General features: G+C 73.0%; 57 protein-coding genes (1 of these 57 running past the window's edge). 21 read left to right on the plus strand and 36 right to left on the minus strand.

Going from position 1 to position 54,875, the window contains the following annotated elements; translation table 11 throughout:
- The first annotated feature begins 455 nt into the window (after positions 1-455).
- Positions 456-989, plus strand: a complete 534-nt coding sequence (locus ACIPXM_RS24875; protein ID WP_401659198.1) for a hypothetical protein — start codon at positions 456-458, stop codon at positions 987-989.
- Between the two features lie 24 nt (positions 990-1,013).
- Here the strand turns inward: ACIPXM_RS24875 and ACIPXM_RS24880 are convergent, their stop codons facing one another.
- Complete coding sequence (locus tag ACIPXM_RS24880) at positions 1,014-1,541, minus strand: GNAT family N-acetyltransferase (protein ID WP_401659200.1); 528 nt, start codon at positions 1,539-1,541, stop codon at positions 1,014-1,016.
- Positions 1,542-1,730: 189 nt separating this feature from the next.
- Between ACIPXM_RS24880 and ACIPXM_RS24885 the strand changes: the two genes are divergently transcribed.
- Positions 1,731-2,534, plus strand: a complete 804-nt coding sequence (locus tag ACIPXM_RS24885) for a hypothetical protein (protein ID WP_401659203.1) — start codon at positions 1,731-1,733, stop codon at positions 2,532-2,534.
- A gap of 81 nt (positions 2,535-2,615) precedes the next feature.
- Here the strand turns inward: ACIPXM_RS24885 and ACIPXM_RS24890 are convergent, their stop codons facing one another.
- Positions 2,616-4,583 (minus strand): protease pro-enzyme activation domain-containing protein, encoded by a 1,968-nt coding sequence (locus tag ACIPXM_RS24890; RefSeq protein WP_401659205.1) that lies wholly within the window; start codon positions 4,581-4,583, stop codon positions 2,616-2,618.
- A gap of 182 nt (positions 4,584-4,765) precedes the next feature.
- Positions 4,766-5,380: a GNAT family N-acetyltransferase gene (locus tag ACIPXM_RS24895; protein ID WP_401659207.1), complete on the minus strand. Its 615-nt coding sequence runs from the start codon at positions 5,378-5,380 to the stop codon at positions 4,766-4,768.
- Positions 5,381-5,603: 223 nt separating this feature from the next.
- On the opposite strand from ACIPXM_RS24895, the gene ACIPXM_RS24900 reads away from it, so the two are divergent.
- Complete coding sequence (locus ACIPXM_RS24900) at positions 5,604-6,806, plus strand: MFS transporter (RefSeq protein WP_401659210.1); 1,203 nt, start codon at positions 5,604-5,606, stop codon at positions 6,804-6,806.
- A 58-nt stretch (positions 6,807-6,864) separates the two neighbouring features.
- Positions 6,865-7,308 carry a heme-binding protein gene (locus tag ACIPXM_RS24905; protein ID WP_401659213.1) on the plus strand — a complete coding sequence of 148 codons (444 nt, stop codon included), beginning with the start codon at positions 6,865-6,867 and terminating at the stop codon, positions 7,306-7,308.
- A gap of 32 nt (positions 7,309-7,340) precedes the next feature.
- Here the strand turns inward: ACIPXM_RS24905 and ACIPXM_RS24910 are convergent, their stop codons facing one another.
- Positions 7,341-8,198, minus strand: coding sequence for an SGNH/GDSL hydrolase family protein (locus tag ACIPXM_RS24910; RefSeq protein ID WP_401659216.1), 858 nt, complete (start codon positions 8,196-8,198; stop codon positions 7,341-7,343).
- Complete coding sequence (locus ACIPXM_RS24915; protein WP_401659219.1) at positions 8,195-9,022, minus strand: SDR family NAD(P)-dependent oxidoreductase; 828 nt, start codon at positions 9,020-9,022, stop codon at positions 8,195-8,197. Before ACIPXM_RS24915 ends, ACIPXM_RS24910 begins: the two co-directional genes overlap by 4 nt.
- 70 nt (positions 9,023-9,092) lie before the next feature.
- On the opposite strand from ACIPXM_RS24915, the gene ACIPXM_RS24920 reads away from it, so the two are divergent.
- Entirely contained in the window at positions 9,093-9,608 is a 516-nt protein-coding gene (locus ACIPXM_RS24920; protein ID WP_401659222.1) for a MarR family winged helix-turn-helix transcriptional regulator, read from the plus strand.
- A gap of 86 nt (positions 9,609-9,694) precedes the next feature.
- Here ACIPXM_RS24920 and ACIPXM_RS24925 read toward each other — a convergent pair whose 3' ends face one another.
- Positions 9,695-10,360 carry a Tat pathway signal sequence domain protein gene (locus tag ACIPXM_RS24925; protein ID WP_401659225.1) on the minus strand — a complete coding sequence of 222 codons (666 nt, stop codon included), beginning with the start codon at positions 10,358-10,360 and terminating at the stop codon, positions 9,695-9,697.
- A 478-nt stretch (positions 10,361-10,838) separates the two neighbouring features.
- Here ACIPXM_RS24925 and ACIPXM_RS24930 point away from each other — a divergent pair, with 478 nt between their 5' ends.
- The 3 genes from ACIPXM_RS24930 (at position 10,839) to ACIPXM_RS24940 (ending at position 12,913) form a co-directional block, all read left to right on the plus strand.
- A complete protein-coding gene (locus tag ACIPXM_RS24930) occupies positions 10,839-11,540 on the plus strand; it encodes a TetR/AcrR family transcriptional regulator (RefSeq protein WP_401659228.1) in 702 nt (233 codons plus the stop codon).
- Between the two features lie 228 nt (positions 11,541-11,768).
- Positions 11,769-12,443, plus strand: coding sequence for a DUF6230 family protein (locus ACIPXM_RS24935; RefSeq protein WP_401659231.1), 675 nt, complete (start codon positions 11,769-11,771; stop codon positions 12,441-12,443).
- Positions 12,444-12,445: 2 nt separating this feature from the next.
- A complete protein-coding gene (locus tag ACIPXM_RS24940; protein WP_401659233.1) occupies positions 12,446-12,913 on the plus strand; it encodes a DUF6114 domain-containing protein in 468 nt (155 codons plus the stop codon).
- Between the two features lie 178 nt (positions 12,914-13,091).
- On the opposite strand, the gene ACIPXM_RS24945 is transcribed toward ACIPXM_RS24940, so the two are convergent.
- Complete coding sequence (locus tag ACIPXM_RS24945; protein WP_401659236.1) at positions 13,092-13,442, minus strand: winged helix-turn-helix transcriptional regulator; 351 nt, start codon at positions 13,440-13,442, stop codon at positions 13,092-13,094.
- A gap of 114 nt (positions 13,443-13,556) precedes the next feature.
- Here ACIPXM_RS24945 and ACIPXM_RS24950 point away from each other — a divergent pair, with 114 nt between their 5' ends.
- A complete protein-coding gene (locus tag ACIPXM_RS24950; RefSeq protein ID WP_401659239.1) occupies positions 13,557-14,471 on the plus strand; it encodes an NAD(P)-dependent oxidoreductase in 915 nt (304 codons plus the stop codon).
- On the opposite strand, the gene ACIPXM_RS24955 is transcribed toward ACIPXM_RS24950, so the two are convergent.
- Positions 14,468-15,634, minus strand: coding sequence for an alpha-hydroxy-acid oxidizing protein (locus ACIPXM_RS24955; protein ID WP_401659242.1), 1,167 nt, complete (start codon positions 15,632-15,634; stop codon positions 14,468-14,470). The genes ACIPXM_RS24950 and ACIPXM_RS24955 overlap by 4 nt on opposite strands.
- A 156-nt stretch (positions 15,635-15,790) precedes the next feature.
- On the minus strand, positions 15,791-16,390 hold the full coding sequence (locus tag ACIPXM_RS24960; protein WP_401659245.1) for a Type-2Aa cytolytic delta-endotoxin: 600 nt from the start codon (positions 16,388-16,390) through the stop codon (positions 15,791-15,793).
- Between the two features lie 125 nt (positions 16,391-16,515).
- On the opposite strand from ACIPXM_RS24960, the gene ACIPXM_RS24965 reads away from it, so the two are divergent.
- From ACIPXM_RS24965 to ACIPXM_RS24975, 3 genes are all read left to right on the plus strand, one after another.
- Complete coding sequence (locus ACIPXM_RS24965) at positions 16,516-17,727, plus strand: YncE family protein (RefSeq protein WP_401659247.1); 1,212 nt, start codon at positions 16,516-16,518, stop codon at positions 17,725-17,727.
- Positions 17,728-17,850: 123 nt separating this feature from the next.
- Positions 17,851-18,738, plus strand: a complete 888-nt coding sequence (locus ACIPXM_RS24970; protein ID WP_401659249.1) for a DUF6585 family protein — start codon at positions 17,851-17,853, stop codon at positions 18,736-18,738.
- A 188-nt stretch (positions 18,739-18,926) separates the two neighbouring features.
- Positions 18,927-19,727: a VOC family protein gene (locus ACIPXM_RS24975; RefSeq protein ID WP_401659251.1), complete on the plus strand. Its 801-nt coding sequence runs from the start codon at positions 18,927-18,929 to the stop codon at positions 19,725-19,727.
- Positions 19,728-19,841: 114 nt separating this feature from the next.
- Here the strand turns inward: ACIPXM_RS24975 and ACIPXM_RS24980 are convergent, their stop codons facing one another.
- The 11 genes from ACIPXM_RS24980 to ACIPXM_RS25030 form a co-directional block, all read right to left on the minus strand.
- The gene (locus ACIPXM_RS24980; RefSeq protein ID WP_401659254.1) at positions 19,842-21,434 is read right to left on the minus strand and encodes a hypothetical protein; all 1,593 of its coding nucleotides are present in this window, start codon (positions 21,432-21,434) and stop codon (positions 19,842-19,844) included.
- A gap of 115 nt (positions 21,435-21,549) precedes the next feature.
- A complete protein-coding gene (locus tag ACIPXM_RS24985) occupies positions 21,550-21,744 on the minus strand; it encodes a hypothetical protein (RefSeq protein WP_401659258.1) in 195 nt (64 codons plus the stop codon).
- A gap of 181 nt (positions 21,745-21,925) precedes the next feature.
- A complete protein-coding gene (locus ACIPXM_RS24990) occupies positions 21,926-22,597 on the minus strand; it encodes an ABC transporter ATP-binding protein (RefSeq protein WP_401659261.1) in 672 nt (223 codons plus the stop codon).
- Entirely contained in the window at positions 22,590-23,645 is a 1,056-nt protein-coding gene (locus ACIPXM_RS24995; RefSeq protein WP_401659852.1) for an ABC transporter ATP-binding protein, read from the minus strand. The genes ACIPXM_RS24990 and ACIPXM_RS24995 overlap by 8 nt, the downstream gene beginning before the upstream one ends.
- Before the next feature lie 56 nt (positions 23,646-23,701).
- Positions 23,702-24,640 (minus strand): ABC transporter permease, encoded by a 939-nt coding sequence (locus tag ACIPXM_RS25000; protein WP_401659264.1) that lies wholly within the window; start codon positions 24,638-24,640, stop codon positions 23,702-23,704.
- Positions 24,633-25,625, minus strand: coding sequence for an ABC transporter permease (locus ACIPXM_RS25005; protein WP_401659267.1), 993 nt, complete (start codon positions 25,623-25,625; stop codon positions 24,633-24,635). Before ACIPXM_RS25005 ends, ACIPXM_RS25000 begins: the two co-directional genes overlap by 8 nt.
- Positions 25,622-27,241: an ABC transporter substrate-binding protein gene (locus tag ACIPXM_RS25010; protein WP_401659270.1), complete on the minus strand. Its 1,620-nt coding sequence runs from the start codon at positions 27,239-27,241 to the stop codon at positions 25,622-25,624. The genes ACIPXM_RS25005 and ACIPXM_RS25010 overlap by 4 nt, the downstream gene beginning before the upstream one ends.
- Positions 27,242-27,394: 153 nt before the next feature.
- On the minus strand, positions 27,395-28,543 hold the full coding sequence (locus ACIPXM_RS25015) for an acyl-CoA dehydrogenase family protein (RefSeq protein WP_401659273.1): 1,149 nt from the start codon (positions 28,541-28,543) through the stop codon (positions 27,395-27,397).
- On the minus strand, positions 28,540-29,757 hold the full coding sequence (locus ACIPXM_RS25020) for an acyl-CoA dehydrogenase family protein (protein ID WP_401659276.1): 1,218 nt from the start codon (positions 29,755-29,757) through the stop codon (positions 28,540-28,542). The genes ACIPXM_RS25015 and ACIPXM_RS25020 overlap by 4 nt, the downstream gene beginning before the upstream one ends.
- Positions 29,754-30,722, minus strand: coding sequence for an NADPH:quinone oxidoreductase family protein (locus tag ACIPXM_RS25025; RefSeq protein ID WP_401659279.1), 969 nt, complete (start codon positions 30,720-30,722; stop codon positions 29,754-29,756). The genes ACIPXM_RS25020 and ACIPXM_RS25025 overlap by 4 nt, the downstream gene beginning before the upstream one ends.
- An 81-nt stretch (positions 30,723-30,803) precedes the next feature.
- Positions 30,804-31,505 carry a helix-turn-helix domain-containing protein gene (locus ACIPXM_RS25030; protein ID WP_401659282.1) on the minus strand — a complete coding sequence of 234 codons (702 nt, stop codon included), beginning with the start codon at positions 31,503-31,505 and terminating at the stop codon, positions 30,804-30,806.
- Positions 31,506-31,629: 124 nt separating this feature from the next.
- Here ACIPXM_RS25030 and ACIPXM_RS25035 point away from each other — a divergent pair, with 124 nt between their 5' ends.
- The 3 genes from ACIPXM_RS25035 (at position 31,630) to ACIPXM_RS25045 (ending at position 34,580) form a co-directional block, all read left to right on the plus strand.
- Entirely contained in the window at positions 31,630-32,628 is a 999-nt protein-coding gene (locus ACIPXM_RS25035) for an NAD(P)/FAD-dependent oxidoreductase (RefSeq protein WP_401659855.1), read from the plus strand.
- A gap of 49 nt (positions 32,629-32,677) precedes the next feature.
- Positions 32,678-33,610, plus strand: coding sequence for an SDR family oxidoreductase (locus tag ACIPXM_RS25040; protein ID WP_401659284.1), 933 nt, complete (start codon positions 32,678-32,680; stop codon positions 33,608-33,610).
- Positions 33,611-33,800: 190 nt separating this feature from the next.
- Positions 33,801-34,580, plus strand: coding sequence for a VOC family protein (locus tag ACIPXM_RS25045; protein ID WP_401659287.1), 780 nt, complete (start codon positions 33,801-33,803; stop codon positions 34,578-34,580).
- Between the two features lie 20 nt (positions 34,581-34,600).
- Here ACIPXM_RS25045 and ACIPXM_RS25050 read toward each other — a convergent pair whose 3' ends face one another.
- The gene (locus ACIPXM_RS25050; RefSeq protein ID WP_401659290.1) at positions 34,601-34,951 is read right to left on the minus strand and encodes a hypothetical protein; all 351 of its coding nucleotides are present in this window, start codon (positions 34,949-34,951) and stop codon (positions 34,601-34,603) included.
- Between the two features lie 92 nt (positions 34,952-35,043).
- Here ACIPXM_RS25050 and ACIPXM_RS25055 point away from each other — a divergent pair, with 92 nt between their 5' ends.
- Positions 35,044-35,475: a hypothetical protein gene (locus ACIPXM_RS25055; RefSeq protein ID WP_401659293.1), complete on the plus strand. Its 432-nt coding sequence runs from the start codon at positions 35,044-35,046 to the stop codon at positions 35,473-35,475.
- 301 nt (positions 35,476-35,776) lie between these two features.
- On the opposite strand, the gene ACIPXM_RS25060 is transcribed toward ACIPXM_RS25055, so the two are convergent.
- On the minus strand, positions 35,777-35,983 hold the full coding sequence (locus tag ACIPXM_RS25060) for a DUF397 domain-containing protein (RefSeq protein WP_401659296.1): 207 nt from the start codon (positions 35,981-35,983) through the stop codon (positions 35,777-35,779).
- Positions 35,980-36,807 (minus strand): DUF5753 domain-containing protein, encoded by an 828-nt coding sequence (locus ACIPXM_RS25065; RefSeq protein WP_401659298.1) that lies wholly within the window; start codon positions 36,805-36,807, stop codon positions 35,980-35,982. Before ACIPXM_RS25065 ends, ACIPXM_RS25060 begins: the two co-directional genes overlap by 4 nt.
- 595 nt (positions 36,808-37,402) lie before the next feature.
- Between ACIPXM_RS25065 and ACIPXM_RS25070 the strand changes: the two genes are divergently transcribed.
- From ACIPXM_RS25070 to ACIPXM_RS25085, 4 genes are all read left to right on the plus strand, one after another.
- Positions 37,403-37,792, plus strand: a complete 390-nt coding sequence (locus tag ACIPXM_RS25070) for a hypothetical protein (RefSeq protein WP_401659301.1) — start codon at positions 37,403-37,405, stop codon at positions 37,790-37,792.
- A gap of 875 nt (positions 37,793-38,667) precedes the next feature.
- Positions 38,668-39,123 carry an NUDIX domain-containing protein gene (locus tag ACIPXM_RS25075; RefSeq protein ID WP_401659304.1) on the plus strand — a complete coding sequence of 152 codons (456 nt, stop codon included), beginning with the start codon at positions 38,668-38,670 and terminating at the stop codon, positions 39,121-39,123.
- Positions 39,124-39,227: 104 nt separating this feature from the next.
- Complete coding sequence (locus ACIPXM_RS25080) at positions 39,228-40,106, plus strand: hypothetical protein (protein WP_401659307.1); 879 nt, start codon at positions 39,228-39,230, stop codon at positions 40,104-40,106.
- Between the two features lie 91 nt (positions 40,107-40,197).
- A complete protein-coding gene (locus ACIPXM_RS25085; protein WP_401659310.1) occupies positions 40,198-40,644 on the plus strand; it encodes a hypothetical protein in 447 nt (148 codons plus the stop codon).
- A gap of 206 nt (positions 40,645-40,850) precedes the next feature.
- Here ACIPXM_RS25085 and ACIPXM_RS25090 read toward each other — a convergent pair whose 3' ends face one another.
- The 13 genes from ACIPXM_RS25090 to ACIPXM_RS25150 all read right to left on the minus strand — a co-directional run bounded on the left by ACIPXM_RS25090 (position 40,851) and on the right by ACIPXM_RS25150 (position 54,054).
- Positions 40,851-41,246: an SsgA family sporulation/cell division regulator gene (locus tag ACIPXM_RS25090; protein ID WP_401659312.1), complete on the minus strand. Its 396-nt coding sequence runs from the start codon at positions 41,244-41,246 to the stop codon at positions 40,851-40,853.
- 109 nt (positions 41,247-41,355) lie between these two features.
- Positions 41,356-42,192: an enoyl-CoA hydratase/isomerase family protein gene (locus ACIPXM_RS25095; protein ID WP_401659315.1), complete on the minus strand. Its 837-nt coding sequence runs from the start codon at positions 42,190-42,192 to the stop codon at positions 41,356-41,358.
- A 60-nt stretch (positions 42,193-42,252) separates the two neighbouring features.
- Positions 42,253-43,014: a PIG-L deacetylase family protein gene (locus ACIPXM_RS25100; RefSeq protein ID WP_401659317.1), complete on the minus strand. Its 762-nt coding sequence runs from the start codon at positions 43,012-43,014 to the stop codon at positions 42,253-42,255.
- A 65-nt stretch (positions 43,015-43,079) separates the two neighbouring features.
- Positions 43,080-44,393: an alpha/beta fold hydrolase gene (locus ACIPXM_RS25105; protein WP_401659320.1), complete on the minus strand. Its 1,314-nt coding sequence runs from the start codon at positions 44,391-44,393 to the stop codon at positions 43,080-43,082.
- Between the two features lie 121 nt (positions 44,394-44,514).
- Positions 44,515-45,981, minus strand: a complete 1,467-nt coding sequence (locus ACIPXM_RS25110; protein ID WP_401659322.1) for a cellulase family glycosylhydrolase — start codon at positions 45,979-45,981, stop codon at positions 44,515-44,517.
- 212 nt (positions 45,982-46,193) lie between these two features.
- Complete coding sequence (locus ACIPXM_RS25115) at positions 46,194-46,583, minus strand: VOC family protein (RefSeq protein ID WP_401659325.1); 390 nt, start codon at positions 46,581-46,583, stop codon at positions 46,194-46,196.
- Positions 46,584-46,780: 197 nt separating this feature from the next.
- Positions 46,781-47,611 carry an ammonia-dependent NAD(+) synthetase gene (gene nadE, locus ACIPXM_RS25120; protein ID WP_401659328.1) on the minus strand — a complete coding sequence of 277 codons (831 nt, stop codon included), beginning with the start codon at positions 47,609-47,611 and terminating at the stop codon, positions 46,781-46,783.
- A gap of 63 nt (positions 47,612-47,674) precedes the next feature.
- Positions 47,675-48,829, minus strand: a complete 1,155-nt coding sequence (locus ACIPXM_RS25125; RefSeq protein ID WP_401659331.1) for a sulfite oxidase — start codon at positions 48,827-48,829, stop codon at positions 47,675-47,677.
- A gap of 65 nt (positions 48,830-48,894) precedes the next feature.
- Positions 48,895-50,535 carry a molybdopterin-dependent oxidoreductase gene (locus tag ACIPXM_RS25130; protein WP_401659334.1) on the minus strand — a complete coding sequence of 547 codons (1,641 nt, stop codon included), beginning with the start codon at positions 50,533-50,535 and terminating at the stop codon, positions 48,895-48,897.
- A gap of 144 nt (positions 50,536-50,679) precedes the next feature.
- A complete protein-coding gene (locus ACIPXM_RS25135; protein ID WP_401659336.1) occupies positions 50,680-51,606 on the minus strand; it encodes an amino acid ABC transporter permease in 927 nt (308 codons plus the stop codon).
- On the minus strand, positions 51,603-52,268 hold the full coding sequence (locus tag ACIPXM_RS25140; RefSeq protein WP_401659339.1) for an amino acid ABC transporter permease: 666 nt from the start codon (positions 52,266-52,268) through the stop codon (positions 51,603-51,605). Before ACIPXM_RS25140 ends, ACIPXM_RS25135 begins: the two co-directional genes overlap by 4 nt.
- 42 nt (positions 52,269-52,310) lie before the next feature.
- The gene (locus ACIPXM_RS25145; protein ID WP_401659341.1) at positions 52,311-53,156 is read right to left on the minus strand and encodes a glutamate ABC transporter substrate-binding protein; all 846 of its coding nucleotides are present in this window, start codon (positions 53,154-53,156) and stop codon (positions 52,311-52,313) included.
- A 109-nt stretch (positions 53,157-53,265) separates the two neighbouring features.
- Positions 53,266-54,054, minus strand: coding sequence for an amino acid ABC transporter ATP-binding protein (locus tag ACIPXM_RS25150; RefSeq protein ID WP_401659344.1), 789 nt, complete (start codon positions 54,052-54,054; stop codon positions 53,266-53,268).
- 481 nt (positions 54,055-54,535) lie between these two features.
- Here ACIPXM_RS25150 and ACIPXM_RS25155 point away from each other — a divergent pair, with 481 nt between their 5' ends.
- Positions 54,536-54,875: the 5' portion of a prephenate dehydratase domain-containing protein gene (locus ACIPXM_RS25155; protein WP_401659347.1), read on the plus strand. Its footprint extends 290 nt past the window's final position; the window shows 340 of its 630 coding nt (coding positions 1-340); the start codon lies at positions 54,536-54,538; its stop codon lies beyond the right edge, outside the window.

Below are 54,875 nucleotides of genomic sequence, written 5' to 3' on the forward strand. Positions count from 1 at the left end.
GGCCGGACGAAGTCCCACTCAGCATCCGTCAGTTCATGTCGACGTATCACGACACCATGGTCCATCAACGGTGATCATTTGAAGACACCGCCTAGGGCCTGTCTGACAATTCGCGTCGGATCAGGCCGGGTCGTTCGGTGCGCGCGATCGGCGTGCGGCCGGGGCGCCCTTGTAGCGGAGCTACTTGGGCGTTTCGGCCGTGCGGCGCGCGCGCGTGCCGGGCGGGCCGGACCCGGGGTTCTTCGAAAGGCGAGCGGGCTGGGCCGCGAGGGCGGGCCGCAGGGCATCGAGGAGTACCTGGAGGTCAAGTACGTGGGCATCAACCCCTGAGGCCCGGTCCGGGCCGGGCCCGGGCCTGGTCCGACTCGCCTGCGGGAAGCCATACTTGGGGACTTCGCGCGTGACCGGGGCACCTGGAGCAACTGGAGTACCCGGAGTTCCTGGGGGGATTCGTCGTGGGTGTGGCGGACGAGATGCGGGAGGCGTCGTACTCGGCGTTCCTGCTGGGAGGCCTGCAAGTCGCTCTCGTGTTCTGGCTGTTGGGGTCCGTGTTCGCCTACGTGCACCTGGTGCGTACGGGCGCCGCACGCAACTCCTGGCCCGCGACGGCCCGTTACGGGAGCGACCTGCTGTGCTGCGTGGGGATGGTCCCCTGGTGGACCGGCCGGCTCGCCGTGGTGACGGCGTGCGCCGCCTCCGCCATGGTGCTGCTGTGCCTGCTCGACGGCTTCCTGGGGCCCGTCCCGTCCGGCGCCGCCGCGACGCACGCCCTGCTCGTCCTCGCGGCGGCCGTGGTCGCGGTGGCCCGGATCCACACGGCGGCCTCGCTCGACGGCTCGTTCGGCACCTGGTTCCTCACCTGCGCCGGGGTGTTCCTGCTGATGGTGTGCGCCCTGAGCGCGACCACCGACTCGGTGGGGAAGCGGTTCGGGCACGCGGTGTCCGGGCTCGCCTGCGTCGGCCTCGGGCTCAGCATGATGACCGTATGAGAGCCCGACCGGTCACCCGATAGGTCAGCTGGTGCGGGCGGCGCGGCGCAGCCGGGCGCGGGCCGGGTCCTGGGTGGGGCGCGGGGACCCGCCCGGCTGCTCGTGCGGGGCGCGGCGGACGAAGAGGGTGACGGTGACGCCCTCGGTGAATCCGTTGCGCCGCATCATGGTGGCCGATGCCTCGTTGCCGCCCTCCACGTCGGTGATGATCCGTGAGGCGCCCGCCGCGAACAGCGCGTCGCAGCAGCGGGTGACCAGTCCGCTGGCCACGCCCCGGCCGCGGGCCCGCTCCTCCAGGGCGATCCACTCCAGGTAGCCCCAGTCCTCGCGCTCGTCGTACGACAGCGAGCCGAGCACGAAGCCGAGCAGCCCCTGGTCGTCCATGGCCACCCAGCAGGCGTCCGGCTGGGCGTCCCAGTGCGCGGCCACCGAGGACAGCGACCACGAGGTGTACGGCATGGATTTGACGTCGTAGACGCGGTGGCCGAGGTCGAGCACGGCGTCGAGGTGGATCAGTTCCAGCGGCACGATCTGTACGGGACTCTCACTCATGCGGAAATCATGACATGAGGGGGCGAACCGGCAGGTGTGCCGTCCGCGCGTCGCCGCCCGGACGGCGCTGTGCGAGGTGCTGTGCGTGGTGCTGTACGGATGGTGTTGTACGGGTGGGTCCTCGGGGTTCATCGTGGTGACGCGCAAGGTCATGACCATCGGTGCCTCGTCACGTCCTCTGGAGTGTCCATGCAACGCCGTATGTTCGCCGCCGGTCTCACCGCCGCGGCAGCCGCCCCCGTCCTGCTGTCCGCCACCCCCGCGGCGGCCCACGACCGCGACCACGGGCACGGCCCCGACCACGACCAGGAGGGCCAGCTGCTGCGCGCCATGCTGGCCTCGCTGACGGCGGAGCTCGACGACCGGTCGGCGGCGCGGGCGCTCACCCCGCACCTGTACGACGTGGGCTTCGCGTGGGAGCCGCCGGTGGCCCCGCTGCAGAGCCTGGACTTCGTCCTCGCGTACGGCTTCGGCAACCGGCCCCCGGCCGGTGGCGGCGACCCCACGAAGGTGCTGTTCGAGCCGGGTCCGGTGAACGAGGAGCTGGCCGACACGGTGGCCCGGATCCGTCGCGCCCGGCCCGGGATACCGGTGTACGCGCAGTGGGAGATCGCCCGATTCCTGGAGTCCAAGTACCGGATGAGGAACGTGACGTCGATCGAGCCGGTGATCGCCCCCGACGGCACCATCACCTACCTCAGCACCGACGGGGTGGCCGCGCAGGTCGCCGCCGCGCGGGCGCACCTGCCGGGCGGGGTCGGCCGGGCGGCGGTCGTCGGCTTCCGCGACCACGTCAAGCGCTGCGTCCAGACCACCGTCGACCGCGGCATCACGGCCTTCGCGCCGCGCGGCTTCGCCATGCCGGAGACGTACGACGCCAAGTCGGGTCAGGCGTGGACCCGCCGTCGTGACCTGTACCTGGTGCACGACATGGTGGCGCAGTGGAGCGTGCTGCGGCAGAAGCTGATCACGCAGGCGTACCCGCAGGGCTGAGCCGCGCGCGGACCGACGGCCCGCACCCTTCGGCGAAGGGTGCGGGCCGTCGCCTTGCGCCGCTGGCGGCCGGTGTACGGCCTAGCGGCCGTTGTACGGGCGGTGGGCGCCGTACGAGCCGACGTACCCGGCGGCGGGGGAGCCGACGCCGGTCACCGGGTCGTAGCCGCGCACCGCGGCGAGGGAGCTGTCCTTGCCGAGGCTGCGCACCGAGGTGACCAGGCCGTCGGAGGCGTCCACGCCGTTGGCGAAGTCGTTGCGGGCCACGGCCAGGTCACGGTCCTTGCCCAGCGGGTGGTCGGTGACGTCGTGGTAGAGCGGGGAGCCGTACCGGGCGTAGATGCCGGGGTTGGCGAAGCCGATCGGCCGGTGCCTGGCCTGCTGGGCGAGTGCCTGGACGCCCGCGATGACCGGGGCGGCGAGCGAGGTGCCGCCGATGCGGTACTCGTCGTACGACACGGTGCCGTCGGGCCAGCTCTGCGTCTGGCCGACCAGGAAGCCGGTGTTCGGGTCGGCGACGGCAGCGATGTCGGGGACGGTGCGCATCCGGGTCGCGCCGTTCGCCTTGGCGAGCGCGTCGGGCACGACGTGCCGCTGGTAGCCGGGCTGGCGGACGGTCGCGCTGGTGCCGCCGCCCGCGCCGCTGGTGTACGCGCCGGGGAAGCCGGTCCAGGCGGTGCCGTCGGCGGACAGGGACGCCTTCAGGGTGCCCCAGCCGGTCTCGAACCGGTAGGAGCGGTTCTTGCCGACGGCGAGCGAGGTGCCGCCGACGGCCGTCACCCAGGCCGAGTTGGCCGGGGTGTCGACCTGCTTGGTGCCGGTGTTGGCGACCTCGTCGCCGTCGTCGCCGGAGGAGAAGTAGAAGCCGATGCCCTCGACGGCACCGAGCTTGAAGGTGCGGTCGTAGGCGGCGGCGATCTCCGGGGTCTCGTTGGCCTCGATGTCGCCCCACGAGTTGGAGACGATGTCGGCGAGCCGCCGGTCGACGATCTTGTTGAGGGCGTCGAGGAGGTCGGCGTCGTTGCAGGAGGCTCCCGCGACGTAGACGATCCCGGCGTCCGGGGCGACCGCGTGGACGGCCTCGACGTCGAGGGTCTCCTCGCCGTACCAGCCGGACGCGTCGCAGTCCTCGGTGTGGGTGTACTCGGCCGGGGTGACCTGGCGGAGCTGCCCGCCGCGGTACGCCTGGTCGCCGTTGCGGCGCGCGTAGGTCCGCGCGTCGGCGGCGATGGTCGGGCTGGCGAAGGCGTCGGTGATGGCGACGGTGACGCCGCGGCCGGTGTAGCCGCCCGCGCCGTAGGCGCCGCGCAGGTCCTTGCCGGTGTATCCCTTGACCGCGTACGGGACCTTGGCGCCGTAGGCGTCCGGCAGGGTGGTGGCGACGTTCGAGCCGAAGGACGTGGAGAAGGGGCCCGCGTTGCGGAATCCGGCGCCCGGTCCCGGCAGGGTGTCGTGGTGGGTGGCCCGGTGCGGGGCGGTGTCGAGGCCGGTCACGGTCAGGACCGCGTCGGCGAGGGCGCCCGGTGCGGACGGCGTGCCGGTGGGCGCGCGGTAGACCTTGGTGCCCTTGCGGTAGTCGTGCAGGGTGGTGGCGAATGCCTTCTGGGCGGCGGTCACGTCGCCCGTGACGGTTATGTAGTGCTCGTTCGTGCCGGTGACGGTGAGTCCCGCGCCCTGGAGCCAGCCGGTGACGGCCGCGACCTGCTCCGGGCTCGCGCCGAACCGCTGTCGCGTCTGCTCGGGCGTCAGATAGGCGCCGTAGCGCGGCGACGCCGGGTCGGACACGGCCTCGGCGTAGGCCGTGAGGCCGCGCGGGTCCCGTCCGGCCAGGTAGACGCGGGCGTCGACGCGGGCGGTGGCGGCGGTGCCGCCCCGGTCCGCCGACGGGGTGGCCCAGCCGGGCCGCGCGCCTTCCAGCGCGACCCGGCCGCCGGGTGCCGGGGTGGCGGCCTCGGCGGCCGGCAGTCCGACGGCGAGCGTGCCGGCGAGCAGCGGCAGCGCCGCCGCCATGACCACCCCTGTGCGCCGCGTGATACGGCTGCTTCTCATGTCGTCCCCTGTGGTGAGGCGTTCGCGTGCTGCGCACGAGGCGCAGCGGTACGCCGCCACTCTTGTCAGGATCAGTTCACGCCGGGGACAGGGAGTGATCAAGAGACGTCAAAGAGCTGTCCACGAAAAGGAATTGACGGGACACCACCGTGCACATCACGCCATCACACGGCCAAGCGTGGTCAGCGGGACGCGAGTTCGGCGTGCGCCGGGTGCCGGGGTCCGAGCAGCACGACGAGGCCGGTCCCCTCGGGCACCGGGCGGTTGGCGATGAGCCAGCCCGCGCGTTCGTAGAAGGCGACGGTCCGGTCCGCGGCGGCCGAGGTCAGCAGCCAGCAGCGGCCGCCGGGGCTGTCCTCGGTGACGGCCGCCAGGAGCCGCCCGCCGAGACCCGACCCGCGGCCGCGGCCCGCGACGGCCAGTTCGTCGACCTCCAGGGCGCCGGTCAGCCAGTCGGCGGTGGCCCGCTCGCCGAGGGCGGCGGCGACCCGCGGATAGCTGCGACCGGTGGGGAACGGGTCCGGGGTGGTCCAGGCCGTCGCCCAGCCCACGACGCCCACGTCGCCCACGTCACCCTCGCCGTCGAGCGCGACGGCGGCGCTGAAGCCGGGCCTGCGCACGTCGTCCGCGAGCCGCTCCAGATAGGCGTCGGCGCCGTCGGGCCCCTCGTTCCAGGGCGGGCCGCCGAAGGCATCCGCGTACACGGCCCGCAGGCCGTCCCCGTACCCGAGCAGCTCCTCGCCGGAGACCGTCCGCACCACCGCCGGGCCGCTCCCCGGCCGGATCGCACCGCTCACCGCACTCCCCCTTCTGCGCGCCAGTGAGCGCACCCTATGCGAGCCCGGCGCGGAATCGCTCCTTCCCTTCTCGCGCCTCCCCTCCGGGCACCACCCGGAGCGCGGCGATTACCCGCACTTGCAGATATAGAGCGTGTGCAACTATTGTCGAAGCGCGCTAACGGCTTACTCAAGCAACAAGCGCCTCGCACGTCGCACACTGCATCCACGGAAGGGATGAGCCATGCCGCTCGCTCTCCTCGCCCTCGCGGTCGGGGCCTTCGGAATCGGCACCACCGAATTCGTGATCATGGGGCTGCTGCCCGAGATCGCCGCCGACTACGGCGTCTCCATCCCCACCGCGGGCCTGCTGGTCACCGGGTACGCGCTGGGCGTCGTGCTCGGCGCGCCGCTGCTCACCGTCCTGGGCAACAAGGTGAGCCGGAAGCGGATGCTGATGCTCCTGATGGGGCTCTTCGTGGTCGGCAACCTGGTCTCGGCCGTCGCGCCGAGCTTCGGGATCATGCTCACCGGGCGGATCGTCGCCTCCCTCGCGCACGGCTCGTTCTTCGGCATCGGGTCCGTCGTCGCCGCCGGTCTTGTGGCGCCCGACCGGAAGGCCGGTGCCATCGCCACCATGTTCACCGGACTGACCGTCGCCAACATCGTCGGCGTCCCGCTCGGCACCTTCATCGGGCAGGCCGTCGGCTGGCGCACCACCTTCGTCGTGGTGGCCGCGCTCGGCGTGGTCGGACTGCTCGGCGTCGCCCGCCTCGTGCCCGCCATGCCGCGCCCCGAGGGCGCCCGGCTGCGGCGGGAGCTGACCGCCTTCCGCAACCCGCAGGTGCTGCTCGCGATGGCGATGACCGTGCTCGGCTTCGGCGGCGTCTTCGCCGCGATCACCTACATCGCGCCGATGATGACCGAGGTCGCCGGATACTCCGGGGGCGCCGTCACCTGGCTGCTCGTCCTGTTCGGCGTGGGCATGTTCCTCGGCAACCTGATCGGCGGCCGGTACGCCGACCGCGCCCTGATGCCCCTCCTGTACGTCACGCTCGGCGGCCTCTCCCTGGTGCTCGCGCTGTTCACCGTGGCCGCGCACCACAAGGTCCTCGCGGCCGTCGCCGTCGTCCTCGTCGGTGCGCTCGGTTTCGCCACCGTGCCGCCGCTGCAGAAGCGGGTGCTCGACCAGGCGCACGGCGCGCCGACCCTGGCCTCCGCCGTCAACATCGGCGCCTTCAACCTGGGCAACGCGCTGGCCGCCTGGCTGGGCGGCCTGGTCATCGCCGCGGGCCTCGGCTGGACCGCCCCGAACTGGGTCGGCGCCCTGCTCGCCGCCTCCGCCCTCGGCCTCGCGCTCTGGTCGGCCGCACTGGAACGCCGTACGCACCGGCCCAGCGCCCCCGCTCCGGCCGCCGCCCCCGCCCGTACCCCCGTCCACCACTGACTCACCACTGACTCACCACTCCCCCCACCCCCTCCCCCATCCCTCGAGGAGAAGCGCCATGAGCACCACGACCGACACCGTCACCACTCCCGCCCTCACCCCGCTGACCAGCACCGACGCCGACATCCTGCTGACCGCCGCGCGCCGGGCCGCCGACGCCGCCGGGGTCGCGGTCAGCGTCAGCGTGGTCGACGCGGGTGGCCACCTGCTCGCCTTCCGGCGGGACGACCGCGCGGTGCTGATCTCGGGCGAGACCAGCACCCGCAAGGCGTACACGGCGGTGCAGCTGGACGCGCCGACCGCGGATCTGGTCGATCTGGTGAAGCCGGAGGGCCCCTTCCACTCGCTGCCGACCGCGCTGGAGCGCCCGCTCCTGTTCATCGCCGGGGGTGTGCCGGTGCACCGCGCGGGGCGGCTGATCGGGGCGATCGGCGTCGGCGGCGGGGCGCCGGAGCAGGACCACTCCTTCGCCACCGCCGCCGTGGCCGAGCTCGGGGCCTGATCACCGGGTCTGACCACCGGGCCCCTACGGGGTCACAGCTCCGCGAGGGCGCGGATCACCTCGGCGGCGAGTTCCCGCTGGCCTTCGAGAGTCAGATGGACGCCGTCGTCGAGATGGCGGCCGGTGGCCGGCGGTCGGGTGTCGACCGTCGGCTCCGGCCGTTCGCGCAGTTCCTCGGCGATGGCGGTCACGTCCGCGTCCCGCCAGCTCAGCCCGGCCCTGCGGAACGGCTCGAAGGCCGCGACCCGGTCCTCGTCCACCGGTGTCGGGGTGAGCCAGATCCAGCGGGCGTCGGGCGCGAGCGCCCGCAGCGCCGTCAGGTTGCGCCGGGTCTCGTCGAGGCTCACCAGGGTCTGTGCGCCCGGGCGTTGGACGTCGTTGGTGCCGAGCAGGCAGAACACCCAGTCGGGCCGGGCCTGGCCGAGCGCCGGGGCGAGGGTACGGGCCTGGGTCGTCGTGCAGCCGGAGACGGCCAGGTTCGTGACGCTCACCCCCTCGGGCAGCAGCGCGGTGAGGATCTCCAGCCAGGAGAGCCGGTCGGCGGTGGTGCTCTCGCCGAGGGCGACGATCCGCTGCCCGGCGGTGAACGGCAACCGGCCGATGGCCGGGGCGAGTTCGGGGTCGGCGCGCAGGGTGTCGGCCGCGCCCCGGGCCTCGGCGGCGAAGGCGGCGAGGCGCTGCTCGTACGCCTCCGGGGTCAGCCCGAAGAGTCCGGCGACCCGGTCCTCGGGCAGCCCGTACAGATAGGGCAGATTGCGTTCGGGCCGCTGGAAGCGGAGCAGTTTGGTGAGCATGGCCTCGCGGACGTCCGGCGGCGGGCCCGACGGCACCCCCGCGGCCGTCGGTACGCCCTGGGCAACCCGCTGCGTGGCGCGCGGAGTCGTCGTCATGCGATCACCCGCCCGCCGGTGAGGTCGAGGGTGGCGCCGGTGATCCAGGAGGCGGCGTCGGAGGCGAGATAGACCACGGCCTCGGCGACGTCCTCGGGCCTGCCGATCCGGCCGAGCGGGAAGTCCGCGGCGAGCCGGGCCCGTTGGTCCTCCGTCAGGTACTGGCGCATCCGGTCGTTCAGGACGGCGGACGGTGCCAGGCAGTTGACCCGGACGCCGTGCCCACCGACCTCCTGGGCGAGGTGCCGGGCGAACATCAGGACGCCCGCCTTGGCGACGGCGTACGCCGCGTTCGCGCCGCCGGGGACGCGTCCGGCGGTGGAGGACATCAGCACGACCGTGCCCGAGCCGCGCGCCACCATCGCGGGCAGGAAGGCGGAGACGGTCAGGAAGACCGAGGTCAGGTCGGAGTCGATGACCGACCGCCAGCGGTCGACGCCGAGCTCCACGGTGGGTACGGGGGCGCCCTGGCCGCCCGCGAACGGGGCCAGGATGTCCACCGCGCCCAGCTCCCCGGTCACCAGGTCGTGGAGGAGTTCGACGGCCGCCGGGTCGGTCACGTCGGCGGGGGCGGCGAGGGCCTGCCCGCCCGCCTCGACGATCGACGCGACGACGGCGTCGACGGCGGCCTTGTCCCGGCCGGTCACGGCGACCTTCGCGCCGCGCGCGGCGAGCGCCCGGCAGGTGGCGGCACCGATGCCCCGGGATCCGCCGGTGACCAGGGCGACCTTGCCCTCGATCCCGGGCGCGGGCCCGGCGGGGAAGGCGGCGAGGGCAGCGGCCGGAGAAGCAGAGGGAGGAGAGGGAGGAGGAAGAGAGGTCATGAGCGCATTCCATTCACTCGACAGAATGATTCAGCTAGGTGAATCGTTCTCGTCGCGTACGATAGCCCGCGTGAGCACGACGAGGCAACCGAGCGAGGAATCCGGCGTGGCGGCACCGCGCCCCCGGGGCACCGCCTTCCTGCTGGCCCAGCTCGGGGCCCATGCGGCGGGCCGGTTCGCCGAGCGGGTGGCCGCGCTCGGCCTGACGCCGCCGGACGTGGGGCTGCTGCGCATGATCGCGACCCGGCCGGGGCTGAGTCAGCGCGCGCTCGCCACGGAGCTCGGCGTGGTGCCCAGCCGGGTGGTCACGCTGATCGACCAGCTCGACGGCAAGGGCCTGGTGGAGCGGCGGCGCAGCACCGAGGACCGGCGCAACCACGCCCTGCACCTGTCGGCGGACGGGCAGCGCGTCCTGGCGGAGATCGGGACGGTGGCCGGCGAGCACGAGGCCGACATCTGCGCGGGTCTCGACGACGCCGAACGCGCGGTCCTGACCGGCCTGTTGGAGCGGATCGCCGAGCGGCAGGGACTCACGCCCGGCGTGCACCCCGGGTACCGGGGCATGGCGAAGGGGCGGCCCCGGTAAGCCCTTCGGCTCCGGGGCCGCCCACCCGCCGGCCGACCAGCGGTCAGTCGGCGCTCAGTCGGCGGTCAACCTGCCTTCGGTCCTGGTCAGTTGACGAAGACCACCGGGCTGCCGGCCTGGCTGGTGTCGCGCACCGGGCCGTACTTGGCGCTGAAGTAGCCGTTGGCCGGGCAGGTGCCCGGGCCGCTGAACTTGGTGAACAGCTGGTCCTTGAAGGTGAGCGAGTTGTCCGTGTTGGACGGGGTCGCCGTGAGGCTGCCCGCCCGGTAGACACAGGTGGTCACGCCCAGGATCGTGTTGATCTTCAGGGTGGTCTGGATCGGGCCCGCCGCTCCGGCCGTGACCGTGAGCGAACCGCCGGAGACGACGGCCGCCGCGAACGGCAGGTTGTTGACCGTGATGCTCTGCACGCCGGTGGCGCCCACGATGTTGGTGGTGCAGCTGGCGAGGGTGTGGGCGCTGACCGACTCGGTGGCGGTGCCCGGCGCGGCCGGGTTGCCGGTCACCGACGCGGTGAACGCGGAGGTGTTGCAGGTGATGCCGGTGCTGCCGCCGAGGGTGGTGGCGATCTTGGCCGTGGCGCCGGTGGCCAGGGAGGCGGAGAGCACGTCGCCGGTGGCGACGGCGGTGCCGCCCGCACTGCCGGTGGTCAGCACGTTCCCGGCGTTGGCGGTCGCGGAGGCGGTGGTGGTCACCGCGAGCACGGCGGCGACGGCGGTGCCGAGGACGACGGAGAGAGCACGCTTGTCCATGGGGGTTCCTTTCGCACAGGGCGGAGGGTGCACGGAGGGTCGGGACCGCGACGGTCGGCGCGACGGCGCGGGAGGAACGCACGGCACGGGAAGCGCGCACGACACGGCGTGCGGGCCTGGGGATCGCCGTACGGGAGAGGGCCGCGCGGGCGGCGGACGGGCTCGGGCGCACGTGTCCGGCCGCGCGGGAATGGGTCGCGGCGCGGCGGACGGGCTCGGGCCGCGGGCGACAGGTGGCGCGGGAGCGCCACGGTGGCGACGCCACCGCCGGAAGGTTCCGGCGCCACGGATCCCCGGCGGCGGTGTCGCGATACGAGGTGGAGCGTAATACTCGGTGTGCGGTGCGCGGCGGGGGGCGCATCCCGTCCCACGGGGGTGCGGCTCCACCGTTGCTCGCCCGGAGCACCGAGAGGAAAACCCACGAGGGTTGTAATCCTGTCGAGTATGTGACGTCAACAACCGCAGAAGGATGTGGCCGATGACGAGCGTTCGCGATGCCGAGGAGGATCTCGTCCTGCCGGGGGCGCGCACGGGGCGCGAGCCCGAGCGTTCGCTGCGGCCCGGACCGCGCCGGCTCACTCCCGAGGAGGTGGCGTCACGGCAGCGCGAGCGGCTGCTCGACGGGGTGGCGCGGACGGTCGCGGCGAACGGCTACACCGGCGCGCGGATCAGTGACATCTGCCGGGCCGCCGGAGTGACCCGTCCGGTCTTCTACGAGCTGTTCTCCGGCAAGGAGGACGCGGTGCTCGCCGCGTTCCGCGGCGGCACCGGCACCGTGGTGCGGGCGATGGTCCGGGCGTACGAGGGGGCCGGGGGCGCGGTCGACTGGCCGGTCGCGGTGCGGGGCGGGCTCGGGGTGCTCCTGAACCTGCTCGCGGAGAACCCGGTGTTCGCCACGATGGTGGTCGAGATCGAGTCGGTGGGGCCCGCGGGGCGCCGGGCGCGGGCCGAACTTCTGGCCAGTTTTCGACGGTTCTTCGCGGACGCCCCGCCGGGCCCCGTGACGGTGCCGCGGGCCGCTCTGGTCGACACGGTGGTCGGCGCCGTGCACGCGGCGGTGCTCCGGGCGGTGGACGAGGGACGGTTCGACACGGCGGCCGACGGGAGTGTCGCGGCGGGTCTCGCGGAGCTGCTCGACGTCCTCGTCCATGTGGTGGTGGCGCCGTTCCAGCGCGTCTGACGGAGTGCCGGCCTCCCCTCCGCCGGCCCCCGCCGACGCCTGAATGATCGTCAACAGTCTTTTGTTACCGGGGAGTTGACGGGCCGGATTAACCGCGCGTACGGTCCGTTTCGGTCCCCTGCGGCACCGCCGCCTCCGTACGCGTCCGGGAAGACCCAGGTGGATGGGGGACCGTCCGCGCCAGGACGTCGCCGCGCTCCGTTTCCTCATCGATGTCAGGAGCAACGCATGGCCCTGCCCGAAAACACCCCCGACCCGGGGGCCTCCTCCGCCGTGGCGTCCGCACGGGCGGCCGACGCCACGGACCGCCGCGGTGGTGTCCGTTACCGCCGCGCCGCCCTGATGGGCGTGCCCGCCTTCCTCGCCGCCTCGACCCTGGTGGTGCTCACCGCGCAGGGCGCGCTCGCCGCCCAGTTCGCCATCTCCGGCATGCCGTTCACGGTGACCGCGACCTCGCTCGAGGGCGAGGGCTTCGGCCAGTTCGGGGCGCTCGACAACATGGCCGAGGGCAGCCCGAACGCGGGCGACACCGGCGGCCAGGTGCTCGTGATCGTGACCGCGTTCCGCGAGGCCAAGCTCTCCAACCTGTGCCAGAGCGTGGAGCTCGGCGGCACCCATCTGCTGATCACCGCGGGCAACAAGAAGGACCGTCCGGTGAAGGCGTCCGGTCTGACCACCGACTCCACCGAGATGGCCGCCAAGCTCGCCGAGTTCAAGAACATCGAGATCGGCGGCGACGCCAGCACGTACGACAAGCCGCCGATCAAGGGCCCGCTGGGCTCGTTCGGCCAGCAGGCGGACAGCGTGACGATCACGGACGTGCGGCAGAACAACTACGCCACCACCGCGACCCGGTTCACGCTGCCCGATCTCCACATGGGCTTCAGCTCGAAGGGCTGCTGAGCGTGGCGGCCGACACCGAGGAGTCCGTCGCCGGACCTGACGCCCCGGACGCGTCCGGTGCCACGGCGCCCGACGGGCGGCGGCATCCGTGGCGGACCTTCCGGCGCTGGCGGCACCGCCGGCCCTTCGGGGCCGGGGTGGCGCTCGCGCTCGGCGGCGCGGAGATCCTGCTGACCCAGCGGGCCAGCATCACGGTGATCCTCTCCGCGGGAGCGGACAGTCTGATCGGCTATGTGCTGCCGATCATCATGACGGTGTGCGGACTGCTGATCGTGTTCAACCCCCGTCAGCGGCTGTTCTATTCGGTGATCGGCGTGCTCGCGTCGCTGGCGAGCTGGATGACGTCCAACCTCGGCGGCTTCTTCGTGGGGATGCTGCTCGGCCTGGTCGGCAGCTCCCTCGCGTTCGGCTGGCTGCCGGACCGGCCGGGGCGCCACGCGCTGCCGTGGCGCCGGAAGCGGGCGGCCTGAGGGCACGCGCCCGAGGGACCGGGTGGGTATGCGGGCGGGCGCCCGCATACCCACTTTTTAGTGGGTACTTGTCGCCCCGGCGGCCCCGGGAGAGTCTGGAGAAGCCCGAGGGGAACACCCCGGAAGGACCGCGGAAACCGAAAGGAGCAGGAGAACAGCGGGACCTTGAGAAGCGCGCTCAGGAAGCGGCGCGCTCCGCGACCAGCCGCTCGATGCGGCGGTGGCCCCAGTCGGAGAGCGGGGCCAGCGCCTCGGAGAGGATCCGGCCCTCGTCGGTCAGCGTGTAGACGGTCTTCGGCGGCACCACGTCGTGCACCTCGCGGTGCACGAGGCCGTCCGACTCCATCTCGCGCAGGGCCTGCGTCAGCATCTTCTCGCTGATGGCCGGGATCTCCCGGCGCAGCTCGCCGGGCCGTCGCGGCCCCGATTCGAGCAGCCAGAGCAGCCAGGTCTTCCACTTGCCGTCGATCACCGCGACGGCGGCGCTCACGCCGCACAGATCGGTCTCCCTGGCCCGGCCACGCGTCATGGTCCGTCCCCCGTCCCCTCGTTCTTCCCGGCCGTACCGGTCGCACCGGTCGACCCGCTTCGGCCGACCAGTCTGTCATCAGCTCACCGCACCACCCGCACAAGGAGTTCCGCCATGTCCGCATTCCCCCAGTCCCCCGCCGCCGCCACGCCCGCCACGCCCGCCGCCGTCACGGTGCTCGGTCTCGGCCCGATGGGCCGGGCGCTCGCCGGGGCCTTCGTGGCCGCCGGGGTGCGCACCACCGTCTGGAACCGCACCCCGGGCCGCGACCGCGAGCTGATCGAGCGCGGCGCGCACGGCGCGGCGAGCGCGGCCGAGGCGGTCGCGGCCAGCCCGCTGACCGTCGTCTCGGTGGTCGACTACGACGCATCGGACGCCGTGCTGCGCACCCCCGAGGTCACGGCGGCGCTGCGCGGCCGCACCCTGGTGAACCTCACCGCCGACACCCCCGAGCGGGCCCGGGACACCGGTTCCTGGGCGGCCGGGCACGGCATCGCGTACCTCGACGGGGCGATCATGACGCCGACGCCGACCATCGGCACGCCGGACGCGGTGGTGATCCTCAGCGGCCCGGCCGACCTCGCGGCGGCGCACGGCCCGGTCCTGGACGCGCTCGGCGGCGCCCGTACCCACCTCGGCGAGGACATCGGCCGGGCCGCCGCGTACGACATCGCTCTGCTCGACATCTTCTGGACCTCGATGACGGGCTACATGCACGCCCTCGCGGTGGCGGGCGCGGAGGGCATCAAGCCCGGCGAACTGGCCCCGTTCGCACAGGGCATCGCCGTGATCATGCCGCCGCTGTTCGAGGGCTTCGCGGCGGACATCGAGGACGGCGGCTTCTCCGGCGAGATCAACCCGCTGACCTCCGCGCTCTCCTCCCTCACCCACATCGTCCGCGCCTCCGAGAACCACGGCATCGACGCGAGCCTGGCCCGCGCCGCCGAGGGCCTGGCCCGCCGCACGGTGGCCCTGGGCCACGGCGCGGACGGCTACTCGCGGATCGCGGAGTTCCTGGGCCGCCGCTAGAGGCGGCGCAGGGCGCCGTCCGCGCGCAGGGCCGGCAGGGTCGGGTAGCCGTCGACGGCCATCAGGAGGTCGGTCTCGGCGAGCAGGGTGCGCAGGACGTGGACGATGCCGTCGGTGCCGTCGAGGGAGAGGCCGTACGCGTAGGGGCGGCCGACGGCTACCGCGGTGGCGCCGAGGGCGAGGGCCTTGGTGACGTCGGCGCCGCTGCGGACGCCGGAGTCGAACAGGACCGGGAGCCCGTCGGCGGCGGCGACCACGTCGGGGAGGGCGTCGAGGGCGGGCAGGCCGCCGTTGGCCTGGCGGCCGCCGTGGTTGGAGCAGTAGATCCCGTCGACGCCGCCGTCCCTGGCGCGGCGGACGTCCTCGGGGTGGCAGATGCCCTTGAGGAGGATCGGCAGTTCGGTGAGCGAGCGCAGCCAGGGCAGGTCGTCCCAGGTGAGCGGGTTGCCGAAGATGCCGGTCCATTCCAGGACGGCGGCCTGCGGGTCCTCCTCGGGGGTCTTCGCGAGGCGGGCCCGGAACACCGGGTCGGAGGTGTAGTTGGCCAGGCAATGGCCGCGCAGCTGGGGGAAGTTGCCGGTCGCGAGGTCGCGCGGGCGCCAGCCGGTGACCCAGGTGTCGAGGGTGATGACGATGCCCTGGAACCCGGCGGCCTCGGCCCGGTGCACCAGGCTCTCGGCGAGCGCCCGGTCGGTCGGGGTGTAGAGCTGGAAGAAGCCGGGGGTGTCGCCGGACGCGGCGGCGACGTCCTCGAGCGGGTCGACGCTCAGCGTGGAGGCGATCATCGGGACGCCGGTGCGGGCGGCGGCGCGGGCGGTGGCGAGGTCGCCGTGGCCGTCCTGGGCGCACAGGCCGATGACGCCGATGGGCGCCATGAGCAGCGGGCTGGGCAGGGTGCGGCCGAAGAGTTCGACGGTGAGGTCGCGCCGCGCCGCGCCCACCATCATCCGGGGCACCAGGCCCCACCGGTGGAACGCCTCGGCGTTGGCGCGCTGGGTCTGTTCGTCGCCCGCGCCGCCGGCGACGTACGACCAGACGGAGGGCGGGAGCGCGGCCTCGGCCCGCCGTTCGAGCTCGGCGAAGGACATCGGGAGGGTGGGCAGGGTGCCGAAGAGCCCGTTCAGGTAGATCTCGTTCTGGTAGTCGCCGAACCGCTGGTCCATGGTGCCGCTCGCCCTTCCCCTGCCGGTCCCGGCGCCCGTCCGGGTGCCGGTCGGACACGGACGCTACCGCCCGGTAGGGCGTCTGGCCATGGCCCGGGACGGCGGGCCTCGGTCGGATCGGACGCCTCGTCGACAGGTCGCCGGTCAGGTCGCCGGTCAGGCGGTGACGGGACTCGCGGCCAGCTCCTGGCGGACCACGATGGCGTTGAGCCGCAGCGCGAACGGCACGATGTCGGTCATCGCGAGCGCGCCGACACCCGCCTTGTCCCGGTGGACGGTGACGTCCACGCAGAAGGCGATGGCGTGCAGATACGCGCCGGTCTCCGGGTCCTGCAGGGCGAAGAACAGGTCACGGTAGTAGCGGGTGCGGTCGGCGCCCTCCTCGTAGTACGAGAGTCCCGGCGCCCCGCCGGGCGCCGCCTCCTGCTCGGCGAGGCCGGTGAACGCGGCGACCAGCTCGCGCTCGACGGTGCCCCAGAACCCGGCCTCGGCCGCCTCGGGCGGCAGCGCCTGCCGTACCGCCTCCTTGAGCGAGAGCACCATCACCAGGACCGGCGCCTGCTCCTGGAGGCCCCAGCCGCGCACCATCCGCACGATGGTGGCGTCGGGGAGCGCGGCGGCGGCGGCCCGGATGTGCTCGAAGTCGTAGTTGACGGTGGCCGGTGCGATGGCCTCCTGGAAGGCGTGGGCCAGGGCCTCCGCCTGGGTCCGGTGCGCGGGGTCGACCTCGATGACCGTCTTGAAGCTCGCGGCCAAGACTCCTCCTTCAACAGTTTGTTGAGCAAAGTGGCGTCAGTATGCCGCAGGGGCCGGGTCGGCCGACCCCCGGACCCCCGGGTCAACCGATCGGCTGACCCGGAGGTCCGGGCGTCGGCCGGAGCATGGGAAGCGGGAGCCCCTGCCCGGGGACCCCCCGCCCGGTCCGTCCCCTCGCCGCCCAGGAGTCCGCCGTGAACCGAACCCGAGCCCTCGTCGTGCTGGCCGCCTCCGTCGCGCTGCTCGCGGGCTGCGCCCAGGGCGCGGACCCGGCCACGCCCGGCACCCGGGCCGCCCCACCCAGCACCACGACCACCACCCCGACCACACCCGTCACACCGTCCACGCCCGCCACCGGGAAGACCCCGGCCGGCACCCTGCTCGTCGCCGACTTCGGCGCCGACACCGTGACCTTCGTGGACCCGGCCCGTGGCCCGATCGGCTCGGTGCGGGTGGGCACCGCCCCGTACGGGTTCGTCGTCGGCGCGGACGGCCGGGCCTGGGTGGCCACCGCCGAGGGCGTCGCGGTCGTCGACACGGCGAGCCGTACGCGCGTGGCGCTCGTGCCGTACCGGACCGCGACGGGCCCGGTCACGACCGGCGAGTACCGCGGCGGCGGCATGGGCATCGCGCTCTCCCCGGACGGGCGGCGGGCGTACGTGGGCGTCAACGTGCCCGGTGGCAACGGCACCCTGGAGGTGATCGACACGGCGTCCCTGAAGGTCACCGACCGGGTTTCGGTCGGGCGGCGGCCGTTCGACGTCGACGTCTCGCGCGACGGGGCCGAGGTGTACGCCACCGACCACGACTCCTTCGACGTGACCGTGGTCCGCGCGGACACCCTGCGCACCCGGCGGATCGAGGTGGCGCCGTACGGCACGGCGGGCGGGCTCGGCTCCTGGCTGAAGCCGCACTACGCGGTGGTCAGGCCGTCGGACGGCAAGCTGCTGCTGCCCTTCGAGGGCGAGCGGCTTGTCGAGCTCGACCCGCGCACCGGACGGTCGGAGATCCGGCGGATGACCGCCGACACCCATCAGCACGGGGCCACGATCACCCCCGACGGCACCCTGTTCGTGGTGGGTACGGGTCCCATCGACCCGGCGACCGACGAAGGCCCTTCGCTCACCGTCCGCAAGCCGGACGGCACCGAGCGGGTCATCCCGCTCGACGGGCCGCACGAGGACGTGGCCGTGTCGCGCGACGGCCGCACCGCGTACGTGACCGGCGGCTTCACCCGGGACGGCTACTGGGACGGTCTGACGGTCGTCGACCTGACGGACGGCAGCACCCACCGGCTCGCCGCCGGTTCCCGCCCGCTCGGCATCGCGGTGCTGTAGCCCGCATCCCAACTCCCGTACGGTCCACGGTCGTTCCCGGGTCGATCCGGCGGCCCGCCAGGCCGCCGAAAGGCTGGCCCGGCAGCCACCCCCGCTGTCAAAATGCGGTCGGGGGGATGCGCGATGGAGCGACTCGACCGGGTGACCGTACCGCCGCCGGACACGGCGGCGACCAGCGCGGCGCGGCAGGCGGGCCTCGGCGCGTACCTGCGGGCCTTCCGGGCCCGGCACGGGGACATCGGGAGCACCCCGCCCACCGGCAGCCGCGAGCGGCGGGCGGCCCTGGTGCTCGCCACGGCCGCGGCCGGTCTGGCGGTGCCGGCGACCGTCAGCAGGCTCACCGGTCCCGCGTTCGGCGTCCCGCTGCTGCTGCTCGCGTTCGCGGCGGCCGGGCTCGCGCTGTGGCGTGCGCTGCGGTCGCCGGGACGGACGCCGGAGGCGGGGGCGGGGCTGCGGCCCGCCGAGTACGTCTATCTGTACGAGCGCGGCCTGGTCTGCCCCGGCCCCGGCGGGACGGCCCGGGCGGTGCCCTGGCAGGCGGTCACCGCGATGCACCAGGACGTGACCCGGACCGGCGCCGACGGCCGCTACACCGGCACCCACTACGCGTACCGGCTGCTCACCGGGGACGGGCACGGGGTGGCGGTGGGCGGGTTCCTGAACGAGGAGACGGTGCCCCGGCCCGCGGACTCGCAGATCAGGGAGCTGGCGCAGATCGTCCTGGACGAAACGGTTCGGCGGGCGCTGCCGCCCGCCGTGACCACCCTGGAGGCGGGCGGCCGGGTGGCCTTCGGCGAGATCGCGGTGGACGGGCGCGGGATCGCGCTGCCGTCGGGGACGGCGGCGTGGGAGCGGGTACGGCTCTGCGAGTGGCGCGGCGACGGGCTCGTGGTGGTGCGGACGGCCGGGGCGGGCCGCTGGGCGCGGGAGGCGAAGGACATCCCGGACTTCCCGGTGTTCTGGACGCTGGTGAAGGAGCTGTTCCCGGAGGCGCGCGAGGTCCGGCGCTGAGCTCGCACGGACGGGCACCCGCCCACCGCGGTCGTGGCCCCCCCGGATCACCACCGACCGGCCCTGACCGGCCCCGGGTCACGGACCGTAGCCACTCCCGGCCTCGTGCGTCACCGAGCGGAGGCGGCCGTACGTGACTAGCGTGACGGTAGAGACAGACGTCATCGATCCGGAAGCGAGTCATCGTCATGACCTCACGACCTCTGGGCACGCCGGTCTGGACCGACGCGATGTTCACCGATGTGGAGGGCGCGAAGTCGTTCTACGCCGACGTGCTGGGCTGGACCTTCGGCGAGTCCTCATCGGAGTACGGGAACTACACCCAGGCGTACAAGAACGGCAAGGCGGTCGCGGCGGTGGTGCCGCCGATGCCCGGGCAGGACGGCGAGCAGCAGTCCGCCTGGTGTCTGTACTTCGCCTCGCCCGACGCCGCCGCCACCGCCGAGAAGATCAGGGGCGCGGGCGGCACGGTCCTGATGGAGCCCATGCAGGTGGGCGCTTTCGGCACGATGTGTCTGGCGCAGGACCCGACGGGCGCGGTGTTCGGGGTGTGGCAGGCCGGTGAGCACGTGGGCTTCGAGCTGGAGGGCGAGACCGGCTCGTACGTGTGGGCCGAGGTGTTCACCCGGCAGCCGGCGCGGACCGACCCGTTCTACACGGAGGTGTTCGGCTACGGATCGAAGGCGATGAAGGACGACAGCATCGACTACAAGGTCTTCGACCTGGGCGGGCCGCAGCCGGTGCTCGGCCGGATGCTGATGACCGCCGACGACTTCCCGCCCGAGATCCCCCCGTACGTGCAGATCTACTTCGGTGTCGACAACTGCGACAAGGCGGTGGAGAGCGCCGAACGGGCCGGCGGGCAGAAGGTGTTCGGACCGATGGACAGCCCGTTCGGGCGGTTCGCGGCGGTCCTGGACCCGCAGGGCGCGGCGTTCGCGGTGATCGACGTACGGACGACGGTCGGCGAGATGCCCGAGATGGAGTGAGCGGTCCGGCAGCCGCTTTTCGACACGACCCGGGCCCGGTACGGAACTCCCGTACCGGGCCCGGGGTTTGACGTCAGGCTTTTGGCGCGCGGTTCCTGGCGTACGGGGCGACGGTCAGGCAGTGTCGCGGACGGCGACGATCCCGTTGAACACGCCGACGTACGCGGTGCCGTCCGGACCGAGGGTGATCGGCGCCCAGTTGTTGTCGTAGGCGGTGCCGGTGCCGGTGAGCCGCTGCCAGACGCGCTTGCCGGTGCGGAAGTCGACGGCGGTCAGGTACCAGGCGTCGATGCCGAGGGCGTTGGGCCGCTTCTCGTAGAAGTAGAGCAGTCCGTTGACGGTGGAGAGCTTGGGCACGGTGGACGGTGAGCGGACGTCGCTCTGCCAGACGGTGTCGCAGCCGCTGCCGTCGGGGCGGACGTCGACGCGGGTGACGCCGCCGACGACGCTGCGGCCTAGGGTGAGCGAACCGGGGTTCTGGTAGCCGTAGTTGTTCTCGACGATGAGGCTGTCGCCCCAGCTGATCAGGGAGTTGTCGGTGGTGGAGGCGCCCGCGCCGAAGACCGGGACCTTGCAGACCAGCCGGTCGGCGGCGGCGACGTCGGTGCCGCGCCGGAAGACGAGCACGTTCATCCGGTCGTCGGCGTTGTCGGTGATGGCGACGTAGCGGGCGCCGCGCTGCCCGAAGAGGTCGGGGGTGGTGCCCGAACCCTGGTTCACCGAACCGGGTTTGGTGCCGGTGCCCCGGTCGTACTCCTGGCGCCACTGGATCCGCGGGGTGCCGTCGGGGTCGGCGCGGAAGCTGTAGAGGGCGTGGTCGGAGACGATGGAGATGCCGTCCTCGGCGACCGAGAAGGAGTTCTGGATCTCCTCGCCGTCGAGCCGGACCGCCCGCAGGGTGCCGGTCGCGGGGTCGACGGTGCCGACCCGGCCGAGCCGGGTGATCCACCAGATCCGGCCCTGCCAGTCGGGCATCACCGAGGTGACGGGGTCGCAGACGCCGCTGGGGAAGAGGTTGGTCCAGCTGACGCAGTCGTGCGGGACCAGCGGGGTGAGGTCCCAGTCGTTCTCGACGGCGAACTCCCAGCCGCCGTCGGGCTTCTGGCGGTGGGCGATGCGCAGCACGTGCTGGCGGGAGTCGGCGAGCACCACCCGGTCGCGGTCGTCCAGGTAGAAGTAGGCGCCGCCTGAGGTGTCCTTGAAGATCTTCTCGAAGTCGAGGCGGGTGATCGCCTCGACGGTGGAGGAGCGCTGCGGCAGCTGGTACTCGGCGAGGGTGTCCAGGGTGCGCGGGTCGAGCAGCTTGAGCAGGAAGCCGCTGAAGGTGCCGCAGACGGTGACGAGCCGGCCGCCGGAGTCGAAGGTCACGGTGGCGCACTCGCCCCCGAGCGGGGCGATCTTCTCGCTGTCGACCGCGGGCGCCTTGCCGAGCGGCCCGGGGAACGGGTGGGTGCCGCTGCCCGCCGCGTCGGCGTGCATGCCGCTGCGCCCGTTGGGGGCGAGGTACGGGTGCTGGGGCGGGGCCTCGCCGGGGACGGGCACGGCGGTCGCGGGGCCGCCGATATAGGAGTCGACGAGCCGGTGGCCCGGGGCGAGGGGGATCTCGTCGCCGAGGGCGACGGGGGCGGTGAGCGCGAGCACGGTCGCGCTCACCGCGGCGATCAGCGCGAGTGCGCGGGCTCGCCTGCTGGGGGGTCGGGTGGTCAATGCGGCTCCTCGGGTCCGTGCGGTGGTCGCGCCGGCGGCCGACGCTAGGCCCGAGTGCTTGAGATGTACATGGAAACGCGGCCCGCTTCACGGGCACTTCACACCAGGGAAACGATCAGGGCCGCAGGCTGGAGACCACGTTGGCGGTGGCGGCGACGCCGTTGTGGATGGTGGGCGCCATGCTCGTGCCGGCCAGGCAGAAGCCGAGCAGCGCGCAGGTGAGCGCGTGCGAGAACTTCAGACCGCCGCTGCGGAGAAAGATCACGGCCAGGATCAGCAGCAGCACGACGACGGAAACGGAAATGGCCACCGGGACTCACCCTCCTCGCGCCGCACCGGAATTGCGGCGTTCGGCGGACAGTGTGACGGAACGGACGATCCGGACGGCGGTATGGCGTGGCGGCCATCCGGGTGACTTTCCGGAGCGACCCGTTCCCTCCGCGCCACGCCTGCCACGTCCGCCCGGCCGCCGGTCGCCCGCCGACCGGTGGCTAATCGGTGGACCGTGGGTTCGCGAGCCCCGCCCACTCCACCGTTCGGTCGCACCAGCGTTCGAGGAGCACCCGGTCGTGGCCCACGGCGAGCAGCCCGGCGCCGGTCTCGGCGCGATAGCGCTCGACGGCGGCGACCAGGGCCGCCGTCGTGGAGGCGTCCAGCATCGCGGTCATCTCGTCGCAGATCAGCCAGCGCGGCCGGAGCACCAGGGCACGGGCCAGACAGGCCCGTTGCAGCTGACCGTCGCTGACCTCGTGCGGGCGGCGGGTGAGCAGGTCGTCGGTGAGGCCGACGGCCGGGACGAGCGCGGCGAGCCGGTCCGCGGCCTCGGCGCGCCGTCCGGTGGCCCGCAGGGGTTCGGCGATCAGGTCGGCGAGCCGGAGCCGCGGGTCGGCGGAGAGCCTCGGCTGCTGGAAGACCACGCCGAGCGCGGTGCGCTGTGCCCGGGGGGCGCGGTGGCGCCAGCCCCGTACCTCCGTGCCGTCCAGGACCACCCGGCCCGCGTCCGGGCGGTGCAGCAGGGCGGCGACCCGGGCCAGCGTCGACTTGCCGCAGCCGCTGGGGCCGAGCAGGCCGACCGACTCGCCGGGGGCGACGGTGAGCGAGACGTCACGGACGACGGGCGCGTGGCGCTCGTACCCGGCGGTGACGGAGTGGAGTTCAAGCATGTGCGGCTCCCGACAGGTCGTCTCCACGGGCGTCCGGGGCCGGGGCGTCCGAGGCCGGGACGTCCGGGTGGTGGCAGGCCAGGCCCGCCGTGAACTCCGGCCGGGTCGCCGCGCAGACGTCCGAGGCGAGGGCGCAGCGCGGTGCGAACGCGCAGCCCTCGGGCAGTTTCGACAGCTCGGGCGGCAGCCCCGGGATGGGGGTGAAGGAGCGTTCCGGCAGGGCGTCGAGCAGACCGCGCGCATAGGGGTGGCGAGGGCCCGGGGCGCCGAAGAAGCGGGCGGCGGGGGCGATCTCGACGATCCGTCCGGCGTACATGACGGCCACCCGGTCGGCGACCCGGCGGGCCGCCGCCAGGTCGTGGGTGATGAGCAGCAGCGCCTTGCCCGCGTCGGCGTGGCGGCGCAGTTCGTCGGCGGTGCGGTCGACGAGTTCCCGGTCGAGTCCGGTGGTCGGCTCGTCGGCGAGCAGCAGCGGCGCGTCGCCGATCAGCGCGAGCGCGGTGGCGGCCCGCTGGGCGAGGCCGCCGGACAGCTCGTGCGGATAGCGGTCGAGGTGCCCGGCCGGGAACGCGGCCCGCTCCGCCGCCGCTTCGGCCGCCGCCCGCCGTTCGCGCCGGGGCGTGTCGGTGAGGGCCCGTACGGTCTCCTCCAGGTGCGCCCGCACGGTCCGTACGGCGGTCAGGTGCGCGGCGGGACTCTGCGGTACGAGGCCGATCCGGCGGCCCCGTACGGTGCGGGCCAGGGTGGTCTCGTCGGCGGCCAGGAGTTCGACGGCGGGGCGGTCGGGTCCGGCCGCCGTGAGCAGGGCGCTGCCCTCGGTCTCGGCGTTGGCGGGCAGCAGGCCGAGCAGCGCCGAGGCGAGCACGGACTTGCCGCAGCCGCTCTCGCCGACCAGGGCCAGGCACTCCCCCGGCGCCAGGTCGAAGGCGGCGTCGGTGACGGCGGCGACGGTGCGGCCGCCGCGCAGCCGGAAGCGGACGGTGAGGCCGCGGACGCTGAGGACGGCGCCGTCGGCGCGTTCGGCGGTGGCGGCGTCGAGGGCGCGCACGAGCCGTTCGTGCGCGGGGTCCGAACCCCCGGCCGGGTGTCGCCCGTTCGGCTCGTTCACAGCATCAGCTCCGATCGGCGGCGCGGATTGAGCCGGTCGCGCCACACCCCGGCGAGTCCCGCGATGGCGAGCGTCGGCACGATGAGCAGCAGTCCGGGGAAGAGCGTCGGCCACCAGTCGCCCGCGAGCAGCGAGGAGCGCGCGGACTGCACCAGGTTGCCGAGGCTCGCCTGGTGGCTGGGCAGGCCGAGGCCGAGGAAGGACAGGGCCGACTCGTGCCACATGGCGTGCGGCACCATCAGCACGGCGGCGAGGCCCGCCTGCGGGAGGACGGCGGGCAGCAGGTGCCGGACGGCGACCCGCCACCGGCTCGCGCCGCCGGAGACCGCCGCGTCGACGAACGGCCGGGAGCGCAGCGACAGCACCTCGGCGCGGACGATCCGGGCGGTGGAGAGCCAGTGGGTGAGCGCCACGGAGACGATCACCGGCCAGACCCCGGGCCGGAACATGGCGACGACGAAGATGCCGAGCAGCAGGTGCGGCACGGACGAGAAGGCGTCGACGATCCGCATCACGAAGCGGTCGAACCGGCCGCCGAGCGCGCCCGCCGCCGCGCCGACAGTGGTGCCGATGACGGTGGCCACGAGCGCGGCGACCAGGCCGACGAGCAGCGAGACGCGCAGCCCGTACACACAGCGGAGCAGCAGGTCGCGGCCGACGTCGTCGGTGCCGAAGGGGTGGTCCAGGGAGGGCGGCAGGAGTTTCCGGCCGAGGTCGACGGCCTGTTGGTCGAGCTGGACCAGCGGCGGTACGAGCAGCACGGCGAGCACGACGGCGGCGGTGACCAGGGCCGAGGTCCACAGCCGCAGCCGCCGGGTGCGGTCGCCGCCGCCGACCGGTCGGCGCGGGCCCGGGCGGCGGGCGCCGGACTTCGGGCGGCGCGGGCCGGACATCGGCCGGGCGCCGGACTTCGGCCGGGTGGTGGTGTCAGCCATCGAATCCCACCCGGGGGTCGGCGAGCCCGTACAACAGGTCGGAGAGCAGGTTGCCGAGCAGCACGGCGGCCGTGGCGAGCACGGTGAGGGCCGCGAGCAGCGGGAAGTCGACCGAGACGGCGGCCTGCACGGTGGCGGCGGCGATGCCGGGCCAGCTGAAGACGGTCTCCACCAGGAGCGCCCCAGTGATGAGTTCGGGCACCCGGGAGCCGATCAGGGTGAGCATCGGCAGCATCCCGGAGCGCAGCGCGTGGCCGGTGAGCACGGTGCGTTCGGCGAGGCCGCGGGCGCGGGCGCCGCGTACCGGGTCCTCGTCGAGGGCGTCGCCGACGCCCTGGCGCACGTACAGGAAGAACCACGGGAGCTGGGAGACGCCGAGCACGAGCGCGGGCAGCACCAGGTGGGTGGCGACCTGCCCGGCGGTGACGGTGTCGCTCGCGGTGTCGGTGAGGCCGCCGGCCGGGAGCGCGCCGAGGTGGAGCGCGAAGAACCAGATGGCGAGCAGCCCGAGCCAGAAGGCGGGGGCGGCTTCCAGGGTGTACGCGAGGGAGCTGACCGCGCGGTCGAGCAGGCCGCCGCGGCGGCGCCCGGCGAGGACGCCGAGCAGGGTGCCGAGGACGATCGCGACGAGGAAGGCGGTGGCGGCGAGCAGCGCGGACCAGCCGATGCGTTCGACGACGACGTCGGCGACGGGCTGGCGCATCACTCCGGAGTCGCCGAGGTCGCCGCGGACGGCGCCGCCGAGCCACTCCCACCACTGGGTGAGCCAGGGGCGGTCGACACCGAGGTTGGCGCGCAGTTCGTCGAGGTTGGCCTGCGAGGCGGTGAGGCCCGCGGTGCCCGCGTACGCCTTCACGGGGTCGAACGGGGAGGCCGCGGCGACGGCGAAGACGCCGAGCGTGACGCCGAGGAGAACGGGGACGGCGGCGAGCGCGCGCCGTCCCGTCATCCGGGCCATGGCCCCCCAGGGGAGGCGGCGGCTCACTTCTTCGGCTTCCAGTCCTCGACGTTCCACCAGGGGCCGGAGCCGAGGCCGTGGTCGTGCGGCTCGACCTGGGTGGTGAGTCCGCCACGGCCCTCGTCGCCCGCGTCCCAGCGGTCGTTGACGACGTACAGGTGGTCGACGTGGGTGAGGAAGGTGTAGCCGGGGTTCTTCACCAGTTCGCGCTGGACGGTGTCGTACGCGGCCCGCCGCGCGGCCGGGTCGTTCGTGCGGCGGCCGTCCTCCAGGGCGCGGTCGACGGCGGGGTCGGCGAACCAGGCCATGTTGTTGAAGCCGTCGCCCGCGAGCTCGGACTTGAGCAGCAGGTACTGGTCGAAGTCGGGGTCGCCGGGCGAGCCGCCGCCCGCGAGGACCGCGTCGGTCTTCATCCGGGGCTCGATGACCTCCCAGGTGCCGGCCTGGGTGGTGATGTCGATGCCGGCCTTCTTGGCGTCGGAGGCGTAGGCGAGGGCGTGGTCCTGGCGGAGCTTGTCGCCGGAGAGGTACCAGAGCGGGAAGGCGGCGCGGACGCCGTTCTTGACCCGGATGCCGTCGGGTCCGGGCTTCCAGCCCGCCTCGTCGAGGATCTTCTGGGCCCCGGCGAGGTCGTGGCGGCGCTCGGTGCCCTTGGCGAACCACGGGCTGTCGGTGGGGACGGGCCCGTAGGCGGGCTTGCCCGCGCCTTCGAGGATCTTGTCGACCATGGCCTGCCGGTCGACGGCGAGGTCGAGCGCGCGGCGGACGGCGGTGTCACCGGCGGCCTTGTTGTGGGTCGGCAGGGTGACCGTGCGGTAGTCGTAGGTGGTGGCCGCGTAGGTCTTCTTCGCCTTGTCGTTCTTGAAGCCGTCGGCGAGGTTGGGCGGCAGGATGGCGGCGTCGAGGTCACCGGCGCGCAGCCGGGTGGCGCGCACGTCGTCGTCCTTGACGACGGCCATGGTGAACTTCTTCACCGCCGGGGCGCCGCCCCAGTAGTGCGGGTTGGCCTGGAAGGTGAGCTTCTCGCCCTTGGACCAGCCGGTGAGGACGTACGGTCCGGTGCCGACGGGCTTGGTGGTGAAGGGCCCGCTGTTGACGTCCTGGGCGCCCGCGACGTGCTGCGGGGCGATGGCGAGGACGGTGCGCTCGGCGAACGGCGCGTAGGGGTACTTCAGGGTGAAGACCACGGTGTCGTCGCCGGTGGCCTTGACGCTCTTGAGGGCGTCGAGCTCGGTCCTGGACGGGTTGTTGGTCTTCGGGTCGAGGATCGTCTCGTAGGTGAAGACGACGTCCTTGGCGCTGAAGGGCTTGCCGTCGCTGAAGGTGACGCCCTGGCGGAGCTTGTACGTGTACGTGAGGCCGTCGGCGCTCACGGTGGGCAGCGCGGCGGCGAGCGCGGGCCGCAGCTGCATCCCGGCGTCGAAGGCGAGCAGACCGTCGAAGATCTTGGAGTTGCCGTCCTTGCCGTAGCCGAGGAGCGGGCTGAGGGTCTCGGGCTCGAAGGCGATGCCGACGACCGCGGAGTCCTTGGGTCCACCGGCGCCCGCGGCGCCGCCGCCGGGGCTTGAGCAGGCCGCCGCGGTGAGGGCGGTGGCCCCCGTGAGTATCGCGGCGGTCGCGCGGCGGACGGTTCGGGCGGCCATGGGTCCACACCCCTCAAAGATCAACTGTTATTGCCAAAGCATTGCAATTAAACAGTATGTGAGGAGTGTGGCCGGACATGACTCCTTACGGAGGTCGGGCCGGGGCCCCGGTCGGGACCCCGGCGGAGTGGCGACGGAGTGGCGGCGGGAGCCTCAGCGGGGTGCCGGGAGGTCCATCAGGGCGGCGATCGTGTCCTGGTGGCGGCCGGGCGAACCGAGCGCGGTCCGGGACGACATGGCCCGCTTGAGCGCCAGGTGCGCCGGGTGCTCCCAGGTCATCCCGATGCCGCCGTGCAGCTGGACGCACTCCTCGGCGGCGTGCACGGCGACCTTGGCGCAGTACGTCTGGGCGACGGCCACGGTGAGCGCGGCGTCCGGCGCGCCGGTGGCGAGCGCGTCGGCGGCGGCGCGGGCGACGGCCCGCGCGCCGACCAGTTCCAGCCAGAGCTGGGCCATCCGGTGCTTCAGCGCCTGGAAGGAGCCGATCGGCCGGTTGAACTGGTGGCGCTCCTTGGTGTGCCGGACGGTCTCCTCCAGGCACCAGGCGGCGAGCCCCAGCTGCTCGGAGGCGAGCAGTCCGGCGCCCGCGAGCAGCCCGCGCCGGACGGCCGACCCGGCGGCGGCCGGGTCGGCGAGCCGGATGCCGGTGACGCCGTCGGTGTCGACGACGGCGAGCGGGCGGGTGAGGTCGAGCGGCACCTGCGGGGTGATCCGGGCGTCGGCGGCCGGGACCCCGTACAGACCGTCGGCACGCGGCACGAGCAGCACGTCGGCGGCGATCGCGTCGGCGACGGCGGGCACCGGGCCTACTGCGTCGGTGTCGGTGTCGGTGTTGGCGTCGGTGTTGGCGTCGGGGCCGGTGGAGAGCGGGACGGCGAGGACGGCGACGGTGCCGCCGTCCGCGAGCCCGGCGAGCAGCTCGGCCGCCGGGCCGTCCGGGCCACCCGATCCGCCGCGCTCCGGGCCGAGCGCGAGCAGGGTCTCGGTCGCCACCACGGCGCTGGTCAGGTACGGGGCGGGGGTGACCGCCCGGCCCAGCTCCTCCAGGACCACCGCGGCCTCGCGGTGGCTCGCGCCCTGGCCGCCGAGGTGCTCGGGCACCAGCAGTCCGGCGACGCCGATGCCGCCCGCGAGGGCTTCCCAGAGGCCGGGGAGGTACGGGCTCCCGCCCTCGATCCGGGCGAGCACGGCCTGCGGCCCGGCCCGGTCGGCGAGCAGGGCACGGACGGCGGACCGCAGGTCCTCCTCCGTGTCGCTGTAGAGCAGGTCGAGCGGCGGCGCTTCACCGGCCGGGTGCGTCATCGGGCGAGGTCCTTCCAGGCGACGTCCTTGTCATTGCGGGGCTCGGACGGCAGGCCGAGGACCCGTTCGGCGACGATGTTGAGCAGGATCTCGGTCGTGCCGCCCTCGATCGAGTTGCCCTTGGAGCGCAGATAGCGGTAGCCCGCGTCACGGCCGGTGAAGTCGACGAGGTCGGGCCGGACCATCGCCCACTCGCCGTACAACAGGCCCTCGTCGCCGAGGAGTTCGACCTCCAGGGCGCTGATGGTCTGGTTCAGCCGGGCGAAGTTCAGCTTCATGGCGCTGCCTTCGGGGCCCGGCTGGCCCGCCACCAGTTGCTGGCGCAGGCGTTCGCCGGTGAGCCGGGCGACCTCGGCGTCCACCCACAGGTCGAGGAGGCGGCGGTGGAGTTCGTGGGTGCGCCGTTCGGGGCGGGCGCGCCAGGTGTCGGCGGCCTTGCCGATCATGCCGCCCTCGCGGGGGATCCGGGCGCCGCCGATGGAGACCCGCTCGTTCATGAGGGTGGTCTGGGCGACCCGCCAGCCGTCGCCGATCTCGCCGAGCCGGTGGGCGTCGGGGATCCGGACGCCGGTCAGGAAGACCTCGTTGAACTCGGCCTCGCCGGTGATCTGGCGCAGCGGCCTGACCTCGACGCCGGGGTCGGTCATGTCGCAGACGAAGTAGCTGATGCCCCGGTGCTTGGGCACGTCGGGATCGGTGCGGGCGATCAGGATGGCCCAGCGGGCCACATGGGCGCTGGAGGTCCACACCTTCTGTCCGGTGACGATCCAGTCGTCGCCGTCGCGGACCGCGCGGGTGCCGAGGGCGGCGAGGTCGGAGCCCGCGCCGGGCTCGCTGAACAGCTGGCACCAGACCTCCTCGCCGCACCACAGCGGCCGCAGGAAGCGTTCCTTGACCGCGTCGGAGCCGTAGGCGAGGAGGGTCGGGGCGGCCATGCCGAGGCCGATGCCGATCATGCGCGGGTCGTTGTCGGGGGCTTCGGCTGCGGCGAGTTCGGCGTCCACGACGACCTGGAGGGAGCGCGGGGCGCCGAGGCCGCCGAGTCCTGCCGGGTAGTGCACCCAGGCGAGCCCGGCGTCGAACCGGGCTCGCAGGAAGTCGGCGCGGGGCGTGTCGGCGGGCGGGTGCGCGGCGAGCAACCGGCGGGTCCTGGCGACCAGTTCGTCGGCGGTGGGGGTGACGCCCGGTGTTCCGGCGCGGGCGGTGTCGGTCATGCGCCGGCTCCCGCCGGGAGGACGACGAGTCGGCCGGTGGTGACGCCCTCGGAGAGCCGCTGCACGGCGTCGGCGGCGGCGCCGAAGGGGACGCGCTCGCTGACGTACGGCTTGATCAGGCCCTTGGCGGCGAGCTCGGTCAGGGTCTCGTGGCAACGCGGCACGGCCGCCGGGTCCTTGAGGTTGTACAGGCCCCAGTGGAGGCCCACGATCGAGTAGTTCTTGATCAGGGCGTGGTTGAGGGCGGGGGCCGGGACGGTGCCGCTCGCGAAGCCGACGACGACGATACGGCCCTCGAACGCGACCAGTTTGGCGGACTGCTGGTACGCGGCGCCGCCGACCGGATCGTAGATCACGTCGGCGCCCCGGCCGCCGGTGGCCTCCTTGACGGCGGCGACGACGTCCTCGGCGTGCCGGTCGACGACCACGTCGCAGCCGAGGTCGCGGGCGACGGCCGCCTTGTCGGCGCCGCCGACCACGCCGATCACGGTGGCGCCCGCGGCCTTGCCGAGCTGGACGGCGGCGCTGCCGACCCCGCCCGCGGCGGCGTGCACGAGCAGTGTCTCGCCCTCCTTCAGGGCGGCCCTGCGGTGCAGGCCGAACCAGCCGGTCTGGTAGCCGATGTGGAGCGCGGCGGCCTCGGCGTCGTCCAGCGCCTCGGGTGCGGGGAGCAGGGCGGCGGCGTCGGCGACGGTGTACTCGGCGAGGCCGCCGTACGGCAGGGCGGGGGTGGCGATGACCCGGCGCCCGTCCTCGGTCTCGGCGCAGATCTCCACCCCGGGGGTGAACGGCAGCGGCGGCCTGACCTGGTACTGGCCCCGGCAGAGCAGCGCGTCGGGGAAGTTGAGTCCGGTGGCGCGGACCTTCAGCAGCACCTGTCCCGGGCCGGGCACCGGCCGGTCGGTGTCGTCGAGCTGCATCACCTCGCCCGGTTCGCCGTTCTCGTGCACTCGCCATGCCTGCATCCGGGGCCTCCACGTGCCGTCGTCCGTCCTGCCTGGTCGACCGCATACTAAGCGGTCGCTTGGCGTTCGGGGAACAGGCGCTCAGGACTTCCCGCCGGAGCCGCCGGAGCTGTCGGATCCGTCGCCCTCCCCCTTGGCACCCTTGGGCCTGGCCCGTACGTGCATCCGCTCGCCCTGCGGGCCGAACAGGCTCAGGAACTCCACCCGGCGGTCCCCGGCCGGGCCGAACCAGTGCGGCACCCGGGTGTCGAACTCGGCCGCCTCCCCCGCGCCGAGCACCACGTCGTGCTCGCCGAGCACCAGGCGCAGCGTGCCGGACAGCACGTACAGCCACTCGTAGCCCTCGTGCACCCGGGGGTCGGGGACCTCGGCGCCCGGCTCCTGGATCACCTTGTACGCCTGGAGGCCGCCGGGCTGGCGGGTGAGCGGGTACAGGGTGCGGCCGTGCCGGACGATCGGCCGGGCCCTGACCCGGGGGTCGCCGACCGGTGGCGCGCCGACCAGTTCGTCGAGCGGGACCTGGTGGGCGCGGGCGATCGGGAGCAGCAGTTCCAGGCTGGGCTTGCGCTGGCCGGACTCCAGGCGGGACAGGGTGCTCACCGAGATGCCGGTGGAGGCGGACAGGTCGGCGAGGGTGGCGCCCCGGTCCCGGCGGATCCGGCGCAGCCGGGGGCCGACCTCGGAGAGCACGGCGTCGATCCGGGCGTCACCGTCCTCGGCGGTCTCGGCGCCTTCGGCGCTCTCGGTTGCGGCGGAGTGGGTCGCGTGGTCGTGGCGGGTCATGGATCCATTGCAGAAACAGCAAGCACGTTTGTCAATACGGTGGCCTCGGAGCCACCCTCGGCACATGAACGAGACGATGCGTGACGCGGTGGACGACGTGGTGGTCGATGGGGTGGACGACGTGATGGACGATGGGGAACACGGCACGGTGTACGACGTGGTGGTGGTCGGCGGCGGCGCGGCCGGGCTCAGCGCGGCCCTGGTCCTCGGCCGGGCCCGGCGGCGCACGCTGGTGGTGGACGCGGGCGAGCCGCGCAACGCGCCCGCCGCGCACCTGCAGGGCTATCTCACCCGGGACGGCATGAGCCCGGCCGCGTTCCTGGAGCTCGGCCGGCGCGAGATCGCCGGGTACGGGGTGGAGTGGACGGACGGCCTGGTGACGAGCGCGGCCCGGGAGCCGTCCGGGACCGACGGCGCCGGTGACGACGGCGACGGCGACGGCGACGGCGTCTTCACGCTCGGCCTCGCGGACGGGCGGCGGGTGCGGGCCAGGCGGCTGATCGTGACCACCGGGCTCGCCGACGAGCTGCCGGGCATCGGCGGGGTCGCGGCGCGCTGGGGCCGGGACGTGCTGCACTGCCCGTACTGCCACGGCTGGGAGGTGCGGGACCGGGCCTTCGGTGTGCTCGCGCATCCGGTGCTGCCCGCGCACCAGGCGCTGATGGTCTCGCAGTGGTCGGACGACGTGACGCTGTTCCTGCACACCGCGCCCGAGCCCTCGGCCGAGGACGCGGCGCGGCTCGCGGCGGCCGGGGTGACGGTGGTGACCGGCGAGGTGGCGGAGCTGACGGTCGTGGACGACCGGCTGACCGGGGTGCGGATGGCGGACGGGCGGCTCGTGGCGCGCGAGGTGCTGTTCGTGCCGACCCGTACGGTGGCGCGCGACGGGCTGCTCACCGGGCTCGGCGCGGAGCTGGCCGAGGGGCCGTTCGGCACGTTCGTGACCGTCGACCCGACGGGCCGCACCAGCGTGCCCGGCGTGTGGGCGGCGGGGAACGTGACCGGGCCGCATGAGCAGGTGGTGAACGCGGCGAGCGGTGGCTACCGAGCCGCCGCGGCCGTCAACGGCGATCTGATCTTCGCCGATCTCGACGCCAAGGCAGCCGCCGCAAAGGCTCTTTGACGGGTCGTCAGCTCTTCAGTTCTGCGGTCCGCCGCGCTATCGATGCGCCATGACGAACTCCTCCGCGCCCCGCTCCCCCGCCACCACGCTCCCCGGGCTGGCCGCCCCGCCTCCGGTGGGCGCGGCGGCGTTGCCGCCCGGCGCCTTCGCCGGGCGCGCGGTCCTGGTGACCGGGGGCGGGTCGGGGCTCGGGAAGGCGGTGGCGGCGGAGTTCGCCCGGCTCGGCGCGGATCTCGCGATCGTCGGGCGGACCGCCGAACGGCTGGCCGCCGCCCGCGAGGAGCTGGCGGCGGTCGCCGGGACCCGGGTGGTGACCGCCGTGTGCGACATCCGGGAGCCGGAGCGGATCGCCGCCGCCCTCGACACGGTGGAGACCGCGCTCGGCGCCCGGCCGGACGTCCTGGTGAACTGCGCCGCCGCCAACTTCCCCGTACCGGCGGAGGACTTGTCGCCGAACGGCTGGCGGGCGGTGGTGGACATCACGCTCACCGGCACCTGGTTCACCACCCGGGAGTTCGGCCGGCGGCATCTGGCGGCGGGGACCGCGGCGTCGGTGCTGAACGTCGGCGCCTCGTACGCGTGGACCGGCGGGCCCGGGTACGCGCACTCGGCGGCGGCGAAGGCCGGGGTGAAGAACCTGACCGAGACGCTCGCCGTGGAGTGGGGCCCGTACGGCATCCAGGTGAACGGCCTGGTGCCGGGTCTGATGCCGCACGAGGACATGGTCCCGGCGGTGCGGGCCAACCTGGACCGGGCCGAGGCCGACCCGGCGGGCGGCCCGGGCCTGCGCCAGCCCGCGCTGCGGGTCGGGCTGCCCCGGGAGCTGGGCTGGGCCGCGACCTTCCTGGCCTCCCCGTACGCCCGCTTCATCAGCGGGCACACGCTGGTGGTGGACGGCGCGAACTGGCAGCGCCGGGCGCTGGTCAACGAGCCGGTGGTGACGGTGCGGGAGCAGCTGGGCCGGGGCCCGTTCACCGGCTGACCGCCGCCACGCGCGCGGGGTGCGGCCCGGGCGCGCGCCGGGGGCGGCCGCGCTGCGCCGTGCGGATGAAACCCGTCGGGCCCCGCTGCGCCCGCCCCGGTCGGCCCGCAGGATCGGCCAAGGTGGCCGAAACCCCTGCCATCCGCCGTCACGGCACGGCCTCCCCACCAGAAGGGACGGGACCCTCCCCATGCTCGGTACGGACTTCACCACCGGCTCCCCCGACTGGCTCGACCTCGGCACCCCGGACACCGGCGCCGCCGCCGCGTTCTACGGCCGGGTCTTCGGCTGGACCCTGCTCCCGGGCGGCCCCGACGCGGGCGGCTACGGCTTCTTCCAGCTGGGCGGCCGTACGGTCGCGGCGCTCGGCCCGCTCACCGAGGAGGGCGCCACCAGCGCCTGGACGCTGTACTTCCAGACCTCCGACGCCGACGCGACGACGCAGGCGGTGGAGAAGGGCGGCGGCGCGGTGCGGGTGCCGCCGATGGTGGTGATGGACGCGGGCCGGATGGCCGCGTACACCGACCCGGCGGGCGCCGAGTTCGCCGTCTGGGAGCCGGACAACGTCCCGGGCATCGAGGCGGCCTCGGAGGTCGGCACCCTGCTCTGGGCCGAGCTGCACGTCCCGGAGCCGGAGCGGACCCTCGGGTTCTACCAGGGCGTGTTCGGCTGGCGGTGGCAGGAGATGGACGCGCCGGGCATGACCTACCGGGTGCTGTCCACGGCCGCGGGCGACCTCCAGGACGCCTCGTTCGGCGGGGTGGCGCCGCTGCACCCGGACATCGAGAAGCCGCTGTGGATCCCGTACTTCCATGTGGCGGACGCGGACGCGACCGCCACGGCGGTGACGGAGTCCGGCGGCTCGGTCCTGATGCCCCCGGCGGACACGCCGGGGGTGGGACGCCTCGCCTGGTTCGCGGACCCGTTCGGCGCGCCGTTCGCGGTCCTGAAGCCGGACCCGACGATGTGACGCGGCGCGCGGACCGGGCGTCAGGTCCCGGGGTGTTCCTCCCGCTGCTCCTCACGGCCGACACCGGGTGCCTGCCGCTTGGCCGAGCCACCGCCCGCGTCGCGCGTCGATCCCCGACGGCGCGCCTGCCGTGCCTCGTCGGCCTCGGCCGCCCGGGAGCGCCCGCGCGGTCCGTCGGCGCCCTCTGCCCCGGCCCGTACGTCCCGCGGGGTCGGCGCGGTGATGTTCCGCTGCTCGGCGGACCGCTCACGCGCCCGCTCGTCGACGCGCGGGTCGCCCTTGTCCCCGGGGGTGCGCCCGGCGTCGCCGGTCGTCGCCCCGGATCGTCCGCCGCGGCGGTGGGACCGCCCTCCGGTCTCGTTCGTACGCATGGCGTTTCTCCTCGCTGCTCGCCGCCCCGGGTCCGGTCCTCCGCGTCCCGGCACGGGCGCGGAGAGAGCTGTTCGAAATCTTGGGGTGGGGCATGGGTACCGAAAGGTCATGGATCGCGGCGAACCGGGCATCGACTGCAACCGGGACGGTCGTCGAGCTGCGGACAGAGGTGTTCGAAAAGGGACCCGGCGGTCTGTTTTGGCGTTGGGTGCCCGCGTACGGCGTTCCGTCGCGGCATGTTCATGCCGTCAGTGACGGGCAGCTCGCCGCGGCATTCGCGCTGCACGGCCCTCGCGTCGCGGGGCTGCTGGAGACGTGCTCCGAGATGATGTGGCGGATCACCGCCCATGTCACCGGCACGCCCGACGACGTGGTCGGACAGTGGTACTGGCAGCGCTTCGAGGAGACCGACCGGTGGATCCCGAATTCCGAACCCTGGGTCGTTCTGGAGGACCGCGCGCGACTCGCGGCACTGCGCCGTGCGCGTCGGCTCGCTGACCAGCTCGACCAGGACGCGGCATGACGGCAACCCCGGTCCGCAGGTTCGTCGACGGCGCAGAGTCCAAGGACGGCGCGTACACCACCGCGGCCCTCATGGCGAGGGCGCTCGTCCGAGCCGGCCTCACTGCGCGGTACGGCGTGAGCGTGCACCGCATCCCGGTTTCCCGCATCGAGTCGGGGTGGGGGGTGTGGGTTACGGACCGCGAGCCCGACCAGCCTCCGCCCGCCGCCGCGGCCACCCTGTTGCCGTCCGTTCGAGCTGCCGCATAGCAAAGGCCCCGCCCTACCTCCAACGTGGAGGCGGGGCGGGGCCTTTCGTCGTTTCAGGCGTCGATCTGCCTACTCTTGACGCTCTTGATGAACGCGGAGAACGCGGCGACGGGTACGGCGAGCACCGGGCCGCTCGGGTTCTTCGAGTCACGGACAGGAACCACGCCGCTGGAAGCGATGAGATTGCGGGCGACCTCGACGCAGTTGGCGCCGGGTTCGCTGTAGGTGGACTTGGACCACTGCGGGGTCTGGGACGTCACGGAAGAGCCTTTCGTGCCTTGCGGATCATGGCCACCGTTGCCGCCTGCGACAGGGCTTCGGCTTGCACCTGATGGTAGGCCGTCAGCAACGGGAACACTGCTGCCGATTCCCGCTCTAGATAGCCCCTCATCTGCGACTCGGCGTAGACCATGACGGTCATGTCCGGCATGGTCAACAGGTTTGTCGGCAGGGCGAGCGCACGTCGTTCGCCTATCTCGAAGGGTGCGACTTGAAGCACGGCGTTCGGTAGCTCTGCCACCTCTAGCAAGCGATCAAGCTGCGCGCCCATGACTCCGGGACCGCCCACCTGTCGGCGGATGCAGCTCTCGTCCATCACGACCAGCATCATGGGCGGGCGAGGGCGAACCAACATGGACTGCCGTTCGGCCAGGAACGCAACAAGTTCGTCTGCCTGGTCGTGCGTGATGGCACCTCGTCGTACGGCGCTGCTCGCCAGGCATCGGGCGTACTCGGGAGTCTGGAGCAAGCCGGGGACAATCCCGATGTCGAAGAGCCGCAGCTCTACGGCTTGCCCCTCATGCTCCACGTACTCGGGGAAGCCTTCCAGTAGCGAGCCCTGGTTCATCTCGCGCCACTCGCGTTCGAACATGTCGTCGGTCCCGAGTGCAGCATCCGCGCGCCGAGCGAGCCGCAAAGTCGGAAACTTTCGACCAGTTTCGACACCCGAAATATGCGTCCCTGAATATCCCATCGGGATACCCAACTCAACCTGTGACAGCCCCCGTTCCCGCCGCAACCTGCGGAGACGTGCTCCGAACGCAGCTTGCGGTGACGCATCCGGGTCTAAGTCCTTCTGGTTCACCACTCTGTCTCCAACTTGCCGTCCTGTCCTGACACGTTGAACGGGTCCCGACTGTAGGCCACGCTGACGCCCTCAGGTAGTGGAAGCGCTACGGAGAGGAGCGGTTACGTGCCCGAACAAACGCCCATGCACCATCCGTCCGTGCCCCCGCCGCCGACGATTCGGCTCGAACGGGGATCGTTCGTGGTGGACACCCGAGACGGCCGGATCGGCCGCGTGGTGGACCGCGAGGGCCCTCGCCTGTACCTGCGGCCCCTCGGCGGTGGAATCGAGTGGACCGCCGGCGGCGAGGACCTGCGGTGCCCGACCGAACCGGAGATGGAGACGATCCGGGCCGTCATGACACCGGTCTCGCGAACGGTGCCATAGCGATGGGCGGTCGAACGATGCGACCTTCCGCTGAGGGTTTCCCTCCGACTGAGATACCCGTTCCGGAGTGCAGCATCTGCGTGCTACTGGCCGAGTGGCGCACGTACCGCGCTTCGACGGGCAACCCGTCCGGGGCCCTGGACTGCGTGGTGGAGATCCGCAACCACCCCCACGCTCCGCCCAAGATGACCATCCCGAAGCATGGTCCGCCGCGCAGACGGACACCGTGACCGCGACGATGGCCAAACCTCTCGTTTACCGCATGGACAGGCACCCCGATGCGGAAGTGACCATGACCGCGCAGTGCCTGGCCGGGGCCTGTACGTGGGAGGCACAGCCCACCGCGGACCCGGTGCAGTCCACCGTGGAGTGCGAAGCGCACACCGCCGACAGCGGGCACGACACGTTCACGGTCGCCCTGGAATACATCGCTCTGGTGACCGTGAACGAGGTACCCGGTGAAGATCACAGCTCTGGCCGTGACCATTGCAAGCTGCATGGTTCTCGGCGCCCTGATCGTGGTCATCGCACGGTGAACGGACGGCACCTTGCCTGGAACGGCGCCCAGTTCGGGGTGGCCTTCCTGGCGGGTTTCCTTCCCGCCGTCCTGCGTTGATCCTCCCTCCCCCCTGTTCCCGTCTTCCTTTTCCGCGGCCACGACCAGGCCGACGACGACGAACCCGATCGAAAGCAACTGATGCGTACCGACCGATTACCTGCCGCAGACCTGCGGCGAGGGCACCGCGTGATCTCGTCCACCGGAGCCGTGCGCGCTATTGGCGACGTGCAGAGGCGGCAGGGCATCCGTCACGCCTGGATCCTGGTGGACTGGGTGGGGCCGGTGCAGTCCCGTTCGATGCTCCACCCGACCGCAGTTCTCCCCGTGCGGCGCGATCCCGCTCCGACCGTCAGAACGACGCTCCCCAACGGAATACGGATCCTGCTGCCGTGAGCCGCAACCGCCGCACCCGCGCCGAAGTCCTGGAACTCCTCAGCGTCGTAAAGCGGATGGACGACGGCAGGATACTGCGGGTCCGATGCCCCAACCCCGGGTGCCTGCGTGACGTGACTGTGTCGCGCAGTGCCGTGGACGAGCACACGAGCTACGTAACCGGCGAACACTGTCCTACCTCCGGCGCCGCCTTTGAGGACCGCGTACCCCCATCCGCACGCCGCAACTGACCCAAGTCCCTCCGCCCTTCCGGGCGGAGCGTGCAGTCCTGCGAGCCGTAAACCGTCCGGGCCGGACCGGACGGTGGAAGCTCCCTCGCGCGGAGTCACCCCATAGGGCGCCCTCGGGTCTCTACAGCGGCGCCGCCGGCTCCCTCCAACGTGGCGGTGGGGGACTGCACATGCGGGCCTTGCCTACGTTCCTCCCCCGGGAGCGTGGGCGGGGCCCGCAAATGAGGCAGTGACCTGCCGAAGCACGCAGGGGTTGCACATCGCGAGCGTGCGACCGGCACGCTGCCCAACCCAACGAAAGGCGTCATCGTGAAACGACTCGTCACCCGGCTCTGGCGGCTCATCCGGGGCCCGTTGCAGTGGCGTGTCCTGTGGTTCGCCCACGCCAAGTTCATGGTCGGCGTCACCGGTGTCGTACGCGACGACCAGGGGCGCGTTCTCCTCCTCAAGCATCGGATGTGGCCACCGGAGCGGCCGTGGGGACTTCCCACGGGCTACGCGATCAAGAGCGAGGAGTTCCCGGCGACCATCGTTCGGGAGGTGAAGGAAGAGACCGGACTTGATGTCAAGCCCGGTCGCCTGGTGAGCGTGACGAGCGGTTACAGGCTCCGCGTGGAAGTCGCCTACGAGGCACTACACGCCGGAGGAACGCTGTCCATCGATGGCTTCGAGATCTTGGAGGCGCAGTGGTTCAAACCGGACTCCCTGCCGGAGGGGATGCAGGACTCCCACCGGCAGCTCATCAGGGACACAACCCCGTCGTAGCCCCTCTGGCACCGAACGAAACGGTGGTCGGCACGCATGCGTCAAAGGCTCTGGCCGGGCTGCGGGCCGACACCGGTGTCCTTACCTCGGCTCACCCCGACCACGTGTTCCGCACCGCCACGGAACGGCTGGCCCGATGGCAGGCGGCTGGTCTGGACACGGGCGTCTTCCACGCCGGCTTCTACATGGCGTGGGATCGCTACGCCGGACTCGGACTCTCCCAGATGCTTCCGCTACACCGGGTGCTGGTCGGGGCGGAGTCCACACGGAACGGTGCGTTCGGGGGCTTCCACCACCCCGACCAGGGTTACAGACACCTGCAAATGTGCGCCGTCGTCACCATGCACGGTCCGTTGGAGAGCGACGTTCCCGAGCGGGCAGACTTGGCGCTGCTCGACCTGCTGCGGGCCTATGCCCATGACTGCCTCCACTACGGCTCCCGGCGCCGGTACGTGTCCGTTGCGGGCAAGCTGGTCCGGACGCAGTACGGCATCAACTTCCGCCGGGTCTCGGGGCAGACCTACTCGGCAGCGGACCCGGAGGGTACCCCGTACACGCGGAACCTCGGGGTGGTCATGGAGGGAGCGTGCGACCGGGAAGCACGTCGGCTCACCCGTGACGCAGCAACCCGCGCAGAGATCAGCGAGCCCGACGACCCCATAGGACGGCTCGCGTTCCGCGACACCACGGGCACGCTCACGCGAGAGGCCGTGACGACGTGGGCGGCCGGTGAACAGCCCGACGAGGTTACCCGTTACGCGGGAGCGCTCTGCCGCTACGAGCGGAAAGTGAACCAGCGCTATGCCTCGTTCCTGGACGAGTTCGCCCCGGGTGAGGAGGAGGAGTTGCACACCCTCTTGCTGCGCGCGGTGATCAGCGGGGAAACGAAGGTTCTTTCGGAGTGGCTCGACTCGCGGCACGGCCCCGGGACGCTCGCGGGTGTCTTCCGTGCTGACGCCTATCTCGCTCCGCCGACCGACTGATTGAACCTCTGAGACGGTCACTCACACTGCCCCGTCCGTGCGCTGCCCCCGTGGTGCACGGGCGGGGCCCTCCCCCACCCTGAAGGTGTCCATGTCCCGCCGTATCTCTGCGCAGCGTGCCGCTGTCTGTGATGCCGCCCGCGCCGACAAAGATGTGATCATTTTCCGCGTTCAGGCGGGTGAGCGAATAGCGCAGATCGCGGACGACTACGGCGTGTCTGACACGTGGCTGCGCGCCCGGCTGGACGAATGGCGCGTTCCCCGCCGCCCCCGCCGGCGGCTTCGCTCCGGATACGTCTTCCGTGGACGCGCCCGCCGTTCGCCGGAAGAACTCGCCGCCGCGCGGGCACGGTTCGTGCAGCGGCGTGACGAGGTGTCCACGCGGTACGCCTCTGGTGCCGTCTCCGCCAACGCCCTTGGACGAGAGTTCGGCATCAGTGATCGATGGATCGCCGCACAGCTCCATGAGTGGGGCGTGCCCGTGCGCAATTGGGGCGAGGCCGTTGACATCCTCCGGCGCCGCGCCCATTCCCGGTGACCCTCTCCCCGACCGAAACCGGGCCCCGCCATGCCCATGCCCGTTCCCGATGCCGCCGCTAGCAGCAACGAGCGGCCCCCGCCCCGAACCAGGACCCTCCATGTTGCAGTGCACGGCCGTCCGTCCGCCCCACGGACGGGGCGAGTGCCCCGTACGGCCGGACGCAAACGTCGGGTGGCAGCCGGGGCCGGGCGCGGGCCGTCGGTTCAGGCCGTCAGGAGGCGGGTGACGCAGGTGTCCCAGTCGACGTGGCGTCCCTCGGTGCCGAGCGGGACCAGGCGCAGGGTGGCGGTGAGGAACCGGGCGAGGGACGCGGTGGTGGTGCGCAGCAGGGCGATGCCGCCCGGGCCGCCCAGGGCGATCACCGTCTCGCCGTCCCCGGCGGGGGCGATGTGGACGTCGCCGTCCCCGGCCGGGCGTTCCAGGCCGGCGAGCAGCAGGTCCCGGGACAGCAGCCAGCGGGTGCCGCCTTCGGCGTCGTCGAAGTGCATCGCGACGGCGTACGGGTCGGCGGTGCGGTAGTGGCACCGGGTGCGCACGCTCCGGCCGTGGACGGAGCCGGTGATCAGCATGAGCGGTAACTGGGCGGTCGCTTCCTGCATGAATGCTGCCTTCCCTGTGGGTGACGGAACGGTGGGACACCGCGGTTCGTCTGCCCCGCCGGTGCGAATCAACTCCCGTCGTGGAAAGGTGGGTTGATCGGACAGAAGCTCACCGGCCCTCGAAGTGCGGCGGGCGGCGGGCGGCCTTCGCCGCGTAGCCCTCGCGGGCGTCGTCGGAAGTGAGGGTGAGGGCGGCCGCGAGCGCGGTGCGGTCGAGGGCGGCGGCGAGGCCCTGGTCGGCGTAGGCGTCGATGTTGCGTTTCACGGCGCGTACGGCGAGCGGCGCGGCCGCCGCGATCGTCGCGGCGACGGCGGCCGCGGCCCCTGCCAACTCCTCCTTGGGCACGACCTGTTGGACGAGGCCGAGCCGGGCGGCGGTGGCCGCGTCGATGCGGCTGCCGGTGAGGGCCAGGTACTTGGCCCAGCCCGCGCCCGCGTCGCGGGCGATGCGCAGGTCGCCGCCCGCGTCGACGGCGACGCCGATGCCGGTCTCGGGGAGCGCGAGGACGGCGTCGTCGGCGGCGATCCGGATGTCGGCCATCAGGGCGAGTTCGAAGCCGAAGCCCAGGCAGTAGCCCTGGACGGCGGCGACCACCGGCTGCGGCAGCCGGGCGAAGGCGGCGAAGCGTTCGTGGACCCAGCGGATGCCCTCCGCGTAGCGCGCGGTCCGTTCGGCGGCCGAACGCCCGGTGATGGCGCCGCCGGGCGCGGTCACGTCGATCCCGGCGCAGAAGGCGCGGCCCTCGGCGCGCAGCAGCACCACCCGGATCCGTTCGTCGAAGCGGATCCGGTCGGCGATCAGACCGAGCTGGCGGCTGGCCTCCCAGCTCCAGCCGTTGAGCTTGTCGGGGCGGCACAGGACGACCTCGCCGATGCCGTCGTCGCGGACCCGGAAGGCGATCCTTTCCTCGCCCTCCGGGACCTCCTGGTCGAGCGTGTCGAGCACCGCGGCCCCCTGTGTGACGGATCGTCAGATCAGTGACGCGGGGAGCCTAGCCGGGGACGGCTAGCGCGGGAACACCTCGAACGCCACCGCAGGGCGGCCGCCGAAGCGGGCGGCGGACCGCCCGGTCGACTCGGTCACGAAGTCGCGGCAGTACGCCTCGACGTCCTGGTCGGTCAGCGCCTCGATGTAGGTGCGGTGGGCGCGCAGCGAGCGCATGGCCCGGTCGAGTCCCGGGGTGGCGTCGACGGCGTGGGTGGGCCGGTCCGAGCCCGCGACGGCCACCCAGCGGACCCCGTTCCACGGTTCGAGGTCCTGCTCGGCGAGCTCGGGGAAGATCCAGCGGTTGCCCGCGTCGGCCGCCGCGTCCAGGGTGGCCCGGCCGACCGCGCGGTGGTCGGGGGTGTTCCAGAAGCCGCCTGGCCCGGGGCCCCAGGTGTCGCGGTGGTTGAGGGTGATGACGAGCTCGGGCCGGTGGCGGCGGATCGCGGCGGCGATGTCGCGGCGCAGGCCGAGCCCGTACTCGATGACGCCGTCCCGGTGGTCGAGGAACTCCACGGTGCCGACCCCGACCACGGCCGCGCTGTCCCGCTGCTCGCGTTCGCGCAGCGGTGCGCAGTCGGCCGGGGCGAGGGTGTCGATGCCCGCCTCGCCCCGGCTGACGAGGAGGTAGCCGACCTCCTTGCCCGCGTCGGTCCAGCCCGCGACGGCGGCGGCGCAGCCGTACTCCAGGTCGTCGGGGTGGGCGACGACGGCGAGCGCGCGCTGCCAGTCGGTGGGCATCTCGCCCAGCGGGGCGGTGTGTTCGGTCTGCTGCTCGGTCATGCGCGCAGGATATGCGCCGCGGGTGCGCGATCCGTGGGAGCCCGGCGGGGGGCGGGCCCGGCGGGTCAGAGCTCGCCGCGGGCCAGCGCGAGCAGCCGGTCCAGGACGCGGGGGCCGCCGGCCCGTACCCCGTCGTGCTCGAACTCGTCGGTGACCCAGGTGCGCAGCCCCCGTACGGCGCTCGCGGTGGCCAGTGAGTGGGCGGTGTCCACGTACATGTCGTCGTGGTAGACGGCGGCGGCCACCGGCACCTGGTTGGCGGCCAGCGCCTCGGGGTCGTACAGCGGGGTCCAGTCGGCGCGGGCGGCGAGGAGCTCGGCGGTCTCGCGCAGCGGGCGCAGCGCCGGGTCGGTGGTGAAGTGCCAGGGGTGCACGCTCTCGCCGGTGAACAGGACGGGCCCGTCGCCGGTGAGCGCCTTCGCGGCGTCGAACTCGGGGAACTCGGCGCGCACCCGTTCGGCGGCCCAGTCGGTGGGGCCGTGGCCGAGGGCGGGGCCCTGGGCGTAGATCGGCTCGTGGAGCAGGGCGTAGAGCGGGTGCCCGGCGTAGGAGAGGTGGGTCTGGACGGCTTCCAGGAAGGCGTCGGAGAGGGCGGGTCCGGCCGGGGTGGGGACGAAGGCGTCCTCCAGGAGGAGGTGGAGGCGGTGGGTGCCGTCGCCGCCGCCGAGCATGATGCCGAGGGACTGGAACGCCTCGGGGGTGAGCGGGCCGCCGCCGGGCAGCTCGACGCGGTGCTCGTGCAGGTGGGCGGCGATCGCGCGGACCCGTTCGACGTCGTCGGGGTAGCGGGCGTAGTGCGCCTCGTTCTTGCGCCGGATGCGGGGGTAGGCGGCGCGGTAGACCTCGTCGGCGCCCGCGCGCAGGGCGGGCAGGCCGCCGGTGATGAGGACGGTGGCGAGGCCGTCGGGCGCGGCACCGAGGTAGTGGGTGGCGCAGAAGCCGCCGAAGCTCTGGCCGAGGACCGTCCAGGGGGCGCCGCCGGTGAGTTCACGGCGGATCAGTTCGCAGTCCTTGACGATGGAGTCGGCGCGGAAGTGGCCGAGGTACGCGGCCTGTTGGGCGGGGGTGCCGCGCAGCGGCAGGGTCTGCCGGTTGGCCGGGGTGGAGCGTCCGGTGCCGCGCTGGTCGAGCAGCAGGACGCGGAACTCGCGCACCGCCCGGCCGATCCAGTCCTGCGGGCCGACGGCGCGGCGGGCGCCGAAGCCGGGGCCGCCCTCCAGGTAGAGCAGCCAGGGCAGGTCGGTCCGGTCCGCCCGGTCGCTCGCGACGATCTCGCGGGCGTAGAGCTCGATGGTCTCGCCGTCGGGGTGCTCGTGGTCGAGCGGGACGGTGTAGTGCCGGTCGGTGAGGACGAGCCCGGGCTGGCGGTAGGTGGACAAGACGCGCTGCTCCTGTTCGTCGTACGCCCCCGCCAGCACAGTGGATCACATGGCGGGGGCGTACGCCCACCTCAGGAGCTCAGTGGTTGACGGAGGCGGGACCTTCGGAAGGCCGGGGCCGTCAGGAGGTCGGGAAGTCGTCCGCCGTACGGATCCGGTCGCGGATCCAGACGCCGGCCGGCTTCAGGGAGCTGGTGCCGGTGTAGGGGCCGCCCGCGTTGCAGGTGCCGGTCTTGAAGACGGCGCCGGTCCGCTCGTCGTCGGAGTAGTTCCAGTTGACCCAGCTGATCTTCTTCGAGGCCATGAGGTCCAGGTACTTCTGGCTCATGGTGAAGTCGTTGCTGCCCTCGCCCGCGTAGTTCTGGGTGCCGAACTCGGTGACGAAGACGGGGAGCTTGTCGGCGGCCCTGGACAGGGTGTTCAGGTACTCCTCGCGGTGCGAGTACGCGTAGAAGTGGAAGGTGTACATGATGTTCGACGCCTTCACCGGGCTGGCGACGACCTCGGACTCGTTGGCGTCGTCGGAGACGCCGAAGGAGGACCAGGCGCGGGTGCCGACGAGGATCGGGGCCTCGGCGTCCTTGGCGCGGATGACCGGGATGATCTCCTCGGCGTAGCTCTTGATCCGGGACCAGGCGACCTCGCTGGGCTCGTTGGCGATCTCGTAGAGCAGGTTGGTCTTGTTGCCGTGCTTCTGGGCGATCTCGGTGAAGAAGGTCTTGGCGCGGGCGAGGTTGTAGTACGGGTCGCCCGGGTCGAGCATGTGCCAGTCGACGATCACGTACATGCCGCGCGCGGTGGCCTGGTCGATGATCGAGGAGGCCAGGTCGGTGAACTTGCGCGGGTTGGTCTGGTAGCCGTCCTCCTGGACGTACGTGGAGACGCGCAGCACGTCCGCCTTCCAGTCCTTGGCGAGCGCGTCGAGCGAGCTGCCGTTGACGCAGTTGGCGTACCACTGGGTGCCGTGCGTGGACATGCCGCGGAGCTGGATCGGCTTGCCGTACTGGTTGCACAGCTTGGTGCCGCAGACCTTCAGCTGGCCGTTGACGGCCGCCGGGGTGGTGCCGGTGGGCGGCGGGGTGGTGGCGCCGTCGGCGGCGAGGCTGTCGACGTTGGGGCCGCCGTTGGCGGTGGTGGCGGTGGCCCGGACGGTGTTGGCACCGGCCTTGAGGGCGGCGGTGACGGTGGTGGAGGCCCAGGTGGTCCAGGCGCCGGTGCCGGCGAAGGACTTGGCGGCGGCGACCACGGTGCCGTTGACGCTGATGTCCATCGGGCGGTCGACGGTGGTGCCGTTGGCGTACCGCAGGGTCAGCTTGGTGCTGCCCGCGGCGGCGGCGTTGACGTTCCACTGCACGTAACTGCCGCTGACGTTGTCGTAGTTGACGAATCCGGTACCGGTGAACCCGGTGTGGTTGGACTCGACGACGCCCTGGGAGACGGTCGCCGCCTCCGCCTCCAGGACGGCGGGGGCGGCGACGGCGGCCGGGGAGGCCGCGCCGAGGCCGAGGAGCAGGGTGGCGAGGGTGGCCACGGCGGTTCCGACGCCCGCGAGCGGGCGCCAGGGGCGTATCGATCGTGCCGAAGTCATGGGGGATCTCCACGGAACGATGTTTTGGAAGGAAACTTTACTATCGGATGAATAGCAGCCCTTTCACGCCACCCGCAAGGGTCATGACAAGGTAAAAACGAAACCGCCGCCGCCTCCCCGGTCCAACGGACGGGGAGACGACGGCGGTTCACCGCACATTCCGGACGGATCTCCGGACGGGTCTCCGGACGGCCGCGCGGCCTGAGCCGGCGTCAGCTCTGCAGCAGGGCGATGACGTTCTTCGACGGGTCGGTGAACCAGGCGATGGCCGGGCCGCGTTCGTCGCGGCAGATGCCCTTGGCGTCGAACTCGAAGCCCGGGTACCGCTCGAAGGTGACGCCCTTGTCGCCGAGCGCGTCGACGGCGGCGTCGATGTCGGCGACCTCGAAGTTGAGGACCGTGAAGCCCGCCGGGGCGTGCTGGTCGCCCTTGGGGTAGACGAGGACGCGGGCCCCGCCGGACAGGGTGAGGAAGAGCATCCGCATCTCGCCCACCCCCTCCTCGGCGACCTGGAGACCGAGGGTGTCCCCGTAGAAGGTCCTGGCGGCGTCGAGGTCGGCGACCGAGAAACTGCTGAACGCGGGCGTACTGCCGAACAACACGGGTGGTTCTCCCTTCGTGGAGCCTGCGCCGACGCCCTGTCGGGGTCGGCGCCGTCCCTCCAGGGCACACCCGCGTCCCTCCCCCGGCCACCCCCCGCCACGCGGAAACCGCCGGATGGGCCCCGGCTGTCACCCGGGGGATGCGCGCGGGGCCGCGGTCGGGGCCCGGTCAGCTCAGGGCCCGGTCAGCGGGGTGCTCAGGGCGCGATCGGCAGGCGGCGCTTGTGGTCGGTCAGCCGGTAGCGGCGCACGATGGCCTCCGCGGCGGCCTCGCCGACCGGCTTGCCCTCCAGGAAGTCGTCGATCTCGTCGTACGTCACACCGAGCGCGTCCTCGTCCGGCTTGCCCGGGTCCAGCGTCTCCAGGTCGGCCGTCGGCACCTTCCAGACCAGCTCGGCGGGGGCGCCGAGCGCGGCGGCGACCGCGCGCACCCGGCGCTTGGTGAGGCCGGTGAGCGGCACCAGGTCGGCGGCGCCGTCGCCGTGCTTGGTGAAGAAGCCGGAGACCGCTTCGGCGGCGTGGTCGGTGCCGACCACCAGACCGTCGTAGGCACCGGCGACCGCGTACTGGGCGATCATCCGCTGGCGGGCCTTGATGTTGCCCTGGGTGAAGTCCTGGTGGTGGGCGTCGCGGAAGACGACCCCGGCGGCCACGGTGGCGTCCAGTGCGGCGTCGCTCGCGGGCTTGATGTCCACGGTGAGCACCTGGTCGGCCTGGATGAAGTCCAGGGCCAGCTGGGCGTCGCGCTCGTCGGCCTGCACGCCGTAGGGCAGCCGCATCGCGTAGAAGGTGGCCTGATGGCCGGCCGCCCGGGCCCGCTCGACGGCGAGCTGACAGAGCCGCCCGGTGGTGGTGGAGTCCACGCCGCCGCTGATGCCGAGGACCAGGGCGCGCAGCCCGGTGGTGGTGAGGCGCTCGGTGAGGAAGGCGACCCGGCGCTCGATCTCGGCGCGCGGCTCGAAGGTCTCGGCGACCTCCAGGTCCCGGGCGATCTGCTGCTGCGGGGCGGTGGTCTCCGGGTCGGTCACGGGAATGCTCCTCGGTCGTGCGGTGCCGGTGGTTCGGTCCCCCTCGACTCTAGTCGGCCCTGCTCAGGCCAGGCACAGCAGCTCGACCCGCTGGACCAGGTTGTTCCCGAAGCCGCCGCGGTTCCAGGGCGCGGTGAGCGGCTGGGTGTGGCCCGCGCCGTCGGTGGCGCGGACGGTGAGGGTGTACGGGCCGGGCCGGGCGTGCCAGGTGACGTGCCAGGCGGCCCAGGCCCAGGGCCGTACCGGATCGGCGGTGACCTCGGCGTCGGTCCAGGTCCGCTCGCCGTCCCAGCTGACCTCGACCCGGGCGACCGGGGCGTGGCCGGACCAGGCGCGGCCGGTGAGCGGCACGGGGCCTGGCCTGACCACCCGGGTGCGGGTCATGAAGTCGGGGAAGCCGGGCGGCACCATCAGGGCGCGGGGCGCGATCAGGGTGACAGGGTCGCCGGGTTCGCCGGACGCCTGCCGGTAGCGGTAGGCGACGGTCTGCTGGAAGCCGGTGAACGGGGTGTCGGTGACGGTGAGCGTGCGCAGCCATTTCACCGACGCCATGCCGTACCAGCCGGGCACGACCAGGCGCAGCGGCCGGCCGTGCTGGGGCGGCAGCGGGGCGCCGTTCATGGCGTACGCGACGAGGACACCGCGCGCGGGGTCGGTGGCGGCGGCGACGGACAGCGAGCGGGCGTAGTCCTGCTCGACGCCGCGCTCCACGCCGTGGTCGGCGCCGGTGGCGACCACGTCGACGGCCCCGGGCCGTACCCCGGCCTCGGCGAGCAGGTCGGCGAGCGGCACCCCGGTCCAGTCGGCGGTGCCGACCGCCTCGGTCAGCCAGGGCTGGCTGACCGGGCGGGGCGCGAGCCGGGCGCGGCCGTTGCCCGCGCACTCCAGGGTGACCCGGTGGGTGACGGCGGGACGCTCGCGCAGGGCGGCGGGGTCGAGGGTGAGCGGCCGGTCCACCAGTCCTTCGACGGTGAGGGTCCACCGGTCGCCGGGGCCGTCGGGGGCGTACGGGATGTCGTAGTGGACCAGGACGTAGTGCAGGCCCGGCGGGGTGGTGTCGTGGCGCAGCGCTTCGAGCGGCAGGCCGTGGTTGCGGGTGGCGAGCGCCAGCTCGGCGCCGCTGATGCCCTCGTCGGGTCCGGCGAGCCGCCCGGGCGCGCTCACGTCCCCGAGCGCGGGCGCGTGCTCCGGGCGCGGCCGGGGCTCCGCTTGCTCCATGCCTCCATGGTGCGCCCGGCCGGGGCGGGGCACCCACTCGGCGCGGGCGCCCGGGGCCGCGGGCGCTACTCGACGGTGACGCTCACCGCGTGCCAGCCGGTCGCGCCGTTCGGCATGGTGTCGGCGCGTGCCTCGGTCTGGAGGGCGCCTGTGCCGTCGGTGGCGCGGACCGCGACGGTGTGGTCGCCGGGGGTGGCCTGCCAGCGGTGGACCCACTGGCGCCAGGTGTCGCGGCTGTCCTCGGCGCCGAGTTCGGCCTCCTGCCAGGGGCCGTCGTCGACCCGGACCTCGACCTTCGAGATGCCCCGGTGCTGGGCCCAGGCGACCCCGGCGACCGCGACGGTGCCGGCCTTGGGGCGGCTGAACGGGCGGGGCGTGTCGATCCGGGACTCGGTCTTCACCGGGGCCTGGGCGGACCAGCCGCGCGGCACCCAGTAGGCGTCGTACGCGGCGAAGGTGGTGAGCTCGATGGAGCTGATCCATTTGCAGGCGGACACATAGCCGTACAGTCCTGGGACCACCATCCGGACCGGGAAGCCGTGCGCGAAGGGCAGCGGTTCGCCGTTCATGCCGAAGGCGAGGAGCGCGTCGCGGCCGTCCATGACGTCCTCGACGGGGCTGCCGATGGTCATGCCGTCGACCGAGCGGGCGACCAGCTGGTCGGCCGTGCCACCGGCGGACGGCGGCCGGACCCCGCACGCGCGCAGCAGGTCGGCGAGCCGGACGCCGAGCCAGCGGGCGTTGCCGACGTAGGGGCCGCCGACCTCGTTGGAGACGCAGGCGAGGGTGATGTCCCGCTCGACCACCTCGCGCCGCATGAGGTCGGCCAGGGTGAACTCGCGCTCCCGCGCCACCCCGGCACCATGCACCCGCAAACGCCAGGTGTCGGCGTCGACGCGGGGCACGACGAGGGCGGTGTCGACCCGGTAGAAGTCCCGGTCGGGGGTGACGAAAGGGCTGATGCCGGGGACGTCGAGCTGGGCACCGGGCGGCACGGCGGGCGCGGGCGAGGCGGGCTTCGGCAGCCGCAGCGCGTTGCGGGAGGCGGCGGCGTGCTCGGAGCGGGTGGAGCCGACACTCCGGGCGAGGATCATCGCCCCGGTGGCCCCGACCGCCACTCCCGCCCCGGCGACCAGGAAGCTCCGCCGGTCGGTGCGCGGCGCGGAGCGCCAGCCCGCCGCCCAGGGGGGCGGGGGCGCGGTACGGGCGCTGGGCAGCCGCCGTACCAGCAGGTGGAGCAGGAGGGCGGCGGCCGCGGCGCCGGTCAGCGAGGGCCAGGCGTCGGTGAGGGACTCGGAGTCGGGCCGGGTGACGGCGGCGAGCGCGCCGGCCGCGCCGAGCACGGCGACCCCGGTGAGCGCGGCGGCCCTGCGGCGCAGCGCGAGCCCTCCGAGGGCGGCGGCGAGCAGGGTGAGCAGCACCAGGATGCCGAACGACAGGACCGCCTTGTCGCTCTCGCCGAAGGTGCGGATCGCCCAGTCCTTGACGCCCGCCGGGGTCCGGTCGACCACGGCGTCGCCGACCGCGGCGACCGGGCCCGCCTCGGGCCGGACCAGGACGGCGGCCACGGTGGCGACGGCGAGCCCGCCGTACCCGGCGAGGATCCCGGCGACGGCGGCGAGCAGCCGGTCGGTGCGGGTGGCGGGCCCGGGTGCGGCGGGTCCGGGGTTCGGCGGGGTGTCGGCAGACGGGGGCGCGGCGGTCATGCTGCCGATTCTGGGCCTCCGGGGGCGCCGGGCCGAGCATTGCGGGCCGTACGTCACCGAGCCGTAAGGAGTCGGGGGCCGGTCGGCGGTACGGGCGAGGGCGGCGGCCCCGGCGCTCAGGGGCACCGGGTCAGGGGCAGCGGGTCAGGGGCGGCGGTCCGGTGGCTGCCCCGGCTCGCCGGGCACCGCGAGGTCCTCCACCGCGGCCGCCGCGACGACCGCGCCGGTCGTCCGGCGGCCGCGCCGCAGCCGCCGTTCCAGCCGGGAGGCGAAGGTGGTGAGGGCGAGGTTGAGCAGCACGAAGACGACGGCGACGACGGTGAAGCAGGCGATGGTGTTGGCGCCGTAGTTGGCGCTCATCGGGCGGACCGAGGCGAGGAGTTCGGAGAAGCCGAGCATCGCGCCGCCGAGCGCGGTGTCCTTGACGATGACGACGAGCTGGCTGACGAGCGCGGGCAGCATCGCGGTGACGGACTGCGGGAGCAGCACGTACGCCATGGTCTGGCCCTTGCGCATGCCGATCGCGCGGGCCGCGTCGGTCTGTCCGGCGGGCAGCGCGAGGATGCCCGCCCTGACCACCTCGGCGAGCACCGAGGCGTTGTAGAGGACGAGTCCGGTGACGACCGCGTACAGCGGGCGGGTCTCGGGGCTGATGCCGGTGAACTCGGCGTAGGCGGCGTTGGCGAAGAGCATCAGGATGAGGACCGGGATGGCGCGGAAGAACTCGACGAACGCCCCGGCGGGCAGCCGGACGGCGCGGTGGTCGGAGAGCCGGGCGATGCCGAACAGGGCGCCGAGCGGCAGCGCCAGGGCCATCGCGAGCGCGGCGGCGACGACGGTGTTCTTCAGGGCGGGCAGCACATAGGTGGTCCAGACCCGGGAGTCGGTGAAGAAGGGCGCCCATTTCGCCCAGTCCAGCTGGTTCTTGGCGGCGAGCTCGGCCGCCACCCACCAGACGACGGCGCCGACGGCGACGAGGAAGAGCAGGGCGTAGAGGAGGTTGCGGCGGCGGGCCCGCGGTCCCGGCACGTCGTACAGGACGGTCGCCCCGCCGTCGTCGCGGCGGCTCATCGCTTCACCGCCGCCTTCTTGGCGAGCTTGCCGAGGAGCAGTCCGGTCGGCAGCGTGAGACAGAGGAACCCGGCGGCGAAGATGACGGAGATGAGGATGAGCTGGGCCTCGTTCTCGATCATCTCCCGCATCAGCAGGGCGGCTTCGGCGACGCCGATGGCGGCGGCGACGGTGGTGTTCTTGGTGAGCGCGATGAGGACGTTGGCCAGCGGTCCGACCACCGAGCGGAACGCCTGCGGAAGCACCACCAGGCGCAGCGTCTGGGTGAAGCCGAGGCCGATCGCGCGGGCCGCCTCGACCTGGCCGATCGGCACGGTGTTGATGCCGGAGCGGACCGCCTCGCAGACGAACGCCGAGGTGTAGGCGGTGAGTCCGAGGACGGCGAGGCGGAAGTTGATGACGGTGAAGTCCTCGGAGCCGAGGCTGACCCCGAGGGTCTGGAAGAGGCCGAGCGAGGTGAAGACGATGATGACGGTGAGCGGGATGTTGCGGACGATGTTGACGTAGACGGTGCCGAACACCCGCATGAGGGGGACGGGGCTGACCCGCATGGCGGCCAGCAGCGTCCCCCAGACGAGGGAGCCGATCGCGGACCAGAACGTCAGCTGGACGGTGGTCCAGAAGGCGCCCAGGATGTCGTAGCCCTTGAGGAAGTCGAACACGACGGCCTGCCCGGGCCGGTCACCGGCGGGTCTCCCGGCCGGTCACTGGACGATCACGCCGATCTTCGGCGCGGGCTCGTTCTTGTAGCCCGCAGGTCCGAAGTTCTTGTCGACGGCCTTCTGCCAGGAGCCGTCGGCGACCATCTTCTGCAGGGCGGTGTTGATCCGGTCCTTCAGATCGCTGCCCTTCTGGACGCCGATGCCGTAGTTCTCGTTGCTGAGCTTGAAGCCGCCGAGCTTGAACTCGCCCTTGAACTGCGGCTGGGCCGCGTACCCGGCGAGGATCGAGTCGTCGGTGGTGAGGGCGTCGACGACGCCGTTCTCCAGGCCGGTCAGGCACTCGGAGTAGCCGCCGTACTCCTGGAGCTGCGCCTTGGGGGCGATCTTCGTCTTGACGTTCTGCGCGGAGGTGGAGCCGGTGACCGAGCAGAGCTTCTTGTCGTTGAGGTCGGACGGCTTGGTGATGGAGTTGTCGTCGGCCCTGATCAGCACGTCCTGGTGGGCCAGCAGATAGGGCCCGGCGAAGTCGACCTTCTCGGCGCGCTTGGGGTTGATGGAGTAGGAGGCGGCGATGAAGTCGACGTCGCCGCGCTGGAGCATGGTCTCCCGGTCCGCGCTCTTGGCCTCCTTCCACACGATGTCGCCGGGGTCGTGCCCGAGCTGCTTGGCCACATAGGTCGCCACGTCGACGTCGAAGCCCGTGTAGGTGCCGTCCGGGGTCTTCAGGCCGATGCCCGGCTGGTCGAACTTGATGCCGACGGTGATCTTGTCGGCGCGCTGTCCGTGGCCGCCGGAGGGACCGGCGGCGGCGTACGCGGAGCCCGTGAAGGACAGCACGATCGCGGTGGCCGCGGCGACGGTGAGACGGCGGGTCCTGAGCGGGTTCATGGGATCACCCCTAAGGGGTCGGGTCAGTCACATCGGATCGGGTCGAATCGAATCGGGTCGGGCCAGGTCAGATCGGTCGGTCGGTCGGTCGGTCGGTCGGTCGGTCGCATCAGTGTTTGAGGATCTTGGAGAGGAAGTCCCTGGCGCGTTCGCTGCGCGGGTTGCCGAAGAACTCGTCGGGCGCGGCCTCCTCGACGATCCGGCCGTCGGCCATGAAGACCACCCGGTTCGCGGCGGACCGCGCGAAGCCCATCTCATGGGTCACCACGACCATCGTCATGCCGTCCCTGGCGAGCTGCCGCATCACCTCCAGGACCTCGTTGATCATCTCCGGGTCGAGCGCCGAGGTCGGCTCGTCGAAGAGCATCACCTTGGGGTCCATGGCGAGGGCGCGGGCGATCGCGACCCGCTGCTGCTGGCCGCCGGACAACTGCGCCGGGTACTTGTCGGCCTGTTCGGCCACGCCGACCCGGTCGAGGAGTTCCCGGGCGCGCCGCTCGGCCTCCGCGCGGCTCTTCCTGCGCACCTTGATCTGGCCGAGGGTCACGTTGTCGAGCACGGTCCGGTGGGCGAAGAGGTTGAAGGACTGGAAGACCATCCCGACGTCGGCGCGCAGCGCGGCGAGCGCGCGGCCCTCGGCGGGCAGCGGGCGGCCGTCGACGACGATCTCGCCCGCGTCGACGGTCTCCAGGCGGTTCACCGCCCGGCACAGGGTGGACTTGCCGGAGCCGGAGGGGCCGATGACGACCACCACCTCGCCGCGCCGGACGGTGAGGTCGATGGAGCGGAGCACGTGCAGCGTGCCGAAGTGCTTGTCGACCCCGCGCAGCACGACGAGCGCGTCGCCGTTGCCGCCGTCGACGCCGTCGTCTCCGCCGCCTCCGTACGGGACGGGCATGGCAGCCTCCTGCCTCCCCCCGCACCCTCCCCCCTGTCCTGGCTCGGGCCCTCCTCCGGTCCTCCTCCGGGTCCTCCCTCAGCTCCTCCTTCAGGTTCATGCTCCGCCTTCGGCCGGGCCGCCGCACGCCGGGGCCGCGCACCGCGACGGGTGCCGCGGCGGCCGCCCGTCCACACTCCGGACACGACCTGACGGACTACATCCGGGTACGCGGGGTGGCGAGGATTCGCCGCCCGGTGACCGGACGCCCGTGGTACCGGGGGCAACACGGCAAGGCGGGTACGCGGCAGGGGTATTCGGCCATCCCTGACACGCCACGAAACACCTTGCCCCGGCGCCCCGGCCCTTGCTTGGATCCGGTGCGGGCGGCCTCGTACGCCATTCACCGCGTAGGAGACCGCCGCAGTTCGCACCACGTACCGGGGAAGTCCGCACCACCCGGCCGGTGTCCGCACACGCTCACAGAGAGGCCCCCACGCCGATGCACGCGCGACCGGACGACATCCGCCACCTGCACACCCTCGGCCCCCACGGCACGAACCTGGAAGCCGCGTCCCACGAATGGCTCCGCCTTCGGGGGATCGAGGACGGCACCGTGACCCTGCACTCCTCCATAGAGTCGGCCCTCGAGGCCGTGCCCGACGACGGCGCGCACGCGATCACCGCCTGCGCCGTCTATCCCGACCTGCACACCCTGGTCTTCGGGAATCTGCACCGGCTGCACATGGTCGACAGCTTCCTGCTGCCGACCCACAACATGGTCCTCGCCAGCAACGGCACCGCCACCCCGGCGACCGTCGCCTCGCACCCCGCCCCGCGCG

It is taken from the genome of Streptomyces sp. NPDC090025, assembly GCF_044748125.1.
Taxonomy (GTDB): domain Bacteria; phylum Actinomycetota; class Actinomycetes; order Streptomycetales; family Streptomycetaceae; genus Streptomyces.

Excerpts from the sequence above, each read along its gene's own strand:
- ACIPXM_RS24900 (WP_401659210.1), top strand. The coding sequence starts at position 5,604 with ATGCCGCTCGCTCTCCTCGCCCTCGCGGTCGGGGCCTTCGGAATCGGC.
- ACIPXM_RS25020 (WP_401659276.1), bottom strand. The coding sequence starts at position 29,757 with ATGACCGACACCGCCCGCGCCGGAACACCGGGCGTCACCCCCACCGCC.
- ACIPXM_RS25130 (WP_401659334.1), bottom strand. The coding sequence starts at position 50,535 with ATGACCGCCGCGCCCCCGTCTGCCGACACCCCGCCGAACCCCGGACCC.
- ACIPXM_RS24930 (WP_401659228.1), top strand. The coding sequence starts at position 10,839 with ATGACGAGCGTTCGCGATGCCGAGGAGGATCTCGTCCTGCCGGGGGCG.
- ACIPXM_RS24880 (WP_401659200.1), bottom strand. The coding sequence starts at position 1,541 with ATGAGTGAGAGTCCCGTACAGATCGTGCCGCTGGAACTGATCCACCTC.
- ACIPXM_RS25030 (WP_401659282.1), bottom strand. The coding sequence starts at position 31,505 with ATGACCCGCCACGACCACGCGACCCACTCCGCCGCAACCGAGAGCGCC.
- ACIPXM_RS25055 (WP_401659293.1), top strand. The coding sequence starts at position 35,044 with ATGGGTACCGAAAGGTCATGGATCGCGGCGAACCGGGCATCGACTGCA.
- ACIPXM_RS24885 (WP_401659203.1), top strand. The coding sequence starts at position 1,731 with ATGCAACGCCGTATGTTCGCCGCCGGTCTCACCGCCGCGGCAGCCGCC.
- ACIPXM_RS24975 (WP_401659251.1), top strand. The coding sequence starts at position 18,927 with ATGACCTCACGACCTCTGGGCACGCCGGTCTGGACCGACGCGATGTTC.
- ACIPXM_RS24910 (WP_401659216.1), bottom strand. The coding sequence starts at position 8,198 with ATGACGACGACTCCGCGCGCCACGCAGCGGGTTGCCCAGGGCGTACCG.
- ACIPXM_RS25090 (WP_401659312.1), bottom strand. The coding sequence starts at position 41,246 with ATGCAGGAAGCGACCGCCCAGTTACCGCTCATGCTGATCACCGGCTCC.
- ACIPXM_RS25040 (WP_401659284.1), top strand. The coding sequence starts at position 32,678 with ATGACGAACTCCTCCGCGCCCCGCTCCCCCGCCACCACGCTCCCCGGG.
- ACIPXM_RS24965 (WP_401659247.1), top strand. The coding sequence starts at position 16,516 with ATGGGAAGCGGGAGCCCCTGCCCGGGGACCCCCCGCCCGGTCCGTCCC.
- ACIPXM_RS25050 (WP_401659290.1), bottom strand. The coding sequence starts at position 34,951 with ATGCGTACGAACGAGACCGGAGGGCGGTCCCACCGCCGCGGCGGACGA.
- ACIPXM_RS25000 (WP_401659264.1), bottom strand. The coding sequence starts at position 24,640 with ATGGCTGACACCACCACCCGGCCGAAGTCCGGCGCCCGGCCGATGTCC.
- ACIPXM_RS25145 (WP_401659341.1), bottom strand. The coding sequence starts at position 53,156 with ATGAACCCGCTCAGGACCCGCCGTCTCACCGTCGCCGCGGCCACCGCG.
- ACIPXM_RS24945 (WP_401659236.1), bottom strand. The coding sequence starts at position 13,442 with ATGACGCGTGGCCGGGCCAGGGAGACCGATCTGTGCGGCGTGAGCGCC.
- ACIPXM_RS24925 (WP_401659225.1), bottom strand. The coding sequence starts at position 10,360 with ATGGACAAGCGTGCTCTCTCCGTCGTCCTCGGCACCGCCGTCGCCGCC.
- ACIPXM_RS25035 (WP_401659855.1), top strand. The coding sequence starts at position 31,630 with ATGGACGATGGGGAACACGGCACGGTGTACGACGTGGTGGTGGTCGGC.
- ACIPXM_RS24970 (WP_401659249.1), top strand. The coding sequence starts at position 17,851 with ATGGAGCGACTCGACCGGGTGACCGTACCGCCGCCGGACACGGCGGCG.
- ACIPXM_RS24935 (WP_401659231.1), top strand. The coding sequence starts at position 11,769 with ATGGCCCTGCCCGAAAACACCCCCGACCCGGGGGCCTCCTCCGCCGTG.
- ACIPXM_RS25110 (WP_401659322.1), bottom strand. The coding sequence starts at position 45,981 with ATGACTTCGGCACGATCGATACGCCCCTGGCGCCCGCTCGCGGGCGTC.
- ACIPXM_RS24890 (WP_401659205.1), bottom strand. The coding sequence starts at position 4,583 with ATGAGAAGCAGCCGTATCACGCGGCGCACAGGGGTGGTCATGGCGGCG.
- ACIPXM_RS25085 (WP_401659310.1), top strand. The coding sequence starts at position 40,198 with ATGTCCCGCCGTATCTCTGCGCAGCGTGCCGCTGTCTGTGATGCCGCC.
- ACIPXM_RS24950 (WP_401659239.1), top strand. The coding sequence starts at position 13,557 with ATGTCCGCATTCCCCCAGTCCCCCGCCGCCGCCACGCCCGCCACGCCC.
- ACIPXM_RS24905 (WP_401659213.1), top strand. The coding sequence starts at position 6,865 with ATGAGCACCACGACCGACACCGTCACCACTCCCGCCCTCACCCCGCTG.
- ACIPXM_RS25045 (WP_401659287.1), top strand. The coding sequence starts at position 33,801 with ATGCTCGGTACGGACTTCACCACCGGCTCCCCCGACTGGCTCGACCTC.
- ACIPXM_RS25025 (WP_401659279.1), bottom strand. The coding sequence starts at position 30,722 with ATGCAGGCATGGCGAGTGCACGAGAACGGCGAACCGGGCGAGGTGATG.
- ACIPXM_RS24915 (WP_401659219.1), bottom strand. The coding sequence starts at position 9,022 with ATGACCTCTCTTCCTCCTCCCTCTCCTCCCTCTGCTTCTCCGGCCGCT.
- ACIPXM_RS25015 (WP_401659273.1), bottom strand. The coding sequence starts at position 28,543 with ATGACGCACCCGGCCGGTGAAGCGCCGCCGCTCGACCTGCTCTACAGC.
- ACIPXM_RS25100 (WP_401659317.1), bottom strand. The coding sequence starts at position 43,014 with ATGACCGAGCAGCAGACCGAACACACCGCCCCGCTGGGCGAGATGCCC.
- ACIPXM_RS24990 (WP_401659261.1), bottom strand. The coding sequence starts at position 22,597 with ATGCTTGAACTCCACTCCGTCACCGCCGGGTACGAGCGCCACGCGCCC.
- ACIPXM_RS25135 (WP_401659336.1), bottom strand. The coding sequence starts at position 51,606 with ATGAGCCGCCGCGACGACGGCGGGGCGACCGTCCTGTACGACGTGCCG.
- ACIPXM_RS24955 (WP_401659242.1), bottom strand. The coding sequence starts at position 15,634 with ATGGACCAGCGGTTCGGCGACTACCAGAACGAGATCTACCTGAACGGG.
- ACIPXM_RS25150 (WP_401659344.1), bottom strand. The coding sequence starts at position 54,054 with ATGCCCGTCCCGTACGGAGGCGGCGGAGACGACGGCGTCGACGGCGGC.
- ACIPXM_RS25125 (WP_401659331.1), bottom strand. The coding sequence starts at position 48,829 with ATGGAGCAAGCGGAGCCCCGGCCGCGCCCGGAGCACGCGCCCGCGCTC.
- ACIPXM_RS25010 (WP_401659270.1), bottom strand. The coding sequence starts at position 27,241 with ATGGCCGCCCGAACCGTCCGCCGCGCGACCGCCGCGATACTCACGGGG.